This is a genomic window from Exiguobacterium alkaliphilum 12/1, assembly GCF_000714435.1.
Classification (GTDB): domain Bacteria; phylum Bacillota; class Bacilli; order Exiguobacteriales; family Exiguobacteriaceae; genus Exiguobacterium; species Exiguobacterium alkaliphilum.
In genome coordinates this window covers 57,672-114,614 of record NZ_JJMW01000063.1, presented here as the reverse complement: position 1 = coordinate 114,614, position 56,943 = coordinate 57,672, and the positions used below count along the sequence as shown (strand labels likewise).

Here is a 56,943-nt window from a genome sequence, read left to right as displayed (position 1 = left end):
ACGAACGGCCTCTGTTATCTACACAGAACTATTCCCTTAATGGTGAAGCGTTCATCATGAATCTCTTCTTTCCTCAATAATCCTTAAAAGCACCTCTAACTCCTCAAGTTCATAATCATCCGCTTCGGTCTCACGGTACGTCTCGATATATATGCGCAACACATCCAATCCGTCCTTCATCTCAAACGTGAGTGATTTCAGAATTTCTAGATGTAAATCTGTCCAGTTCCATGTATCTACCGACTTCAAAACATCTAATAGTTCGAGATACACTACATCATTCGATAGCATGTTGATAGCAGAACAGATAGCCGGATCGAGTTCATTTGCCGTCTCCAGACTCATCTCGCTCAACTCTTCAAAGTCATAGTCTGACATTCCGAGCATCAACGCGATGCCTTGTTTTAACCTCATCTCATGATCTTGAACAATGAGTACATCACTAACTCGTGCATCAACGAACGACCGGAAGCTCGACAACGAAGTATAATCAAGTTCGAACATGGGAAATTTTTCACTGAATCGACGTCGCATTTCTTTGATAACTTGAGTGAACGACTTATGACTTGTATCAAACGAACGCGCGATTCGCGGATACAGTTCTGGATCATTCGCCAGTCCCACGATGAGATTGACAAGTTGTTGTTTCGTTAACTTTTGGAGTTGTTGTCTCACATTACGGTTTGAAGGCGCTGCCACCTTTTCCCGCAATAAAAAGTATGCGGCGACCTCGTGTTTACAGTGCCCTTTCGTATATGGACAATCGCAAGACGAATCGACAATATCAATACCTGATAACGTGATAAGGAGTTCGTATGTTTCCGCCCCTTCCGCTGTAAGATAATATGTCGATTCTCGTTCTGACTCCATGACGACCCGACCATCGAGCCAATATTCATAGCCACGATCCAATATGCGATTTGGTATATGGTCTACAAAATCATATAAATTCATTGTCGTTTCCTCACTCTAGTGAAAATGAACAATGCGACCCCAATTCCTAGGGCGGCATACGCCACCTTATCCAAATGATCACGCATGCTGAACGGGGCGTCATGCCTATACTCGGCCCGTTTCCACCCCGACTCGTCCTCGACCGCAATCACATCCTCAATCGACTCCCCGTCCACAGCACGATATTTCGTTCCAAGCGGATACGTGTTCGAGGCGTCCCCGTAATAGCTGCCGTCCATATCGTCCGCCAACGTCTTCACCTCACCGACGACTTCACCTAAGTCCGACTCCAACACGGCGACGTCCATCACTTCGTACACCCGTCCGTCCAAGACGACGAACGCATACGCCCACGACAACGCTTGGGTCGACAAGGAGATGGACAGCAACAATAGCACCAATCCGATGACGCGCCTCATCGAATCGCCCAGACGAACGTCGCTGAGTCGTTCAAGTCGATCTCGTCCGGCTCGAGTTCCGGCATCGCCGCCTCTGAGAAGAGCACCTCGTCATGGAGCGTGAGACGCGTCGGTGAATAAAGATGGAGCTCGCCCCACGTGTAATCGATTTGAAGCAATTCGCCGAGCGACGCCCCGGCTCCCTTTGCCAACAGTTCGGCCCGATGCCGCGCGTTCGTCGCCGCACTCGCGAGCAGTTCATCTTGAATCGTATCCGCATCCTTGATTGTGAACGAGATGGACAGCTTTGGTTCGGCTAGCGAGTTGCTGACGTGTTCGATGACCGCGGACAACTGTTTCGTATCGAGCGGAAACTCGAGTTTCGTCTTCTGCTGACAGACATAACCCCGGAACCGCGATTTATAGTTGCCTTGCTTGTCCCGGTAGCTCTCGTAGTCCGTGTCAATCGAGAAGTCGGTCGTCTTTAAATCCGTCTTTGCGAAACCGGCCTGCTCAATCGCTTTATGGAGCCGTGTGACGGCGAGCGCCGCCCCGTTCATCGTCTCCTCATAACGGACAGCTTTTGACGTCAACTCCATTTTCACGACAATCAAATCGGGCTTGGCCGATACTTTTCCCGTACCTTTGACAGTGATTGTGCGGTCCATATGATTTCCCCCTTCATTGCTCGCGATTCAAAACGGCATACTGCTTTTAGTTCACGAAAATGCGCAATAACGCATAATTTCGATATTTACGATTTCTCCGCTCTGTGTTCGAGGCGTACAAGAGTTCTTTGTCAACAAGTTGATGGAGTGCTTTCCGAACCGTGTTAGGTGAATAGCCCGTCATTTCGACACCTTTCGCCACCGTCAAAATCGGTTGTTCAAAGCTCGTAATCCATAGTTTCCGTTCCGCTTCGTTTTCAATTAGTTGCTCACCTTCTGTCAGCAAGCGATTGGCTTTATTCAATTGATCCAATAACTTTGTCGCCATTCGTTCTGAAGCATCAACGAAAAACAGTAACCATTTTCCCCAATCCGACCGGTCTCCACAGACACCGTTGAGCAAATCGTAGTAGCGGGCCTTTTCTTTCTCAAGTTCTTCACTCACAAAGAAGATGGGGTGCGTAATCACTTTTTGCTGCAGGAGATAAAGCACAATTAGAATCCGTCCTAAACGTCCATTCCCGTCCAAAAACGGATGGATGGATTCAAACTGAGCATGCATAATTCCTGTTTTAAGAAGTGGAGCCGCTTGTTCGTTAATGACATAGCCGTCTGACTTTAAATGGTTCTGCGGTAGCAATCGTCCGTAAGAATCCGTATTGATAAATTTTTCTAAGTTCTCCATGTATTCGTTAATCAAATGAGCCTCTATCGGAATGTAAGAAGCATCTTCTAATCGATTCGTCGGCCCGATGAAATTTTGAATTTTACGGAACTCACCGGCTGAACTGATTTCGCCTCGACTTCCTTTCATTAAAATCTCATGTAACTGCTTGATCAATCGCGTCGTCACCGGATAACCATTTTCGACAGATTCATAACCAAATTGCAAGGCTCTCATATAGTTCTGAATTTCAATGATATCGGAATCGTCACTTTTCTTTAGCGAAGACTCCATCATGTCAGTGAATGTCACTTGTGACCCTTCGATTTTCGTTGATTCCACAGACTCTTGAAGCGATAAGAGTTGCATCAATTGTTTGCTTGCTTTCGAATGCGTCAATTCAACATCGAGTTTTCCAAGTAGCGTATTCACATGCGCCAACCGTTCCAGTAGTTTGATGGCTTGTGTGATTTCTATTTTGACAGGTAATTTGGTTAATCCTTGTATCGCCATGACACTTATCCTTTAAGTCATATTTATTATAATATTGACTTAATAATAATCCATCATCTTTTAAAAATCAAATATTCATAAAACATGATTTACTAAAACTTAGTCATCATGAACACCTCTATGTCATCAAGTGTTTCAGCGCCACGTAGCGACGGATAGGCGTCTCGACTGAAGACGAGCCCTTCGTCCGTGTTCAAGAACATGTAACGCTCACCGTCCGGAAAACCATAGTCGCTGATGTCGCTCAGTTGGAGCGTCGCCCCATTCTGCTTCCAAACAAACGTGTCGTCATATGGAACCGCGATGAAAATCCCTTCCATACCAAGACGAAGCTCGGAGACGACGGACGCTTCCGACTGGAGCACTTCGGAACCGGCACCTGTGACGGTGAGCACGTTGATGTCGCTTCCCTGCTCAACTACACCTTGGTAAGTATCGGTCACGCCAATCGTCACAATCGACTGATATTCCGTCTGTCCGTTGAAGTCGAGTTCGATGTGGTCAATCTGTTTTACGACACCCCGCACCACGGCAGGATCCCATTTCGAGAACAGTTCATCCTCACTCATTTCCACCAGATTCGCGGACGACATCCCGACATCGATGTCCGCTTCATCGATATAAGCGACCGACATATTGCTCGAGCTGTCTGATAACGGAATCAACTCTTTGAATCCGTCCCAGTTCACTGCGAAGAGTGTGACAGCGGCGGCTACGATAAGCCCGCCGATCCAGCGCCAATTTCTCTGCTTTTTCTTCCCGACTTCCATCGATTCCTCGACGAAACGGTCATCGACGTCTCCCATCAAACGTGTGAGCCTCATAATGCCACCCCTTCCGCTTCGAGTACTTGCTTCAAGTCGTTCCGAGTCCGTAGCAACACCATTTTCACCTTGCTTTCACTCACCTGGCGCATTGTAGCAATATCTTTAATCGACTGAAAATGAAAGTAGCGTCCCATAAAGATCTGTCGCGTCTCTCGCGGCAACTGGGCCAAAAAGTCGTTCAACACCTCGACGACTTCCGAATCGGTCGCGTCGGAGGCGGCGAGACAGTGCTCGAGCTCACTGACAATGAGCGGCACTTGCCCGGCTCCACGCTTCTTGGCGTTCGCCTTCTCATATTGATGTAACGAGACGTTCCGGACCAGCTTTGCCAAATAGGCGATGAGTCGCGCTGGACGTGTCGGCGGAATCGCTTGCCACACCTTCATGTATGTATCATTGACGCACTCGTCCGCATCCTCTCGGCTGTTCAAAATGTTATAGGCAATCGTATGACAATAACCGCCGTACTTTTGAGCCGTCGCCTCAATCGCCCGCTCAGAACGCTTCCAATACAAATCGATAATCGCTTGATCGTCCAATCGAATCCCCCTCTCGATGACTTGTATCTTTATAGACCGGAAATGAAGTCCGTTCGTCACAATTTCTGTAAAAGTTTTTTGGAGCGGTTCTTCACGGCCGAACTGCCCGTCTCGAGTTGTGTCTCGAGCATGGCTTTCAGCTCGTCCCGGAATCGTGGATGCACGACGCTCAAGTCGAAGATCGCCTGCAGCGAGTTAACGATGACGATGGCGCGTCACTTTTTCTACCGCATCTGCGCTCCGCATCCGAACGACGGGACGGTCATCGGTCAAGCCGGTCATCAATTCGCTGAATCGGTCCGGGTCGTCTCCGACGTAAACGACGACCGCGTCGACGTGGCCAATCGAGCGCAAATCTCCACCACTCAATAATTCTCGGATGTCCATTCCCCCACCTCTTTCCTACTTCTCATTTTACAAAAAAAGGGACTCAGTAGACACTGAATCCCGGTAAAACTTATTCGACTGTCGACGCTGCCTCGGCAAGCGCGGCTTCTTCTCTATGATAGTTCTCGACGAACGCATCGAGATGCGCCCGTACTTCGTCCGTCGATTTCGTGTCCATGAGCTTCACACGGAGATCACTCGCCCCGCGGAACCCTTTCACGTAAATCTTGAAGAAGCGGTGCAAGTTCGAAATCGAACGCGGCACTTCTTCTTGGAACTTGTCCTGCAAGTCGAGCTGGAGACGAAGCAAATCGAGATGCTCTTCCATCGAATGCTCACGCGGCTCTTTCTCGAATGCGAACGGGTTCTTGAAAATCCCGCGGCCGATCATGACGCCGTCGACGCCATACTTCTCGACGAGCTCGAGTCCCATTTGACGGTCGAGGATGTCGCCGTTGATCGTGATGAGCGTATCCGGCGCGATCTCATCACGCAGTTTCATGATGTCCGGGATCATCTCCCAGTGCGCGTCGACTTTACTCATCTCGTTACGTGTGCGCAAGTGAATCGACAAGTTGGCGATGTCTTGTTTTAAGAGATGCGTCAACCAGTCGCGCCACTCGTCAAGCTTCGCGAATCCGAGACGCGTCTTGACGCTGACCGGGATACCGCCCGCTTTCGCCGCTTGAATGAGTTCCGCTGCGACGTCAGGACGGAGGATGAGTCCGCTCCCTTTGCCGCGCTTGGCGACGTTCGGGACCGGGCAGCCCATGTTGATATCGAGCCCTTTATAGCCCATCTCGGCCATGCCGATGCTCATCTCACGGAAATAGTCCGGGTTGTCCCCCCAAATGTGGGCGACCATCGGCTGTTCGTCTTCTGTGAACGTCAAACGTCCACGCAGACTGCCTTTCCCTTCTGGATGGCAGTAGCTGTCCGAGTTCGCGAACTCGGTGAAGAACACGTCAGGGCGTCCCGCATGGGCGACGACGTGGCGGAAGACGACATCGGTCACGTCTTCCATCGGGGCAAGTATAAAGAATGGACGCGGCAAATCGCGCCAGAAGTTTTCTTTCATAAAATCATTCCCTTTCGTAGTCAATCCAACAAAATCACTTTATCTATCTTATTATGGATGGGAGAATGTATCAACTGACAATACTTCCAAATTCCTTTAGCCCCGTCCAGTCTCAATGATTTTGAAGAAATGGGCAAACCCGTCTTGCAACAAGTACTCCAATACGCGATCCGTATGCTCGACCGCGACGACGTTCGTTTGCAGCAACGTCTGCAACACCATCCCATCGATTGCCGCCATCGTCCACGCGGCGACCGCTCGTGTTGAGGGACCATGCTCGACGCCGTATGCCCGCACGAAGATGGCTTCCACCCGACTGATCCAATCCTCGTACTTTTGCTTGAACTTGAGTTGTAGTTCCTCGTTCCCGAGCATCGCCTCATGGGCCAAGTAAAACTGTAATCGATTCTCCGCATCTTTTTTTAATCGGTCCTGCATCCCAGCAAAAATTTCTTGAATGATTTCTTTCACTTCTTTTTGATCTTCAAGAGACACGGTCGCGATCCGGCGAATCTCTCCTAGCCCTTCATCCATCACATCGTACAGAATTGCTTCTTTCGAACTGTAATAATGATAGATGGCACCCGTACTCAGACCCGCTCGCTTGGCAATCCCCCGAAGCGTCGTTCCTTGAATCCCGTGTTCGACGATCGTCGCTCGCGCCGCCTCTAATATTTTTTGCTTTCCTTCGTTCATCATCTGCTCGACGCTCCTCACACAATAATGGCTAATTATATCATAATGATTTGACGGATTTATGACATGTCACTGTGACGTCCCAAACTCGATTGACAACGCTTTCTTAAGTTTGTTATACTTTTCACATAAACATAACGAACGTTCGGTATGTTTTAGAAATCATTTTTTCCACTACACTTTAAAATGAAAGGGGCGTTACGTATGTTCTTCTTTGAATCGATTCCTTGGTACAACGTCGCGATGTGGTTCGTCGTGTTCGGCTTGTTGATCGGGTTGAATGAAATCGTCCGGTCTAGTAAAAAAGCCAGTATCTTCATGTTTATGGTCGTACCGATTGCCTTGACCCCGATTTGGGTCTTCACCGCCGACCCTGAGATCACCTCATGGTTCCATTGGGTGAAAGTGTATTCGGCATTAGCCGGTAGTTTGATTTATATGGTCATCCGCTTCACGGATTATCATAAGAAACATCCGTGGTACCTGATCCTCGTGCCTGGAATTTTAGCGCTCAACATCGCCGAGGCCGTCGTCCGGGAGTTCCAAGTCGGCATCATGGGGTTTGAAGGAATGGTCGACGGGATGGAATACATCTCGGGCGGCTGGAACTATGTGAACGCCGTCGCCGGGATCTTGAACTTGCTCCTCATCTGTGGCTGGGTCGGCATCTTCGCCACATCAGGTAAGAAGAAAGACATGCTTTGGCCGGACCAAACGAAGCTATGGATTGTCGCGTACGGCATTTGGAATATCGCTTACGTCTATTCATGCGCACCGGGCAACGCGTTCTACTCAGGCTTTGCTTTGAACATCGCCGCGACGGTCCCTGCCCTTCTTTGGGCGAAAGGGACATGGATGCAAAACCGTGCCCAAACGCTATCGTTTTGGATGATGTGGGTCATGACGTTCCCTTACTTCTTCGCCGTCGGCAGCACGTTTAACGTCAGCGTGTCGTATAATCCGGCAGCGAACTGGACCCTTGCCCTTGTTAGTCTAGCACTGAACGTCGTCCTCGCCGTCTGGCAAGTGACACGGATCGTCAAATACAAACTCAATCCGTTGAAAGACGAGTTGTGGAAAGATACGAACGAGTATAAAGAAATCAACGCGATGCGTGAAGATGCAGTTCCTGAACGGGAAACCGCGATCGGTAAAGTGTTGTAAACAAAAGACGGGCCTCAATGCCCGTCTTTTTGCATGTTTTCGCGTAGTTCTCTAGTAACTTCAACCGACTTCGATCTCGTGGGCAGGAAATAAAGCCGATATCTCGGTCACTCTTTATTTTTTACGGCGTCACCGTTCATCTCACTCACTCTAAACTCAACTATCCTCTTTATTAATTCGAAAGGAATCGGTTTATCAATCGGAAACTGAACAGAACCTTTTGCACTTTTGTAGTCGGATAACTCATCTTTGAAAGCGTCGATGCCTGCTGGAGTTGGATAAAATCCAATATGATTTTTATATGCTGCAAAGTGCACCAAATTACCTTTTAAATAATACGTGGGCATTTGGTAACTCATCTTTTCTTCTGCCTCAGGGGAGATGTCTTTTACTGACTTCCTCAGCGTCTGGAGGATTGCTTGAACCTCAACAGGAAATTGTAAAATGTATTCATCTACAGTTGTCATTTTAGTCTGTTTCATCATTTACACGATCTCCTCATATCCTGTTTTTGACCAACCCTTCCTTGCTGCTTCTACTGGTGCGCCTTACGTTGACTGACAGCGTGCGACAAAACCAGGTTATAGAGATTTGTCGCTCCTATAGGAATCAAATACCCGTCTGCCGGATGTTTCCAAAAACGTATTGTCTTTCGCACACAGAAGTTGATTACCTCGCTTCAGTCTCATTTCTACTTCGGCCATCCAATCCATCAGCGCCCTCCCTCGAGTATTGTTTCCACATCTTGAATGAACCGTTCGACTTCCCGCTCAATCAATTCAGCCAACTGCTCCGGCTCATCAAAATCGGGAGAAGATGTCAATGCGCGCTCAAGAATGGCATCTAGATTTTCATCGTTATGGAAGCCTTGTACTGTTTGAAACGTGGTCGCGTACTGTTCCGACAGTGTCCTATTGCGAGCGGACAACCACACCTCAAAGCACTCTGTACCATGGAGATAGACAACTGCGATTTTAAGCCCTCTCTCTTTCAAAGACGATGTGTTTACCGATACGTAAGACATATCCATATAGCCTGGGTACAGACCGCTCACCTCGTATCCACTCTTCATGAAACGAGATCGCAGGTGCCCTAGAAATTCAAGGATACCTCGATACGCGAGCGGCATGTCTCCTTGTTTGACGGTCGACGTATATGCTTGAATCAACTCAGTCAATGGTTTCAAACCGAGTGCCCTCCTTCGCTGATCAATTTTTATAACCCGCCCCCTTCTCCATATGACGTTCAATCGTTATCTTATTCCCTTGTTCACGCTGAATGATTGTTATTCTTTTCAGACATTCGTCAATTGAAACACAGCACTTTCTTCACAAAGCCTCGTCCGCTGCCTTCGAGTTCATACTAATCGCGAGAAGTTGCACACGATTTTATAGTTCGTCGTGTATGATATAATTACTAATAAGTTAATCGAAGTGAAAAGGGTGAAAAAAATGGATCAGAACTCATATATCGAACGTCAAAAACAAGTAAAATTTGCAGTTGGTATGGCCGCAATCGATGGGGGAAAACCAAGTCCTTTTACACAAAAATTGCTGGAGCGATATGAAGATGGCGAAATCACTTCAGCCCAGTTTAAGCAAGCCATTATGGAGAAGTACACGAAAGCACGTCAATCCTAATGGATCCTTACGTATACCCCAACACGAGTGTGCTTATAAATAAGCTTGGGATTACTGACGAACAACAACTGATTACTGTTGAAGCACAGCTCATCATTGCAAACATATTAGAAGTAGAGTCATTCATTTCGGAAGTGGATTTCGATAGATCACAGACAAACCGTCCAAAATTCGCTCATGTTTATAAATATTGATTGAACGAAATTCACCGGCCCACTCATACAGTTCATTAAATAGATGTCGATGGAGTTGTTGCAAAGAATGATAACTATCGTGATTCTAAGCATATTCGAACAAATTTAGAGTCTATTTTTGATTGGCAACAAGAAATCAAATGGGAGCATAAAAATATACGCCTCCCTGTCTATTTCGCTAAGCTAATGACAGACTTGTGGCGGGTCCATCCTTTCCGTGAAGGGAACACCCGCACTGTTTCTGTTTTTATGAAACTTTTTGCTCAACATCATAATTTGCCTTTTAATGCAGAACTACTTTCCAATAATGCCGGTTACCTTAGAAATGCACTTGTCATGGCTGCCATCAACGAAGCTCCAGACCCGAGCTATTTACACAGAATTATAAATGACGCTTTGGCCACTGATGTCTCTAACAAGTTGGCAAAGAACGATTCCTCTCCCGAAAAATATCGCACAATTGGATCGTACAACGTTTCTAACTATGAAGAGAAGCCGTTCTCTACAGACTACGATGAATCGTGAGTTCTAGCCCAAAGATTATAAAGGCGCTTTAATTATTAAGGCAATAAAATAGCCCTTAGCTGAACCGTATGAAAACGGAAAAGCTAAGGGTTTTTATTATACTTTTTCCATCCACGCCACGGTCTCCACATGCGCCGTATGCGGGAACATGTCGACCGGTGTGACTTCGACTAATTTGTAACCGCGATCCGCGAGATAACGCATATCGCGCGCTTGCGTCGCGACGTTACACGACACGTAGACGATTCGCTTCGGTGCCATCTCGACCATCGTCTCGAGGAATGACTCAGCACAGCCTTTACGCGGCGGGTCGACGACGATGACGTCCGGATTAATCCCGTCTTTCTTCCATTTCGGCAACACGTCTTCTGCCGCGCCGCACGCGTACGTCACGTTATCAATCTCATTGACGAGCGCGTTCTGTTTCGCGTCCTCGATCGCTTCCGGCACGACTTCGACACCGTACACGTGCGCCGCTTTCCGGGCGAGGAACAGACTGATCGTCCCGATGCCGCAATAGGCGTCGACGACTTGTTCCGTCCCGGTCAGTTGCGCGTATTCGAGCGCCTTGCCATACAGCTTCTCCGTCTGGACCGGGTTGACTTGGAAGAACGAGTGCGGAGAAATCGTGAACGTCAGGCCACCGATCTTGTCCTCAATCGTCTCATGGCCATAGAGCAACTTATTCGTCGACCCTAAGATGACGTTCGTCTTGTCCGGGTTGACGTTTTGCATGATCGACGTCACGTCCGGGAGACGCTTCACGATGTCGGCGACGATCTCGTTGACACCTTTGATTTTCGACGTCTTCGTGATGAGGACGATCATCAACTCGCCTGAATGGTATCCGTACCGGGCCATGACGTGACGGATGACACCGCGTCCGGTCTTCTCGTCATAGGCCGGGACGCCGTGTGCTTCCAATACGTCACGAACGACTTGGACCGCTTCGTCATTGCGCTCGTCTTGGATGAGGCACTCCTTCATCTCGACGATGTCGTGCGAACGTGGGCGATAGAAGCCGGCGACTAAACGGCCCCCTTCTTGCTTGAACGGCACTTGCGCCTTGTTTCGGTAACGCCACGGTTCCGGCATGCCAATCGTCTCGTGGACCGGCACGTCGAACTGGCCGAGTCGCTTCAGCGCATCGACGACGCGGTCCCGTTTCTGACGGAGCTGGCCGTCATAGCTGAAATGTTGGAGCTGACAGCCCCCGCATTGATAAAAGATTGGGCACGGCGGCTCGACGCGATCCGCGCTCGCTTGTTTCACATCGATCAAGCGGGCGAACCCGTACTGTTTGTTCGTCTTCGTCACGACGATCTCGACCGTCTCGCCTGGGAGCGCGTTCGGGACGAATAACGTGTAGCCGTCGACGCGCGCCACGCCAGCCCCTTCATGGGTCAGGTCGTGGATGGCGACGTCAAGACGGTCATTCTTTTTAACTGGTAGCATGTGCCTCTCCTTTCTCGATTCAAAAATTCCTGTATATACCGTTACCCGTTCGAGGCGAACGAAAAGCTCGACGTGTGCGCCACGCCGAGCCGACTCATTCTGCTTTCTCGATTGACACGTTGAACAGCTGTTTAATCATCTGTTCGCGCTCATATTGGGCGTTCAGCTCTTCCATCTCGCGAATGCGCGCGTTCGGCGCGAGCACCGTCAAGTGACGGAACAAGTTCCGCATCTCACCGGTACACTCCCCGCCATACTCGCCGTCGATGTTGAGACTCATCGGCTCCGTCGTCTTCATCCGGACGTGGCTCGTCTTGAAGTGCTCGACGAGCGGACTCGTCAAGTGTTCGCCCCGTAAGAGCAAGCGGACGACATGGATGAACTCGAACAAGTTACATTTACGTAAGATGAACAAGTCGAACAAGCCGTCGTTCAGCGACGCGTGTGGTGAAATCTTCTCGAAACCACCGACCGAGTTCGAGTTCGACGTGAGGAAAATCATCACCTCGCCGCTGAACGTGCCTTCGTCGTGCTCGAGTTCGATATACGTCGGTTTGATGAGCGGTAGCTTCTCCATCCCTTTGACGTAATACGCGAGCTGGCCGAGCGCCGTCTTCAACTTCGACGGCACTTCATAAGACAACTCCGTCATGATGCCGCCGCCGGCGATATTGATGAAGTAGTGGATGTCACCCTTCTCGCCTTCAATCTCACCGAGGTCGACCGGCATCTCGAAGCCGTCGCAGATGACGTCGAGCGCCCCGACGACACTCAAAGGAATACGCATCGCACGGGCGAAGTCGTTCGTCGTGCCGACCGGAATGAGCCCGATCGTTGGACGTGTCTCGAGCGGTGCAAGGCCCGAGATGACTTCGTTCAGCGTCCCGTCCCCGCCGGCCGCGATAATCAAATCGAACTCGGCCGCAGCGGCCCGGACGGCTTCCTGCGTCGCGTCACCAATCGCTTTCGTCGCGTACGTCGACGTCTCATAACCCGCATCCTCTAAGCGGTTCAAGATGTACGGGAGCTCCCGTTTGATCACTTCTTTTCCTGATGTCGGGTTATAGATGACCCGCGCACGTTTCCGTTGCATACTCTTTCTCTCCCTTTGCTCATATCGAGCGAAAAGCGAGACACAAGTGCCTCGCCGCTTCGTCAGCGTTTGGCAATCTCTTCGTGGAACAAGCCATCGAGGAGTGCCGGGTTCGCCATCCCTTTCGTCTGTTTCATGATTTGCCCGATGATGAAGCCTTTCGCCCGGTCTTTCCCGTTCTTAAAGTCTTCAATCATTTGCGGATGCGCCTCGAACAACTCAAGGATGTAGCCGCGAAGCAAGTTCTCGTCCGAGATTTGGGCGAGGCCGTTCGCTTCCACATACGCTTTCGGTTCGGCGCCTTCTTCCATCATGGCCGTGAACACACGCTTGGCGATCTTCGAAGAAATTGTACCGTCTCCAATCAAACGAATCAACTCTGCGAGCGCGCCCGGTGTGAGTTTCATCGTCTCGATCGTCTCGTCCGACTTGTTCAAGTGGCCGAGCACTTCACCCATGAGCCAGTTCGCCGCGGCTTTTGGCTCGGCACCGGCCGCCGTCGTCGCTTCGAAGAAGTCCGAGAACTCACGCGTCGACGTGAGCGCCTTCGCGTCATACGCCGACAAGCCGTAATTGCTCATGTAGCGTTCGCGACGGGCCGCCGGCAGTTCCGGAAGTGTCGCCCGGATGCGATCTTTCCACGCCTCGTCAATCTCGAGACGGACGAGGTCCGGCTCTGGGAAGTAGCGATAGTCGGCCGCGCCTTCTTTGACACGCATGAGAATCGTCTTCTTCGCCGCCTCGTCGAAACGAAGCGTCTCTTGACGCATGACGCCACCCGTGATGAGGAGTTTGCGATGACGGTCTTCTTCATACTCGAGCGCCTTCAACACGTTCGAGAACGAGTTCAAGTTTTTGAGTTCCGTCTTCGTCCCGAACGGTTCTTGACCGAACGGACGGACCGAGATGTTACAGTCGCAACGAAGCGACCCTTCTTCCATCTTGACGTCCGAGACGCCCGCGAACGAGAGCACTTCTTTCAAGCGCTCGAGGTACGCGACGGCGTCTTTCGGTGAGCGCATGTCGGCCTCACTGACGATCTCGATGAGCGGTGAGCCGGTCCGGTTGAAGTCGACGACCGAATGCTTCTCACCCGTGTGGTTCATCTTCCCGGCATCTTCTTCGAGATGGACCCGCTCGATGCGGAACCGTTTCATCTCGCCGTCGACTTCGACGTCGACGTGACCGTTGAAGCCGATCGGCTGGTCGAACTGCGAGATTTGGTACGCTTTCGGCGTGTCCGGATAGAAGTAGTTCTTCCGGTCGAATTTCGTATCGGTCGCGACTTCACAGTTGAGTGCCATCGCGGCCTTGATGGCAAGGTTGACCGCCTCTTCGTTCAATTTAGGCAAGACGCCCGGGTGTCCGAGACAAATCGGACACGTCTGTGTATTCGTTTCGGCACCGTACGTGCGCGAGCAGCCACACCAAATCTTCGACTTCGTGCTCAGCTCGGCGTGCACCTCGATCCCGATGATCGTTTCAAAGTTCATCGTACGTCCTCCTTAAAGCTGTGGCATTTTGAAACCGCCGTTTGCTTGTTCGAAAGCATGGGCCACGCGGTAGAGTGTTGGTTCACTGTAATGGTTCCCGATGATTTGAAGACCGACCGGGAGTCCTTCTGACAGACCGGCCGGGACCGAGATAGCCGGGACGCCCGCCAAGTTGACGGGGATCGTCATAATATCGTTAGCGTACATCGTGAGCGGGTCTTCGAGCTGGTCGCCGAGTTTGAACGCAATCGTCGGAGCAGTCGGCCCGATGATGGCGTCGTACTTCGCGAACACTTTTTCAAAGTCTTGCTTCATGAGCGTTCGGACCTGTTGCGACTTCTTGTAGAACGCATCGTAATAACCAGAGCTCAAGGCGTACGTTCCGAGCATGATGCGACGTTTCACTTCTTCGCCGAACCCTTGCTCACGCGAGTACGTGAACACTTCTTCGAGCGCGTCGGCCTCGGCGCGTCGACCGTAACGGATGCCGTCGAAGCGGGCGAGGTTCGAAGATGCTTCAGACGAAGCGAGCAAGTAATATGTCGGGAGCGCGTATTTCACCGTCGGGAGCGATACCGTCTCGACCGTCGCACCGAGCGACTTGAGCGTCTCAATCGCTTCCTCGATTTGTTTACGGACACCGTCCGATACGCCTTCCCCCATGAACTCTTCCGGGAGTGCGAGTTTCAAGCCTTTGATGTCGCCGTGAAGCGACTTCGTGTAGTCCGGAAGCTCGACCGTCGATGACGTCGAGTCCATCTCGCAATGCCCGGCAATCGCGTTCAACAAGTAGGCGTTGTCTTCGACCGTACGTGTGAGCGGACCGATTTGGTCGAGCGACGAGGCGAAGGCGACGAGGCCGTAACGTGAGACGAGACCATACGTCGGTTTCATCCCGACGACGCCACAATAGGCCGCCGGTTGACGAATCGAACCGCCCGTATCCGAGCCAAGGCTAAAGAGGACTTGTCCGGCCGCGACCGTCGCCGCCGAACCGCCTGACGAACCGCCTGGTACGCGGGTTGTGTCCCATGGGTTGCGGACGACTTTGAACGCCGAGTTCTCGTTTGACGAGCCCATCGCGAACTCGTCCATGTTGAGCTTCCCGATCGTGACGGCACCGGCGTCATGGAGACGCTCGACGACCGTCGCGTCATGGGCCGGGACGAAGTTCTCGAGGAACTTCGAGGCACACGTCGTCCGCGTCCCTTTCGTGACGATGTTGTCTTTGACGCCGATTGGCAATCCGAAGAGCGGGTTGTCCGCTGTCTTCGCGAGGTCGTCCATCCGTTTTGCTTGCTCGAACGCATCCTCGTTGAGCGTCAAGAACGCACCGATTTTCTCATCCGTGCGCTCGATTTGGTCGAACGATTCTTTGACGAGGTCCGTCACCGTGACCTCGCCTTCTTTTAATAAGGTATGTAGCTTCGCTACACCGTGGTCGAATAAACTCATAGGGGCCTCCTTATTCAAAGACGGCTGGGACGCGGACTTGGCCGTTCTCCCAATCAGGTGCCATCCGTTCGACTTCCTCGCGTGGAAGCGACGGGCGGACCTCGTCTTTGCGTAGTACGTTTTTCAAATCTAGGGCATGGGTCGTCGGGATGACGCCCGTTGTATCGAGTTCATCGAGTTGCTCCGCGAACTCGAGGATTTTTGTCAATTGCTCCGTGAAGTGCGTCACCTCGTCATCTGTGATCGCAAGGCGGGCGAGTCCGGCGACGTGCCGTACTTCATCTTCTGTGATTCGAGTCAATCTTCACACCTCCAACATGGTTTCATACATCGTTCCTTATCATACCACTATTTCATAAGACAAAAAAGAAAATCCAATCCGCTCGAAAGCGACACGTTTTTTTACAAACATGGGGAATCCGACCCGAACATTGACTCGTTTCCAAAAATAGCTATTCGGTCGTCGGCGGATTGTCCTTATGCTTAGAGAGAAGACTGAATGACAGGGAGGATCATTATGTCAATCCGGAACAAACTGATTGCCGCGTTCACCGTCTTGCTCGTCTTGTTGCTCGGCGTGAGCGGATACGCCCTATACGCGTTGAACGCCTCGAAGGCCGCACAAGAAGATATGACCGTGTCGTGGGTGCCAGGCATGGACCAGATTCATCAAGTCGACAAACAGTTGCTCGAGATACGGCGCCATTTGATTCGACACGCTCTCGTCGAGGACGAAGTGACGAAACAGAACGTCGAGCGCGACGTCGAGACGGGCGTCACGATTTTAAAGCAACGGATGAGCGGCTATGAATCGACGATCATCACACAAGCTGACCAAGAACTGTTCGATCAGGCCGAGACGCAGTGGACGACGTTTCAAACGAACATCACGGAACTATTGCGCATCTCAAACGAGGAAGGCCAAGCTGAGGCCGAGGCTTATATCCGCGACACGGCGACGCCGAGTGCGGATGCGCTGTCGAACACGCTCGGCCTTCTCGTCAACTTGAACCGTGACGCCATCATCTCCGACACGGAACAAGGCGAGGCGCTGTTTGAACAAGTACAGCTCACGCTCATCGTCATCCTAGCCGCCGCTGCCATTTTCACCGTGCTCATGATGCTGTTCATCTTCCGCTCCATCTTCGAACCGCTCAACGAGTTCAAAGTGAAGATGCGGGAACTCGCGACGAGCGAAGGCGATTTGACGACGGCGATCCCGGTGAAGCGCCGAGACGAGTTTTCGGGGCTCGCACGCGACTTCAACCAATTCATCGCCAACTTGCGTCAACTCATCCTGCAAGTGAACGACGTGTCTCGCGGTGTCGCGGCACAGTCGGCCAACACGTATGAAGAGCTAAAAGCGCTCGACACGTATATGACGACGACGGCCGCGACGACCGAGGACTTGACGGCCGGCATGCAACAGACGGCCGCGAGCGCCCAGGAAATGAACGCTTCGGCTTCCGACATGGAACGGACGCTCCAACACATCGTCTCGATGGCCGCCGAACGAAAAGACGAGGCGAAACGGGTCGATGCCCGGGCCGTCGCCCTCCGTGGCCATGCCGTCGAAGCGAAATCGTCCGCTCTCCACGTCCTCGATTCGACCCGGCAACGATTAGAGCGGGCGATGCAAGACGCGAAGGCGGTACGCGAGATTGCGACGCTCACGAACGACATTCTAGACATCGCCGCCCAGACGAACCTGTTGTCTTTGAACGCCTCAATCGAAGCCGCGCGTGCCGGTGAAGCGGGCCGCGGATTCGCCGTCGTCGCCGACGAGATTCGAAAGCTCGCCGAGACGAGCCGCTCGACCGTCGAACGGATCCAAGCCATCTCGGCGACCGTGCTCCAGTCGGTAGACCATCTGAACGAGACGTCGAGCGAGATGCTCTCCTTCCTCGACACGAATGTCGTCAAAGACTACGACCAACTCGAAGAGGCGGCCGAACAGTACAGCGCGGACGCGGGACGGTTCGAGACGACCGCTTCCGAGTTCGCCGACGCCGCGACCGAGCTCGAACAGTTGACGTCGAACATGATATCTGTCATCCAAGACGTCGCCGTCACAGTGAACAACGGCGCGCTCGGCACGCAAGAGATTGCCGAGAAAGTGACCCTCTCGGTCGACCGGTTCGGGGAGTTGAACCGTGCCACCGAGATGTCGCAACAAAAGATGGACGAGTTGAACGAACTGATTAGCCAATTCAAAGTATAAAAAATGGAAGCTTCCTGTGAAGGAGGCTTCCATTTTGATTAAGCGATGGACTTCCGCAACTCTTTCTGTCGTTCCAACTCGAACCGTTTCGTCTCTGCGACGACGACGCCGGACAAGAACAACAGTCCAATCAAGTTCGGGATTGCCATCAACCCGTTGAACACGTCCGAGATGGCCCAGATGAGGTTCAAATTCGTCGTCATGGCGCCGAGTCCGGCGACAACGATGTATAGGACACGATACGGCACGATCGACCGCTCGCCGAACAAGTAATAAATCGATCGTTCCCCGTAGTAGCACCAGCCGATCACTGTCGAGAAGGCGAAGAAGACGAGCGAGATGGTGACGATCAGCTCGCCGACCGGTCCGAGGAAATACGCGAACGACGCTTGCGTCAACTCGATGCCTTGCAGACCGCTCGCGTATTGCCCGCTCATGACGATCGTCAAGCCCGTGATCGAACAGACGATGAGCGTATCGATCAACACTTGCGTCATCGAGACGAGCGCCTGTCGTCCCGGGAAATCAGTCTTTGCGGCCGCGGCAGCAATCGGTGCCGAACCGAGTCCGGCCTCGTTCGAGAACACGCCGCGCGCGACACCGTATCGAATCGCGGCCCCAAGCGCCCCGCCGCCGATCGCTTCAGCGCTGAACGTGCTCGCGAAGATGGTCGCGAACGCCGACGGAATCAACTCGAAGTTCATGACGAGAATGGTGAGACCACCGCCGACGTAGGCGAAAATCATGACCGGCACGAACACGCCGACGACTTTCCCAATCGACTTCACGCCACCGAGGATGACGAACGCCGTCAACACCATGAGCGTGAGCCCGGTCACAATCATCGGGACGCCGAACGACGTGTTGAGCGCGAGGCTAATCGAGTTCGTCTGGACGCCGTTGCCAATCCCGAACGCGGCGATGGCCGCGAACAAGGCGAACGTCATGCCGAGCCAACGTTTCTTCAAGCCGTGCTCCAAATAATACATCGGGCCACCGGCAATCTCGCCCCGCTCATCGACGACGCGATATTTGACGGCAAGGATGGCCTCCGCGTATTTCGTCGCCATCCCGATAAAGCCGGATAGCCACATCCAGACGATGGCGCCCGGCCCACCGAGGACGACTGCCGTCGCGACCCCGACCATGTTCCCGGTCCCGACCGTCGCGGCGAGCGCGGTCATGAGTGCCTGGAAATGGGTGATGTCCCCGCGTTGCTTCTTCTGTTCAGCTTTCGCTTTCGGGATGAACGCCTCTCTCAAGCCGAACCCGAGTCGCGTCACTTGGATGAAGCCGAGTCGGATGGTCAAGAAGATTCCCGTCCCAATCAATAAAATAAGTAAGTATGGACCCCAGACAAGGTCCGATAACGCCGTTAACCAGTTTTCAAATTGTGTCATCTGTCCGTTCCCCCTACGTCGTACCGTTGCCCTTCCCATTTTTCAGAAGATTCACATACACGTCAAGTTCGTCCTGGCGCAAAATCCCCTCCTCCCCGTGTAAACAACTTGTCACAAACGGGCTGAGGCGTTCGTATACGTGGACATCCATCACGGGAGATTGACATCAAATTGTAAACGATACCTACAAAAAAACGGCCTCCTTTTTAGGAGACCGATTCAAACTTATGACGTGACGGCCGCGACGACTTCGTCGACGTGCCCGTTCACTTTGACGCTCCGCCACTCCTGTTCGATATAGCCGTCCTCATTGATGAGGAACGTCGAACGGACGATGCCGTAGTACTCTTTCCCGTAGTTCTTCTTCAGTTGCCAGACGCCGTAAAGCTCCGACACTTCATGGTCGGCGTCGACGAGCAGGTCGAACGGGAGCTCGTGCTTGTTGATGAAGTTTTGATGCTTCTTCTGGCTGTCGGCCGAGATGCCGATGACGACGGCGCCTGACAGTTTCGGCATCGCGTCGCGGAAGTCACACGCCTCGGTCGTGCAGCCCGGCGTCGAATCTTTCGGGTAGAAATAGAGGACGACCTTTTGGCCGCGGTACTGTTCAAGCGAGATCATGTCGCCGTTTTGGTTCGGTAATGTGAATGTCGGTGCTAACATCATCGTTTCCTCCTTAACCGAACGACGGATCGACGAGTCGTTCGTCGTAGCCGTCGATGGCTTGTTCTAGTTTTTGTTTGAGCGGCTCGAGCGCTTCCAAATACTCGACCGGGTCTTCCGTCGCGGCCGCCGCGCGTAACCCGTCTTCCTGTTCATCATACCAGTTCACGTACGCCTCGAAATAGTCGATCATCACTTGCTGGTTCTCCGGGACGGTAAGCGTCTCCGACAACAGGAGGAAGACGTTGTTGTCCGCTTCGAGCGCGACATAGTCCGTCTGCGCGTTGACACGGTCGTAAATCGGGCCGGCCTCGTCTTCCGGTACGTCAGCGAGACGGGCGTTCGCTTCCGGGTTGACCCCGTACTCGTTCGCTTCGATGCCGGTCAACAACTCGCCGACCTCGCCGATGACGTCAATCGGGAGCACGGCCGGTGTCACGACGAGCTTCCAGTCCTCCCCGTCTTTGATGGCGACTTTCGCCAACCGGTTCGGCAGTTCATTCCCGTCCGCGTCTTCCATCTCGTGAACGAGATACGCCACGTCTCCGGCCTCGTTCACCCAACTCTCATAGATGTCCCCAGGGGAAAGCTCACGCGTCACGGCACCGGTCGCCGGGATATCGGTCCGTTCGCCCGCATAATCGAGGGCGGCGAGCGCCTCGGCGTCACCTTGTCGAAGCGCTTCCTGATAGTCCGCATAGACGGTCTCGACCGCTTCCGGGAGCGGTCGTTTCACTTCTTCGGCCGGTTGCTCTTCCCCGTTGCCGCACGCGCCGAGCATCACGACGAGCACAAGCGGAAGGATCCACTTCTTCATCCAATCATCCTTTCCCGTTACCTCTCTTGTCCTCATCCTACCATGACTTGATTTTGAGCGAAAACGACACGCTTTTCTGGAAAATTGTTTCACTAGGATTTCCCTTGATTTTTCGATACAATACAGACGTAAGCGCTTAAATGCACAATCACTTTTAAGGGGGAACGAGAATGATTCCATACAAACATGAACCATTCACAGACTTTACAAACAAAGAGAACGCCGCGGCCATCCAAGCGGCAATCGAGAAAGTGAACGGTGAACTCGGGAAAGACTATCCGCTCGTCATCGGTGGGGAGAAAGTGACGACAGAAGGCAAAATCACGTCTTACAACCCGGCGAACAAAGAGGAAGTCATCGGACACGTCTCGAAAGCGAACCAAGAGCTCGCGGAGCGTGCGATGCAAGAAGCGCTCACAGCGTTCGACTCATGGCGCCACGTCGACCCGGCTGTCCGTGCCGACGTCTTGTTCAAAGCGGCGAACATCGTCCGTAAACGGAAACATGAATTCTCGGCATACCTCGTGAAAGAAGCGGGCAAGCCATGGAACGAGGCGGACGCGGACACAGCGGAAGCGATTGACTTCATGGAGTACTATGCGCGCCAAATGCTCGAACTCAAACCAGGTAAAAAAGTCGAGAGCCGTCCGGGCGAATACAACCGCTATGACTACATCCCACTCGGGGTCGGGATCGTCATCAGCCCTTGGAACTTCCCGTTCGCGATCATGGCAGGGACGGCCGTCGCGGCCATCGTTGCCGGGAACACGATCCTCTTGAAGCCAGCTTCGACGACACCGATCGTCGCAGCGAAATTCGTCGAGGTCATGGAAGAGGCAGGTCTGCCGAAAGGTGTCCTCAACTTCATCCCAGGGCCGGGCGCTGAAGTCGGCGACTATCTCGTCGACCATCCGAAGACGCGCTTCATAAGCTTCACAGGTTCACGCGACGTCGGCCTCCGCATCAACGAGCGCGCCTCGAAATTGAACGACGGGCAAATCTGGCTCAAGCGTGTCATCGCCGAGATGGGCGGGAAAGACACGATCGTCGTCGACGAGTCAGCGGACCTTGAGCTCGCAGCACAGTCGATCGTCAAATCGGCGTTCGGCTTCTCAGGACAAAAATGTTCGGCTTGTTCACGTGCCGTCATCGTCGACAGCGTGTATGACACGGTTCTCGACCGCGTCGTCGAGTTGACGAACGAACTCTCGGTCGGAAACACAGAGAAGAACGAACACTTCATGGGGCCGGTCATCGATGCGGCCGCGTTCAAGAAGATCACGTCGTACTTCGACGTCGCGAAAGAAGAAGGACGCATCGTCGCCGGTGGGAAAGCCGATGACTCGACAGGCTACTTCATCGAGCCGACAGTCGTCGCGGACGTCGCGCCGAAAGCGCGTCTCATGCAAGAAGAGATCTTCGGACCGATCGTCGCGTTCACGAAAGCGAGCGACTTCAAAGAAGCGATCGACATCGCCAACAACACAGAGTACGGCTTGACAGGTGCCGTCCTCACACGTGACCGCTCGAACCAAGAGTATGCGCGTCAAAACTTCCACGTCGGGAACTTGTACTTCAACCGTGGCTGCACAGGCGCCATCGTCGGCTACCAGCCGTTCGGCGGGTTCAACATGTCAGGGACAGACTCGAAAGCAGGCGGACCGGATTACATCCAGCTCCACATGCAAGCGAAAACGACGTCTGAGACGTTTTAATCTTCAAGTCCGGCTCAACGTGAGCCGGGCTTGTTTTATAAGGAGGATTATTCATGGAAACGTTCGATGACTTTTTAACAACGATTGACGACCCGGAGCGACGCGCCAAGCTGGACGACGTGTTCGACTGGATACGCCAGACGTTCCCCCATCTCGAGGAGCGCATCGCCTGGAACCAACCGATGTTCACCGACCACGGGACGTTCATCATCGCGTTCAGCGTCGCCAAAGCTCATTTCGCGGTCGCCCCGGAAGCGGTCGCACTCGAACAGTTCGCCGATCGGATCAAGGAATCCGGCTACACGCAGACGAAACAGCTGTTCCGCATCAAGTGGGACCAAGCCGTCGATCATGAGCTGTTGCACGACATCATCGCCTTCAACATAAAGGATAAGGCGGATCACACCTCATTTTGGCGGTGAACGAACATCAGGCACGACGGCGTCGACCGTCGTGCCTTTTTTCATCCTAACGCCACGTCTAGTATCATCATGATGGCGAACCCGAGCATCAACGCCATCGCCGCCAAATCCTTGTGCCCGTTCTCTTGCGACCCCGGGACGACTTCTTCGACGACGACGAAAATCATCGCCCCAGCGGCAAAACTCAAGGCGAACGGCAAGAGCGGCTCCATCATGTAGACGGCCCATACCCCAATCAAGGCGGCGACCGGTTCGACGACGGCCGACAACTGTCCGTAAAAGAAGCTTTTCCGCCGTGACATTCCTTCCCGCCGTAACGGCAACGAGACGGCTGTCCCTTCTGGAAAGTTTTGAATACCAATCCCGATGGCGAGCGCGATGGCCCCGGTCAACGAAGCGGACGGAAAGTCAGCCGCGACCGCCCCGAACGCGACCCCAATCGCTAATCCTTCCGGGATGTTGTGAAGGGTGATCGCCAAGACGAGCAACGTGCTGCGCTTCCGTTTTTCTGGCACAATCCCTTCCGCCTCATCCATCGAGGACGTCGGATGTAGGTGCGGCAGCAACTTGTCGACACCCCACAAAAAGAGTCCTCCTAACAAGAAACCGACTGTGGCCGGGAACCAGGACGGCCAGGCACCCTCGCCCGCCATCTCGATCGCAGGCGACAGGAGCGACCAGAAACTAGCCGCAATCATCACCCCACCGGCAAAACCGAGCATGCCGTCCATCAGCCGCTGGTTGATCGACTTCGTCGTGAAGACAACCGCCGCCCCGAGCGCGGTCATTCCCCATGTGAATAACGTGCCGATTAATGCCTGCATCGCCGGGCTCAAAGACACGAACCGTTCGACCATCGCTGCCGCCTCCGTATCCTCCGTCATGTGTGCTCCTTGTCCTTTTCCACCGCTTCGATCGAACGTAACCCGTCACCACCAAAAAAGGAGAGCGAGACGCCCCCCTTTTTCTTCCTCCCTAAACCTTCCTCAAAAGGCGCGCATCAAGTTGGCCATCTCGATGGCCGACGTCGCCGCTTCCCAACCTTTGTTTCCGGCTTTCGTTCCGGCCCGCTCAATCGCCTGCTCAATCGTCTCGGTCGTCAAGACGCCGAAGATGACCGGCACTTCCGACTGATAGCTCGCCTGGGCGATTCCTTTCGCCGCCTCATTACAGACGTAATCGAAGTGTGGCGTCGCCCCGCGGATGACGGCACCGAGCGTGATGACCGCGTCATACTTCTTACTCATCGCCATCTTCTTGGCGACGAGCGGGAGCTCAAACGCACCCGGTACGAAGGCGAGCTCGACGTCTTCTTGTTCGACGCCGTGGCGCTTGAGCGCGTCTTTCGCCCCGTCCAATAAGCGCATCGTGATCAAATCGTTAAACCGTCCGACGACGATTCCGACTTTTAATCCTTTACCAACCAAGTTCCCTTCAAATGTGTTCACCATTATGCTTCTCCTCCAAAATGATTCATTTTTTGTTGTTTCGTCAGCCGATACTTCTCGTTCGCCGCATGTTCCCCGACGATGATTGGCACCCGTTCCATGACGGTGATGCCACACGCTTCGAGCGCGTCGACTTTCTCCGGGTTGTTCGTCATGAGCCGGACGGTCGTGACGCCGAGGTCACGGAGCATCGCCGCGCTCACCCGGTAATCGCGTAAATCGGCGTGTAAGCCGAGCGCGACGTTCGCCTCGACCGTATCAAGCCCATTCTCTTGCAGTTCATACGCCTTTAGCTTATTCAACAGCCCAATCCCGCGCCCTTCTTGGCGCATGTATAAGACGACACCGCCTTCGGCCTCGATTCGCGCGAGTGCCGTGTCGAGTTGCGGTCCACAGTCGCAGCGATATGACCCGAACACGTCACCGGTCAAACATTCCGAATGGATACGCACGAGCGGAACGTCGCTCAGCCCGTCTTTCACGAGCGCGACGTGTTCTTCTCGGTCGAGGACGTTCCGATACCCGAGCAAGCGAAATCCGCCCTTGGCCGTCGGGAGGGTGACGTCCGCCTCGCGCGTGACGAGATCCGTCTCCATATAGCGGACGAGCGCCTCAATCGTGACGAACTTCAAGTCATGGGCTTTTGCCACAAGTTCAAGGTCAGGTACCCGGGCCATCTCCCCGTCTTCACGGATGATTTCGCAGATGACGGCGACTGGTTCACTACCGGCGAGGCGGGCCAAGTCGACCGACGCCTCCGTGTGTCCGCGTCGTACCGAGACGCCGCCTTTTTTCGCGATGAGCGGGAAGATGTGTCCCGGCCGTTGGAAATCAACGGGCCGGGCGTTGATGTTGGCGAGCTCGCGCACCGTGTGGGCCCGTTCACTCGCCGAGATGCCCGTCGTCGAGTCGACGTGGTCGACGCTGACGGTGAAGGCGGTCCCATGCGGGTCGGTGCTGTTTTCGACCATCGGCTTTAAGTCGAGCCGGACGGCGACTTCTTCAGCGAGCGAGGCGCAGACGAGCCCTTTCCCTTCCGTGATGAGGAAGTTCATCGTCTCGGCCGTCATCTTGTCAGCAAGGACGACGAAGTCCCCCTCGTTCTCTCGGTCCTCATCATCGACGACGATAATTGGGCGACCTTGCTTCAAGTCTTCAATCGCTGCTTCAATCGTGTCAAACATCACCATCCCGCCTTTCCGTATCCTTGTGACGCCAACGATTCGAGCGTCATCGGTTTTTGATTCACTAACTTCTCCATATATTTTGCTAACATGTCACATTCCAAATTGACCGTGTCCCCGGCTTGTTTCATCCCGAGCACCGTCTCACTGTACGTGTGCGGGATGAGCGAGAGCGTGAAGCCGCGTTCCGTCACATCGAACACCGTCAAACTCGTCCCATCGACCGAGATCGAACCTTTCGGGACGATATACCGGAGAAGCGACGGCTCGCAGCTGATGTCGACGTACACCGCGTTCGCGAGCGGACGTTTCTTGACGATGCGCCCGACCCCGTCGACGTGACCGGAGACGAAGTGTCCGCCGAATCGTCCGTTCGCCGGCATCGCCCGCTCTAAGTTCACACGTGTCCCCGGGCGGACGCCGTCAAGGCTCGACGCTTTGAGCGTCTCGGGCATGACGTCGACTGCGAACGTCCGCTCGTCGAACGTCGTCACCGTGAGACAGATCCCGTTGACCGAGATGCTGTCCCCGAGTTTCACGTCCTGCAAGACGATGTCACCCGTGAGCGTGAGCCTAAGCGATGGCCCGTTCCGTTTCACCGCTTTGACGCTACCGATTTCTTCAACGATTCCTGTGAACATCGGGCTCCCCCTTTCGCATGACGAGTTTGATATCGTTGCCGATCGTCTCGACAGAACGAACGTCAAATTGTTCGATTGCCTCGAGCGGTCCGTCATGATTCGAGCGATAGAACCCGGCCTTGCCACCGAAGACGCGTGGGGACTGATACATGACCCACTCGTCGATGTATCCCCCGTCTAAGAGCGACGTCACGAGCGTCGGACCGGCCTCGACGAGGAGACGGCCGATGCCGCGGGCGTACAGTTCCTCGAGCACCCGTTCGAGCGTCGTATAGTCCGCCAGTTCGACACCACGCGACTCGAGTGCCTCACGTCTCGACACATCATCGGACGTCGTATAGACGAGCACCGGTAGTTCGTTCGCCGTGCGGACGAGCTGGCTCGCGTGCGGCACGTTCAACTCTCGGTCTAACACGACACGCAGCGGTTGTTCAGTCGGCCGCTCGAGTCGCGCCGTGAGCGCCGGGTCGTCCGCGATGACGGTCCCGATTCCGGTCAACACCGCGTCGACGTTCGCCCGTAGCGCATGGACGTCGAGCCGGGCTTCCGTCCCGGTCACCCATTTGCTGTCACCAGAATCGAGCGCGACTTTCCCGTCGAGGCTCGTCGCCGTCTTCAAGATGACGTACGGACGCTTCGTCTCGAGCGAGCGTAGGAACGCAGGATTGAGCGCCCGTGCCTCATTCTCGAGCAGACCGACCTCGACCTCGATTCCGGCCGCCTTCAGCCTAGCGATGCCACGTCCGGCGACGAGCGGGTTCGGGTCTTCCATCGCGATGACGACGCGACGGACGCCGGATTCGATCAAGAGATCGGCGCATGGCGGTGTCTTCCCGTGATGCGAACACGGCTCGAGCGTGACGTACACGGTCGAACCGAACGCGGACGCGCCGGCCATCCGGATGGCATGCACCTCGGCATGTGGTTCGCCCGCCTTCAAATGGGCGCCGAATCCGACGACCCGGTCGTCTTTGACGACGACGGCGCCGACGAGCGGGTTGACCCCGGTCTGTCCGTCGGCGCACTTGGCCAATTGGATGGCATGTTGCATGTACTGTCTCATAATCTCCCTCCTTGTTTCGTACAAACAAAAAAGACCTGAAGGACATGTCCTCAAGGTCTCGGTGGGAGGTGTCAGTCGTATTTGGACAAGCCAAATAAACATTTTCTTTGCAGAAAAGCGTACGACGAACTACAGGTCGCGTGGACCTGTCGATTTTTCCTTCTCCCATCCAGACTATACTGTCGGCTCTAGAGTCTCACTAGATCCACCGTTCGCACACGTGCGCCCGGGTCACGGACTTAAGGCGTTCGCCTATCACCGCCGGTTGGGACTTTCACCCGACCCCGAAGGAATATTTGTTTGTACGCATCAACTGTAGCGCAAAATGAAGAGGAGCGCAAAACAAAATACGCAAAAAAAGCGCCGCTCGTGTGAGCAGCGCCGACAAATTAAGCTAAGAACAAGACGACGAGAATCCCGACCGCCCAGCAATAGAACGAGAAGTACTTGAGCTCGCCTTTGGCCATGATGTGTTGGAACCATTTCAACGACACGGCCGTCAAGATGTACGAGGCGATGAACGCCACGATGAGCGGACCGAACAGCTCGCGCGTCTCCGGGTTCGTGAACAGTGCCGGTCCGTCTAATAGAATCGTGCCGAGACTGACGGGGATGAACATGAAGAACGAGAAACGGAGCGCCGTCTCTTGTTTGATACCGAGGAGGAGCGCCATGACGATCGTCGCGCCCGACCGGCTAATCCCTGGGATGAGCGCGGCCGCCTGGGCGAGCCCGATCAAGATGGCGTCACGGAGCGTGATGCCGCCGTCGCCTTTGCTCCCACGCATGTTGCGGATGAACCAGAGCGCGAGACCTGTGAGAATCAACGTATACCCGACCGTCGCGACACCGCTTAGCGTCTCGCCAATCCAATCGCCGAAAACGACACCGAGCACGCCGGCCGGCACCGTCGCCACGAGCAACAGCCCGATGAACTTGACGTCGACCATCGTGTCGTCGCTCCGGTCTTTCTTAAATAGGAACGTCCAAAGACTGACGACGAGGCGGACGACGTCTTTCCGGTAAATCGTCAAGACGGCGAGGAGCGAGGCGAAGTTGACGAAAATCTCGAACGACAACCCCGGCAACTGAATGTTGAACAGCTCTTGGAAGATGACCAAGTGCCCACTCGACGAGATGGGAATCGGCTCGGTGAAGCCTTGAATCACACCGAGCAATAAGTAAAATAACCAGATTGTCATATCAAATTGTCCTCTTTTCTTTTTTCACTCAATGCGGCTATTTTAGCAGACTCTATCTTACACTGACCACTCTTTGAAAAAAATCATATATTTTAAAAACTTTTATTGATTAGTCTGAAAATTAAATTTATTATAGAAGGGTACTCAACTGGTGCAAAGGCGATGACCCCATTGACCAGTTGGGTACTTTTTTGTACAAATTATTACATTTTACCCATTTATAAAACTTTTTGTTTACAATTGGAACCACTTGTTATTAAATTTGTAATAGAACTGTTACCCTTTTTTCGAATTCTGAACCTGACTTTAGACCTAGTCTTCTGTTAAAACGTTACAAAGAAATTACGAAATCCACTTATGATTTCGAAAAACTGTCCGATAGTATGATTGTAGAAGCATTTTTCGTCATCATTGTCGGTTCAGATATGAGTCCATGGAAGGAGGAACCATCATTGAGTCAATCGCTATCCACTAAATCCCATCACCTGTCCACCGAACAGCAGAGGATGATCCACTGCATTCGCCTCCTCGGGGACTTGTTGAAGGAACGTCCGCGCCGCTCCGTCTATCGCCGCTTCGCGATGGAACAAAACTGGCCGTCCCCCGAGTCGATTATCCGTCAGTTCGGCTCATGGGCCGAGGCGCTCGCCATCGCCGGTTACGAATGGCACGGGGAGACGACCGTCGATCTTCCGGATAAGATGCCGAAGTATACGCGTGATGACATCATCGAGACGCTCGCGCTCTATTCGCGTGACATGGGCTCGATCATCACATTGAAAAAGTATCAGGAATGGCGGAAACTTCATCCAAAGGCCCCGAGCCATTACCACATCGTCAAGACGTTCGGGTCATGGCACGACGCCTGCGCCGAAGCCGGTCTTGAGGCGAGTGTCACCTATTCGAAGTCGGAACTGTCCGGCGCGCTCCGGGAAGCGATTCACGAGATGGGCTTCTCCCTCTCCTTCGAGGCGTATCGCGAATGGGCGAAACGAAACAACAAACCTTCGACGAAAGCCATTTTACACCGTTACGGTTCTTGGTCGGCTGCCATCCACGCGGTCGAATCTGAAATATTTAGTTCGAAATTATAATCCATCATTCATGCAAAAAGGAGAATCCATCGCGGATTCTCCTTTTCTTATTGAATTCGTTCCGTCGACGTGTCCCGATAATGGGCGACCCGGTCGCGTCCGTTGAACTTCGCCCCAACATACATCGCCCGGTCGGCGTTTCGTAGGACGGTGTCGAGCTCGTCGAACTCGTGAATCGTCTCGATGCCGATACTCGCTGTCACTTGAAGCCGGACCCCTTCCGTGCCGAACGGATGGGCCTTGAGCGCTTGACGGATCTTTTCTGCCGTCAACAAGGCCGACATCTCGTTCATCCGCGGAAACACGAAGACGAACTCTTCCCCGCCATATCGTGTGACGAGGTCGCCGCCACGGACGAGTCGTGTGAACAGCGCCCCCGCTTCGATTAACACCTCGTCGCCGAACGCGTGTCCATACGTGTCGTTGACCGATTTGAAATGGTCGAGGTCGATCAAGAAGACCGACAACGGATACGAGGCGACATCGTTCATCCGTTCTTTCGTCCAGCGCCTTAGTGCCCGTTGGTTCGGAAGACCGGTGAGCGGGTCGGTCAGGCTCTCATGTTGCAGCCGGTCGCGCTCGTCAATGCGTTCGAGCGACCACGACAGCGTCTTCAACAGACGATGCAGCTCGACGGCGAGCGCCTCTTCATACGCCCCGTTCGCCGTCGTCGAGACCATGAAGCTGACGGCGTTCGTCGGGCTATACACCGGCTGGATGCCGAGCGCCGAGTGATGGAGCTCGCTCTGATGGGCCAACAGCTCGGGGTGCCATTCATGGAGCGAGTCGTAGAGGAAGTACGGTTCGGAGGCGTCCCGATGCCGTTCGAGCGTGTAGGCGTCCGGGATGCCGTGGTCGACGCGCCCGGTCATATCGTAGAACGTGCGCACCCCTTCCCGGTTCACTTGAATCCAGCCACGCTCGACCTCGACGATCTCGCGAATCCCGTTCCAAAACTTCTCGATGAGGAGCGGTTCGCTGTCGACGCGGTACAACTGTTCCTTCAACCGTTCGATTTGATCGATCTTCGTCTGCGTCTCTTCCGTCTCCGTCGCCTTCGAAAGACTCATCTTCAAGAGCGACAAGACGAAGAACGTCCCCATCAAGCCGACATAGCCGAACAGCTGATACGCCTCGATGGCGACCATCGTGAACAGTAGTTCGAGCGAGACGACGAGCCAGTCGAAGCGGAGCAGGCGCCACATGATCGGCAGCGGGATTCGCTCTCCAATCAAGAAACGGGACAAGACGAAACTGAAACCGAGGACGAGATAGAGCGTCGCGAAGAACGCGAGGAGCGCCATCCCTTGCTCGAGCAGATGGACCGATGCGCCAATCTCGCCGCCGAGTCGCAAGTAGACGAGCCCGGGCACGAGCAAAATCATCGCCTCAATCAGCGTATTGAGCGGATAAAAATGCAGGAAGCGACGCCGGCCGACCTTCTTCGTGAACGAGCGTGCCTGGAACGTAAGTAACAACAATTGACCCATGACGAGCGCCGGCACGAGCCCATACAAGAAAAACGTCATAAAGACGAACATCTCGTGGAACGTGAAGTGAAGATGGCGCCGTTTGAGCGGGTTCATGACGAATAAGGCACCGAGCGTGTATATGAAACCGAAGAGCGTCCAGTCGAACGCCCCCATGTTCTGCCACGTGGCGTAAGCGATCCCGGCAAAGACGAGCGACCACGACAACCAACTGCGAACGAGATATTTGCGAAATCGCATCGTCTTTCCTCCCTTTCAACTTAGCATTCGTTTACAGTATGAAGGGTTTTGGTGGAAGATTCCAGCCGAAGTTTGAAAGTTGTGACAATAAAAAACCGTGGCCGAGGCCACGGTTCGCTCGTTATTTCGCTTTCAAGTACGAGATGCCAATCGAGCCCGACCCGGTATGGGCGCCGAGGAGCGGTGCGAGCGTATCGATTCGAATCGGCACGTCGTCCCCGAGTTGTTGCTTCCATGATTCGGCCAACTCTGGCACGTTTCCGTGGAAGATGGAGACGTCCGTGCACTCGCCAGACTCGATGGCGGCGCGGATGACCTCGAACAGATGGGCCTGCGCCTTCTTGTACGTCCGCACCGTCTGATACGGCACGATCAACCCGTCCTCGAAACGGAGCACCGGCTTCAATTGGAGCATGTTGCCGATGAGCGCTTTCGATTTCGAGATACGTCCGCCCTTTTGCATCTGCGTCAAGTTTTGAATCGTCAACTCGATGCGTACGTCCTTGACACGCTCGTTCATATACGCCTCGACGTCTTCGAGCGCATCGCCGCGCTCAACGCGCTCGATCAGTTCCGCAAGCAAAAGTCCCATCGTATAGATACCGGCGCGTGAGTCAATCGCGAGCAGTTTGAACTCGGCGATTTCCGCCCCTTGGACCGATGCCGAGTACGTCCCGCTCAAATCGGATGACAAGTGGATGGCAATGCCCATGTCGTACGTCTGTTTCAACTCTTCATAAATCGTGACGAAATCCCCGATCGCCGGCTGGCTCGTCGAGACGCGCTCGCCCGCGTCGATCCATTCATAGACCGTCTCCGCGTCGACCTCGATGCCGTCTTTATATGGCGTGTCCCCTTTGACGACATAAAGCGGGACGATGTGGATGTCCGGGTGGTGTTTAATCGAATCCGGTAAGACGACCGTGCTGTCCGTAATGTAAGCAATCTTCATAGTAGTTTCTCCTCCAAACAAAAATTAGTACCTGGTAATATTATTTTATCACAGTTGAAGCGGTTTCACTATTTTTTGAAAAATGTACCCGTTTTCGTGAAATGTTCAAACGGATTCGACGCCACTTCTTTGAAAGCGGGTACATAACCTGTAACGGACAAAGGAGGGTTTCTGATGATTCGACTCGAGCACGTATCGAAAATCTATAAGACAGGCGACGTCGAGACGACTGCGTTGAAAAACGTCGATGTGACGATTCAGGACGGGGCGTTCGTCGTCATTTTAGGACCGAGCGGGAGCGGTAAGAGCACGCTCTTAAACGTCATCAGTGGTCTCGACACGGTCACATCCGGTACGATCACGTTCGACGACATCGTCCTGACCGACCTCACCCCGGAACAGATGACGGCGTTCCGACGTGACCACCTCGGCTTTATCTTCCAACAGTATAATCTGCTCCAAAACTTGACCGTCTATGAGAACATTCAAATCGGCGCCGACTTGACGGACGACCCGCTCCCGATTGACGAGTTACTCGACCAAGTCGGACTGAAAGGCGCTCGCGATAAATATCCGTATCAACTGTCCGGCGGGGAGCAACAGCGCGTCTCCGTCGCCCGGAGCCTTGCGAAAAACCCGTCCATCGTCTTTTGCGACGAACCGACGGGCTCGCTCGACGAGGACAATTCGAAGAAAGTGCTCGAGCTGCTCGAACGCTTGAACGAGAAATACCGCAAGACGGTCGTCGTCATCACGCACAACACCGGCATCGGGGCGATGGCCGACGACGTCATCAAGATGAACTCGGGCCGCATCGTCGAACTGACACACAACCCGGTCAAACAAGCCGCTCATGACATCCACTGGGGGTGAGACAGATGCTGTATAAAAACGTATGGAAGACGCTCGCCGGCAAATGGATGGAACTCCTCGCCATCGCCGTCATCATCGTCATGAGCTCGCTCACGTACACGATGATGTTCTACGGCATCAGCGGCATCGAAGTGCCGACCGAGGAATATCTCGCCTCGTCGAATCAGGAAGACTTCGCCGTCGAGATGCTCAACCGCGTCACCGAGGAGGAGGCGGCCACACCGGCGCTCGCTGATTTCATCGCCGCTGGCCGGTACACGCTCGCCGACTTGAAACGTGACGACGAGGCGGCCTTCGAAGCGCTAATCGATTCCCGCATCGATGCCGTCGCGCGTGAGATGGGCGACGTGACGCTCGAACTCCGTTCCTCGAAGTTGTTCAACTACACGTTCGACGACAAGGAGCATCGTGGGCTCGTCTTAAAAGACGCGGACACGATCAACCTGTCCTACCTCGAGGCCGGTCGACCTCCGAGCGCGGACGACGAGGTCGCCATCAATACGAAGTCAGCCGAAAAGAACGGGATCGACATCGGCGACACGATCGACCTCGGGGAACCGTTCACGGTGACCGGGTTCGTCTTGTTCCCGGACTATACGTTGCCGCTCTTTGACGACAACTTCTTCAACCTGGACCCGGGCACGCAGACGCTCTTGCTCATGACGGATTCGGCTTATGAAACGCTGAGCGGGACGGAATCGTTCCGTCTCGCGGGCGTCACGGACGAGACGGTCCAAACGGACGTCGACCTCCCGTTCGTCATCTCGGTCATGGAGACGGAAAACATTATGCGTAGTGGCGCCATCTATAGTGAGATCTCGTCCGGTAAAGCGATGGCGCTCGGCTTGAGCCTCTTCATCGTCTCCATCGCCGTCATCATCGTCGCCATCTTGATCTCGAACATGCTCGAGGCCGAGCGCGGTCAAATCGGCCTGTTGAAAGCGATCGGTTACAGTCGACGCCAAATCGCCATACCGTATTTGGTGCTCATCTTGCTGTTCGCGACCGTCATGCTCGTCGTCGGCTATTTCCTCGGCCTCTATTTCGCCGACCCACTCAAAGACCTATATCTCGATTTTTATCTATTGCCGTCCATCACCATCGCCCAAAGCCCGCTCGTCTTTCTCACGGCCGTCTTCGCCCCGCTCCTCTTCTTCACGCTCGTCGCCGGGGCCGTCATTTATAAATTGATGGGTGAGAGCGCGCTCGCGCTCCTCTCACCTCGCGACAACGTGTCGCTCAACCGTCTCAGCCGCATCGTCAGCCGTCTGCTTCGAAACGCACGTGGTAAGACGAAGTTCAAATATTTATACGCCGTCAAGAGCACGGGCAGCTTCATCATCTTCTTTTTCGGCATTCTCTTCTCGACGCTCCTCATCGTCTTCGCCCTCATGATGAACGGGGCGGTCGATCGGATGACGGTCGGCGAGTTGAACGAGGCCGACTACGCGTACGAGGCGTACACGACGACGCAACCTACGCTTCGCGACGGGCAAGAGCCGTTCCTCACCTATCCGTTCGCGTTCGTCGAAGACAAGCTCGTCACGCTGAAAGGACTCGACGACACGGCCACGCTCTATCGACTGACGGACCGAGACGGGAACGACTTGACGCCCGCCTCAGACGAGGTCATCGTGAGCGCTTCGCTCGCCTTGAAGCTCGGTCTCGAGGCCGGGGACACGCTCGAGGTCGCCCTTGACAACGAGACGTTGTCGTATCCGGTTCGCGGCATCGCCGACGAGTACGCGGGTGACATCGTCTACTTGGCCCGCACAGCGCTCAGCGAACAGTTGTCGGACGGGACGTCACGCGACTTGTTCAACGGTATTTATGCGACCGAACGACCGGACGAGACCGACTATCCGACGATTTTGTCGCGTGACAGCTTGATCGACCAGTCCAAATCGATTAACGAATACATGAACTTCATGATGAACGTCATGATCGGCGCCTCCGCGTTAATCGCGTTCAGCATCCTGTTCGTCCTGACCGCGCTCACAGTCGAAAAAAACTATTACGTCATCTCGCTCTTGAAAGTGATGGGTTACGACCGACGTGAGGTCCGATCGATGATTCTCGACAGCTATTTCGTCTATGCGCTCGTCTCGGCGCTCCTCAGTATCCCGATCGCGCTCCTCGTCCTTCGGCTCATCATCGTCTTGTTCGCACAAGATTACGGACTCGTCCTGCCGCTCGAGTTCGAATGGATGTACCTGGTGTATACGCTCGGCGCGGTGACGCTCCTCTTCTTCGCGAGCACGTTCATCAGCCGCCGCAAAATCGACAATATCCCGCTCCAAGAAGTATTGAAGACGTATCAAGAATAATTTGTCCCGAAATAGGGCATAATAAGAGAAGAGACCGGGCCTCTCGCATGAGGGGCCTGACTATTTGCAGAAAAGGATGATTCATATGAACCGTACACAAGTGTTGCTCGCCATCCCAGGAAACTGGTCATCGGCCGAGGCAGTCAACGAACAAATCAGTTTACATAGCGAAGGCTACACGATGGCAGGTCTGTTGCTACTTGAAGACGAGACCGGTAAAGCGTTCACGGTCGAGGTCATCGAACGCGACCCGGCGCTCGCCGAGGCGATGATTCATGCGAGCACGAGCGGCTTCACGCCAAAAATCGCGAAAGGACTGGCCCGTCACACGCACATCGTCTACTTGATCGTCGATGTGAACGACGTGTCGGACATCGCGGCAGCCCGTCGTGCGGCGAACGCGCTCTTGAACGCGGGCGGCCTCGGTGTCATGGTCGAGACGGCAGGCGTCGCCTACTCGAAAGAGGAGTGGCAAGAGTCGAAAGAAGAAGACCTCGCCCTCGACTACTCGCTCCTCACGGCTATCACTGAAGAGGAGACGGCCTACATGTCGTGGGGCATGAAAGCGTTCGGTCAAGCCGACGTCGCCGTCCCGTCGACGCTTGACGTCGAAGATGCGATTCACGTCATCCATTCGTTCAACTTCCACTTGATTTCAGGTGGCTCGATGTTCGGCGACGGCGACAGCTTCGCCTTCGATGACGGCAGAACGTTCACGGTCGAGATGGGTGAAGACGAACGCACGTCGATTGACAACTTGCTCCACAACCCGTTCGGCTTGATTTACCTCGTACCGCAGACAACAGAAGGCTAATTTAGATGATTGATTAATCGATTATTTTCAATCGAAAAAAATAATAGATAGTAACAAAACAAGAGCTCACGGACTTTCGTCCGTGGGCTCTTGTTGCGACTGCGCGGGCATCTTGAGCGGTAAAAAATAATGGTCGCATCCTTCCCACCCTAGCCGCTCGCTCAACAAATCGAACGACGTACGGAAGAAAGCCTGGACGTCCCCGTCCGCTGTATGTTCGAGTGACAGGAAACATTCGCTCATCGCGGCGTCATAGTAGGCGTCCGCCGGTTGTAGCCGCTCCGATGGGAGTTCCGTATATTGGAACGGATACGGCAAAATGAAAAATGTCGGCACGTCGACGGACGCATCCCCGAGCCAAAAGCCGAACTCAATCATCGGCTCGTCAAACGCCGCCTGCTCGATGACCAAATCTTTCGGGAACGGTTCGTGTGCGTTATAGACGATGAGCGACGAGACGTCGAACGTGCCCCAAAACAAGGCCGGCATCACTTTCCGGCACCGGAGCGGGGCGAGGAACATCGCTTGTTCCCTTGCCGCATCACGGAACAACTGGAGTCCTTTTTGCGCCGCATCGGCGTCATAGGCGAGCGGCGTCTCGTTTCGGTCGAGCCACCGCGTCTCGGCCATCTCTTGCGATTTCGGATTGATCCTGACCGTGACGCCAGACGACTCGAGCGCCCAGACGATGGCGTCGTAATACGATTTGATGGACGTCCCGTCGGCAAGCAGGATGACCGCTCGACTCCCCTCGACTTGCACGGTGATTTCTGAGGTCAGGACATCGACTTCAATCTCGAACCACCTGCCCCCGCCATAGAGCGGTCCGGTCGAGAAGCCGCTCACGGTGAGCGGTAACGTGACGTGGGCCCATTGCGGCTGTTGCAGGGCTAGTCCGAGTTTGATTTTCCCTAAAATCTGTGACACGAGGTGGAGCGTGAGCTTCGTATCCGCCCACTCCGAGTGGCGCAGCATGTGCATAATCGATTCCCCATTTCTCCATTGAACGTCCGACGTGACTCTCTTACCGATTCCCGATGAGGTGGTGCGACAATCAAAAAAATCCACAGGCGTCTGCCTGCGGATTACTTACGCATGTCTTGAATTCGTTCGAGTTGGTGCGTCAACTCGCCGATTGGCACGAACCGGGCCCGGCGGAGCATCTCTTTTCCGTTCATGAAGTATAAGACGACAGGCACGGTGAAAATCGAGTACGCGCCGGCGATGTCGGGCACTTCGTCCGAATCGACCGCGACGGATGCGATTTGCGGGAACGCGGTCAGCATGTCTTCGACTTGCGGCTTGAGCGCATGGCAGACGCTACATCCCGGGTGCGAGACGTAGACGAGGAGCTGGTCCGCTTCTGCGATCCGTTCGTTCAAGGCGTCAAGGGTCGTCACGCTTTCCATATCCATCCCTCCTTCCATTACGCGTCGAGCCAGAGCACACCGACCGTCTCGAAGCCGGCATGGACCGCGATCGACGGGCAGAAGCGCGTGCGCACGACATCAAGTGTCGGCAGTTTCGATTCGATGAGCGCGACGAGGTCGTCTTGCATCGACGGAGCGAGCGCCGTCTGGACGATGACACGGTTGTCCTTCACCCCGTTCGCGGCGTGACGGCGTTCGAGCTCGGTCACCATCTCGGCGTACGCTTTCTTGAGCGAGCGTGCCTTTTTGAACGGGATGACTTTCCCCGTCTCATCGAGCGTGATGATCGGCTTGATGTTCAAGATGTTGGCGAGGAAGAGCTCGCCTGACGAGACACGGCCGCCACGGCGCATCGTCTCCATGTTGCCGATAATCATGAAGAAGTTCTTCTTGTCGCGCCACGCCTCGAGCAAGGCGACAATCTCTTCTGGAGACTTCCCTTCCGCCTCGGCCGCGCGTCCGAGACGGACGAGCTCTTGTTGTGCCTCGAGCGCGGCGTGCGAGTCGACCGTGAACACCTTGAAACCGGCCGCTTCGGCCGCTGCGCTCGAATTTTTCACCGTCGAGCTCAACCCGTTCGAGCAGTGGACGGCGATGGCGCAGTCGTAGCCGTCTTCTTTCAACCGCTCATAGCGGGCGATGAAGTCACCGAAGATCGGTTGTGACGTCTTCGCCTCTTTCTTTTGTTCAATCATGTAGCGGTGCAAGTCTTCAAGCGACAAGTCCGTCTCGCTATAGCCGCTGCCGTCGACGATCAATTGAATCGGGACGATCTCGACGCCGAGCGTCGCCGCCTCCTCTTTCGAGAAGTTGGCCATACTATCTGTGATCCATGCGATTTTTGTCATAAGTACAAGTCCTCCAGTGGTCGTTCTAATTTGTCTTCTCTCATTATACATGATTTCAGGCGCCACTTGCCTGATGAAAAAAGCAGGACGATTCGCATCGCCCTGCCCGAGTCATTTTGTCGAAATCAGTTTCGTGTGGGCGAACTCGTCGTGCGGGAGTTCGACGTCCTTGTTCGACTTCATCTGTTGGAGCGCCCGGAGGAGTGGGAGCCCGAGCGTCGCCGGGTAGACGACGTCCTTATAGAGCGTCCGTTTCACGACTTGTTCGAGCGAGAGCGGACGGCCGTCTTGGCTGACGACTTTGATGCCGACGACCTGGTCACCGATCGTCTGGCCGTTCCGATTCAAGAGGAAGTATACTTCTCCGGTGATTGTGACGAGCGTCGGTAAGTAATAACGCTTCACTTCTTTTTTAGGCCAAATTGCTTTGCGAATCGATTTTTCAATCAGTTTGGCCGGTGTCTGAAAAATGAGTTGGTCGATTTGACTGGCGACGGCACGCTTCCAGATTGGGACTGCCACGTTCATCATCCTTTCGTTTCGGTTCTAGCCTTTCAATTCCTCTTTTGGCTTCGCTTGAAACGCGGAAAACGGGCATCCGGAACGGGCGAACAAGTTCGGTGTCATGACCCGGTCTTCGTAATGTTGATGGAACACGTGCGTCGCGGCCGGTGAGAGCGGCGGGATGAGCCAGCTCCACTGCCCCGTGACGTCACGTCCCGCGTCCGTCTCGTTCTTCTCGAACCGCTTGAACTGTTTGGCCGCCGTATGATGGTCGACGATTGTCACGCCGGACCGCTCGAACGACTGCAAGACGGCGACGTTCAGCTCGACGAGCGCGCGGTCGCGCCAAAGCGTCCGCTCTTTCGTGATGTCGAGCCCGAGCGACGCACCGACGAGTGGCAGCAAGTTATAACGGTCGGCGTCGGCCAAGTTGCGCGCCCCAATCTCGGTTTCCATGTACCAGCCGTTGAACGGCACCGACGTGAAACGGAGTCCTCCGATTTCTAGTTCCATATCGGCGATGGCCGGGACCGCATGCCATTGGATGGTCCGCCCGTCAAACAAGTCGTAGTCGTCATGGTGAATCTCGACCTCGAGCACCGCGTCGTCCGGCAATTCGTACAACCGTACGTCTTGCCCGTCCGTAATTAGGAGTGGCAACACGTCAAACGCCGTCCCGGCACCGCGCCATCCGAGTCGTTCGGCTTGTCTCGTCATATTGAGCGACAACGGGTCGCCGATGATCCCTTCCGCCGTCTCGTAGCCGGCGTAGCGGACGAGCTGGCTGTTCAAAAGACGAAATTCGTTTGGGAGAACGGTCATCGTCGAGCGGATTTTGCCGCCGTTCGTGGCGAAACGGAGATGTGCGACGAGCGCGTCGAACACCTCGTCAAACGTCGTCACGTCCCGGGCGTCACGCACGTGGAGCGTCTGCCAGAACAGTCGGCCGATGCAACGGTTCGAGTTGCGCCAGGCGAGCTTCGCCCCTTCCGTCAACTCTTCGGTCGTCAGCGTATATGTGCCCGTCCGATTGATTTCTGACTCCACTTCCATCCATCGTTCCGTCTGATCTCCTTTCAATTGTGAGAAAAAGTCTCGTGCTGCCTGTACCATCATGTCTATCTCCTCTTCATATCTGTCTTTTTCATCTTATAGAACTTGGGAGATGTGCATCAACTGAATTGTTTAGGTGGATATGTTAATTTTTTGAACCATGACAAAAGACCACGGAAAACCGTGGTCTAGAGGTTATGGTTGTTTCACAACGACCGTCGCGTACGCCGGCACGTCTACATAGCCCGAGACGCGTTTAATCGTCTTCGTGCCTGCCTGGTTCCCGTCGACGATCACGTTCCACTGCCCAGTCGGGAGTTTCACTTTGACCGTTTTCGCGTTGGCGTTATGGGTGATGAACAAATCTTTCTTCTGGCCTGGTGCCTTGTCGTCAATCAAGTACGTGATGACGTTCGGCTCAGAACGGTAGAACTTGACGTTTTTCTTGACGTCTTTCGCGTCCGTCATGCGAAGGCCCGGGTTGGCTTTACGCATTTCGATTAAACCTTTCATGTACTGGACGTCCGCCTTCCGGTCGGCGGCGCGTTTCCAGTCCATCTGGTTGATGCGGTCCGGCGACTTGTACGAGTTGTGGTCGCCTTCTTTCGTCCGCATGAACTCTTGGCCGGCGTGGATGAACGTCGTCCCTTGGCTCGTCAAGAGGATGCTCGAGGCGAGACGGTGCATCTTCGTCCGGTCCGCTTCCGACGTCTCCGGGTTCGTGAGCTCGAGCTTGTCCCAAAGCGTGTGGTTGTCGTGCGCTTCGACGTACGTGATCGCTTGCGTCGGTTGCTTCGTGTAGCCTTTGATGTCCGCGTTGTAATCGATTTCCCCGACGATGCCGGTCTTGATGCGATTCTCAAGGCCGTCTTTGCCGTTGATGAAGCCGTTGTCCGTGTCGATGAAGACGCTGCCTTTCAAGCCGTCACGGATGTTGTCGTTAAAGTGCGCGACGCCTGGCATCTTGTAGGCGTTCTTTTGGTTCGCTTTCAATGCCGGGTCGAGCGGTGTGCCGAGGTCCCAACCTTCGCCGAAGACGAGGATCGACTTGTCGACCTTGTCGAGCGCTTGGCGGACTTTGTTCATCGTGTCGACGTCATGGATCCCCATGAGGTCGAAGCGGAACCCGTCCCACTTATACTCGGTTGCCCAGTACACTGTCGAGTCGACGATGAGCTTTTGCATCATCTTCCGCTCTGAAGCCGTGTCGTTTCCGACGCCGGTCCCGTTCGCGAAGTCGCCGCCTGCCGTGTAACGGTAGTAGTAGCCAGGAACGATTTTGTGAAGGTTCGACGCCTGAGCATCGAACATATGGTTGTAGACGACGTCCATGACCGCGCGCAAGTTATGGTCGTGGAGCCCTTGAATCATTTCTTTCAATTGCGTGATGCGAACTTTCGCGTCATACGGGTTCGTCGAATATGACCCTTCTGGCGCGTTATAGTTTTTCGGATCGTAACCCCAGTTGTATTTCGCGTCCGGGTTCGTCTCATCGACCGATGCCGTGTTATAGTCGTACACCGGGATAAACTGGACGTGCGTCACGCCTAAATCTTTGACGTGGTCGAGCCCTGTCTTCGTATCCGTCTTCTTGCCATTCTCAATCAAGCGAGTGCCGGGTTGGACGACACCGAGGTATTTGCCCTTATGGCGAATGCCTGAGTCGTACGTGTTCGACGTCACGTCGAAGATTGAGAAGTCCCGGACGTGCGTCTCGTAAATGATCGCGTCCGTCGATTGCTTCAACTGTGGTTTCATGTTGTTCCAACGTTTCGGGTTCGTCTCTTTCAAGTCGACGATGACCCCTTGGTCGCCGTTCACGCCGACTGCTGTCGCATACGGGTCGACCGCACGGATGCTGCCCGAGGCGTGCTTGACGTTATACGTGTAGCCGATGCCGTCGAGGTCACCGCGCACTTCCGCAATCCACGTGCCGCGTTCCCCACGCTTCATTTGAATCGTCTTCTTGATGTCTTGATCGTTTGCCGGTCGGTCTTTCGGCATGTTCCAAAGTTCGAGTTTGACGTCTTGGGCTGTCGGGGCCCACAAGACGAAGTTCGTCTTCGACTTTTGGTACGTGATGCCGAGCTTGCCGTCATACGCATACTTCGCGTCAAACTCCGGTGAACGGAGCACGTCACCCGCTTGGAGCACGCGTTCCCCGAACGTCGGGTGTGTCGCCGTGATGACTTTCGTCAAATCGATGTCTTCGTTGAATTGAATCGTGACCGATTTGTCCCCCGTTACCTCGACTGATTTCACGTTCGCCCCATTGACTTTCAGTTCTTTCGCGAACGAAGCATCGATGGTGCGGTTGAGCGTGAGCTTCGCCGTGCGGAACGTCGTCGCCTCGAATGCGACGATTTTCGGTGAGCGATCGATTTCAGGCTCTGAATAATAGATGGTCGACTCGCCTTCGACGAGCCAAATCTCTTTCGCCGTGCTGAGTGCAAAGCGGTCTTCACCGTCTTTTTCAGCCCAGTCGCCTTTTTTCGTGATGAGGCCGATCAGTTTTTTCGCGTCCGGGTTCGCGAACTTCACGTTCGCCACGGCACCAAATTCGTCCGTCTCATCGAACGCGATACTCTGTCCGTCTCCGCCGTCCGGCCAAGTCCAAAGACCCCAGTCCGTGTATGTATTGTCATAGCGGAAATAGTGTACTTTCATGTCGACTTCCGTCTTCGCCGTGTCCCCGTCCGGATTCGACGTGTAAATCTTCGAGTCCCCCGACTTGATCCACACTTCGGCGACACCATCTTTGATCATGTCGCTCGTAATGAAGCGGTCGTTCTCAGACCCTTTGTCTTTGTCCCAATTGTCCGTTCGGACGATGAGACCGAGTCGTTCTGGTGAATCGACCGGGAATTCGTAGGCCGCCACCTTGCCGAAGTCGTCCTCACCGTTGAAGGCGAAGCCTTTGTTCGGGAAGTAATCTGGGCCGTTCGCCCAAAGCCATAAGTTCCAATCCGTCTGGTTGCCAGGTGCTTCTTGATAGTGGACGACGACTAACGTCGACTTGCCTTTATCAAGGGCCGATGCTGACATCGGAAACATTGACAGAATCAGTGCAAACGTTAGCACAACTGCCCATACGGGTTTCCAGTGTTTGTAGACCATGAGGGTCCCTCCTTGTAGCATGAAATTTAAGAAAACGCTTACACAAAAATTGTAAACGTTTCCTTCCTTGAATTCAATGTTTTTCTAATCAAGCACCTAAGCTCTGCCACTTCGCGCCAACGGTTGGCAAACCACCTCGATTTACCAATTGAAAAACGATTGCAATTTGGGAGGAATGAACTGTATATAGAAAGGAGAGGAGGATGGTTCACCATATGTCACTGACACAGCTCATCAATAATTTGGTCGCCAATGCGAGCCTATTGCTCGCTGGTCTTTACATCATTTCCCGGCTCACGTGCCTCGGTTTCACGACGAAGCTCCCGCTCCGGCGTCAAGTGACCATCTCATTTTTACTAGCCGGCCTTTCCGTCCTCATCACGCTACACGGCGTGTTGTGGAACGCCCAAGCCGACTTTCAATACGGCTTCGTGCCCATCATGATCGCCGCTCTTTACTTTGGCCTATCAGGCGTGCGGATCACGTATGTCGCGAGTATTCTCGTCTTGCCGTTCATCTTATCGGAGACGCTCTTGTTGATCGCATTTTTGGATTATTCGCTCGCGGCCCTTGTTTCTGTCGCGTTCCTGCATTTTCGTGAACGCATCATCCCGTCCCGAGATATCCGCATCGTCAACGGCATCAGTCTGGGGTTCATCACGCTCTTTTCCCTGCTAAATTTTTACACGTATGATCAGGCCGAGACATACGTTTGGACGTTCCTCGCCTTCCTCACAATCGGGTACGCTGCCGGATTCGTCCTTCATATCGTTTACGGCGGCATCCATAAGATGCAACGGTCGGAGCGGCTCATCTCCCAATACAAGGAAGCGGCGTTCACAGACGCGCTTACAGGCATCGGCAACCGCCGTCGTTTCGAAGAAGAGATGAAGCGCGTCGACGAAGAAGTGTTCACCGGGACGCAAGACGTTGCCTTGCTCTTACTCGACATCGACCACTTCAAGTCAATCAACGATACATACGGCCATGACGCGGGGGACGTCATTTTAGTCGAACTTGCTAAACGCTTGAACGACTCGGCGCGCAGTGACGACGTCGTCTGCCGGAACGGCGGGGAAGAATTTACCGTGCTCTTATCTGATTGTAACCTGTCCCAAGGCTTCGTCATCGGCAAACGCTACTTGCGTCAAATCGCCGAAACCCCGTTCGTTCTACCGGACGGATCCTCGATTGACGTCACCGTCTCCATCGGGATTGCGAGCACGTCGGAGGCGAAAGTCGTCACGTCTGCGCAACTGACCAAGAAAGCAGACGTCGGCTTATATGTCGCCAAACGGAGCGGTCGTAACCGTCTCGGCAAGTGGAAAGAATTGAAAGCGAACTAACCCCAGTGCACGGCACTGGGGTTAGTTCGCTTTCGTCGATTAGTTGACGGTCGTTCGAGCGCATCGTCCGTGGCGCCGGAGACTCCTTAGGAAATCGCAAGCAAAGGGAGACCCAGCAGCGTTCAGCGATGCGGCTCCCTGCTTGCCCTAGGAAAGCGAAGGCGCCAAAGGACGATGCGCCAGATCCTTCTTTATAAACAAAACGGCGCCCGAATCACGCGGACGCCGTCTGACTTAGTTTCCGTACTTCTTGAACAATTGATAGTTCTTGTTACCGCCTGACAAGTTGTAGACGTCGGTGAAGCCGAGGTTGCGAAGCACGTTTTGTGCCGCGTTCCCTGTCACGCCACCGTTACAGTAGACGACGGTCGGTTTGTCTTTGTCCATATCTTTTGCCGCCGTCCGCAGGTCCCCAAGTGGGATATTCACCGCACAGTCGACACACGCCTTCTCGAACTGTGAGGCTTTGCGCGTATCGATAATCTGCATATCCTCACCCGCATCAATCCGTTTCTGCAACTCGCCTGGTGTGATCAGACGTGCCGTTTCGTCCATACTGTTCGCGAGCGCCATCCCTGTATACATGACCGGGTCCTTCGTCGTCGAGAACGGTGGCGCGTAGGCAAGGTCGAGGTGGAACAAGTCATCGACTTTCGCTTTGAACGTCATCGCCGTGACGAAGACATCGATTCGCTTGTCGACCCCATCGAAGCCAACGATTTGAACGCCGAGCAACTGGCGCGTCGCCCGGTCGCCGATCGCTTTGATCGTCAAATCTTTTCCACCCATATAGGCCGGCTTGTCCGGTTTCGTGTTATGGAGTACTTCAACCTCATAGCAGAGTTCGCGGGCTTCACGCTCCGAGAGGCCCGTCTGCGCGACGGCTTGACCGAACACTTTGAAGATGCCCGTGCCGAGGATGCCGCGATGCTCGAGGTCGCCGCCCGTCAACAAGTCGCCGAGGGCACGGCCCATCTTGTTCGCCGTCGAACCGAGCGGACGCCAAATCGGTTTTCCCGTGACGAGCGAGAAACTCTCCGCGACGTCACCGGCCGCGTACACGTTCTCGACGTTCGTCTCCATCCGCTCGTTGATGGCGATTGCACCCGTCTCGCCGATTTCGACGCCAATCGACTTGGCGAGTTCCGTGTTCGGCCGCACGCCGACCGAAAGGATGACGAGGTCCGTGTCAATCGTCTTGCCGCTCTCCGTGACGACACGTTCGACGTGCCCGTCCCCGACGAGTTCCGTCACCGTCTCGCCGAGCAGGAGCTCGATGCCGTTCTTCTCGAGGTGGTCCTCGACGCGGCACGCCATGTCCTTGTCGAGCGGCGGCATCACTTGTGGGATGCGCTCGATGACCGTGACGTCGACACCGCGCAGCTTGAGCTGCTCGGCCATCTCGAGCCCGATGAACCCGGCCCCGATGATGGTCGCATGTTTCGGACTCGTCGCATCGACGAAGTTTCGTGTCGTTTCCGCGTTCTGGATGTTTCGAATCGGGAACACGTTGTCCGAATCGACGCCCGGGATCGGCGGGATGATGCTTGAAGCGCCAGTGGCGAGAACGAGGCGGTCGTAGCTGTCTGTGAATGTTTCCCCCGTCTCGAGGTTCTCGACCGTGAGCGTCTGGGCCTCATGATCGATCGCCGTCACGTTATGACGCGTCAACACGTCGAGCTGATAGCGTTTCTTAAAGAACGCCGCGTCACGCGGTGTCAAATCATCACGCGACTCGACTTCTCCGCCGACGTAATACGGGATGCCACAACCCGAGTACGAGATGTCGTAATCCCGGTCGTAGATGGTGATTTGGGCGTCTTCGTTATTCCGACGTGCCTTTGCCGCGACCGATGTCCCGGCAGCGACTGAACCGATGATGACTAATTTCATATTAAACTCTCCTTAATAAAGTAATAGGCTGATGTATAAGCCGAGCAAGGTGATGGCGAGCGTCGGAATCGTCAAGATGATTCCGACTTTAAAGTACTGCCCCCACCCAATCTTGAGCCCTTTCGAACGGAGCACGTGAAGCCAGAGCAGCGTCGCGAGCGAGCCGATCGGGGTGATCTTCGGACCGAGGTCGGATCCGATGACGTTCGCATAAATCAATGCTTCCCGAATCTGACCGGTCGTATTCGTCAAATCGATGGCGAGCGCGTCAATCATGACAGTCGGCATGTTGTTCATGATCGATGACAAGATGGCCGCTAAGAAGCCCATCCCAAACGTCGCTGTGAACGCGTTGACGGCGAACCAGTCGATGAAATTGGCGAGCACTTGTGTCAGTCCTGCGTTTTGCAGACCATAGACGACGATGTACATCCCGAGCGAGAAGAAGACGATTGCCCACGGCGCGCCGCGGAGGACCGTTTTCGTCCGAACGGCCGGTGAACGGTTCGCCATGATCAGGAAGAACAAAGCGATGATACCGGCAACGATGGAGACGGGGGACCCGACGATATCGCTCGTGAAATAGCCAATGACGAGCAGGGCGAGCACGACCCACGACATACGGAACATCCGATGGTCTTTAATGACCGAAGCCGGTTCGACGAGCTTCGAGACATCATAGTGTTTCGGAATGTCCTTTTTGAAGTACAAGTACAAGACGAGCAAACTTCCACTAACGGCGAACACGTTGACGAACACCATCCGGGCCGCGTATTCGGCGAACCCGATGCCGAAGAAGTCGGCCGAGACGATGTTGACGAGGTTCGAGACGACGAACGGCAGACTCGCCGTGTCGGCGATGAAGCCGGAAGCCATGACGTAAGCCAACACGACCGCGTCCGGCAATTTGAGCGCCCGCACCATCGCGAGGACGATCGGTGTCAAGATGAGCGCCGCCCCGTCGTTCGCGAACAACGCCGCGACGAGCGCGCCGAGAAGCGTGATATAGACGAACAGCTTCACGCCGCCGCCTTTTGCGATGCGGGCCATATGTAGAGCGGCCCATTCGAAGAAACCGATCTCATCTAAAATGAGCGAGATGACGATGATGGCGATAAACGTGAACGTCGCGTTCCAAATGATGCCCCACACCGTCCCGACGTCACTAAAATTGACGACGCCGGTGATGAGGGCGACGGCGGCCATCCCCATCGCCGAGTAACCGATGCCGAGGCCTTTCGGTTGCTTGATGATGAGGAAAAGCGTCACCAAAAAAATGATACTAGCAATCCACTGCACAATGTGTTCCTCCAATAATCTCTATTTGTGTTTAGTTAGCAAGTTTGTTGCAGACCGCGAAGGACGAGGCTCACGCCGTCCTCCGTCGATTCGACGTCGAGGGTGACGTTCTCCGCCATCGCTTCGGCGTCTTTCGCAACGGCGAACATGAGGCCGTCGTAATCTTTCACGTCGTCCGTCGCTTCTGGCGCGGCGATATGGAGACCAATCGTCGGACCACAGCACCCTGCCTCCGTACAGATGCGGACCGATTTCGTTTCTTCCTCGGCGAGCGCCGCTTTCATAAAGTCGATTGCTTCATTTGTCACCTTCATTTGACTTCCTCCTTGAGTAGTTGGGATAGTGCCGGATAACCGACCGGCAATTGTTCTTGCCACGATAACAGCGTCGGGCGTGGATACGCGTGCACACGTTCAAGCCACGGTGACTCGCTCGCGATTTTCGCCGTCAGCAGCTTGCTCGTCACGTCGAGCGGGGTGAACGATTGGTTGACGACCCAGGCGAACGGGTGAATCTCGGCCCGTTTCAAATCGACGACGAGACGTTCCGCTTCATACACCGGTGTCGCCTCTGGGAGCGTCGTGATGACGACGTGCGTCTGTTTCGGGTCACGAAGCTTCGGCAACAAATCACGCACCGCTTCCGGGACGACACCAGTCGAGCGTTCGAGCTCACGGTGATAGCTCTCGGTCGCGTCCAAAAGGAGAAGCGTATGGCCGGTCGGCGCCGTGTCGATGACGACGAAGCGGTCTTTCGCTTTCGCCACTTGATCGGCGAAGGCGCGGAAGACGGCGATCTCCTCAGTGCACGGCGAACGCAAGTCCTCTTCGAGCATCATGCGTTGCTCGTCGTTCATGTCCCCAGCTTCCCGGAACACGTCCATCCGGTACTTCTCAATCTCGACTTTCGGGTCGATCGCGTCGACCGTGAACGTCGACGGCACGTCTTCGCCGATCGTGAAAGCGACGTGCGCCGCCGGGTCGGTCGTCGTCAAGTGGACCGCATGGCCCCGTTCGCTGAGTGCGACGGCAATGAGCGAGGCGAGTGTCGTTTTGCCGACCCCACCTTTCCCCATCGTCATGACGACGCTCGGTCCGTCCGCTTCCATCGCATCGACGAGCGTATCGATCGAGCCGTAACGGCTCGCGTCATACGTCTTGTCCGGGACGGAGACCGTCTCCCCGTTCACCCAGCGGCGTAAAGCCGGCACGCCGACCAAATTCTCATACGCATACGGGAGCGTGAACGTCTCCAGATTTGCGACGGCTTTTGGAAGTTCGCCGAGCGCTTGTTGTTGCCGTTCGATGAACCGTTTCGTATAGCGGTCTGTCCCTTCTTCTAATGCGACGACGCCGTTGATGACGAGCTGCATCCGTTCGATGCCGATGGCGCGCAGCTCGGTCGCGGCCCGTGCCGCCTCGACGAGGGTCGAGACTTCAGGTCGGGCAACGAGGAGCAACGTCGTCTCCTCTCCGTTCGACAACGTCTCGACCGCTTGCTTATATTGGTTTTGCTTATCGGCAAGACCTGCGAGCGGACCGAGGCAAGACGCACCGGTCGTGTTCGTCTCTAAAAATTCATCCCACGCACTCGGCAACGTCAATAACCGCAGCGTGTGACCGGTCGGCGCCGTGTCAAAGATGACATGATCGTACGCCACACGTGCCTGTTCTGACGTCAACAGCTCGGTGAACTGATCGAACGCCGCAATCTCGACCGTACAGGCGCCAGACAGCTGTTCTTCCATCGACTGGATGGCGACGTCCGGGAGCACGCCGCGATACGGTCCGACCATGCGTTCCATATACTGTTTGGCAGCCTCTTCCGGGTCGAAATTCGCAATCGAGAGCGCGGTGCCAGGCACGTCACGCGGCGTCTCGTCGAGCTCCATCTCGAACACGTCCTGCAGATTGCTCGCCGGGTCGGTCGAGACGAGGAGCACACGTTTGCCACGGTCGGCGAGCGTCAACGCGAGACTCGAGGCGGTCGACGTCTTGCCGACGCCGCCTTTCCCGGTCAAGAACACGTAACGGGTCGGCTCAATCGTCTGAAAATCAAAGCGGTCCATAAGCATCCTCCTTATTTTTTGAGCGTGATGCGCACTTTCGGCTTCTCTCCGTCTTGTTTCGCGAACGCCGTGACCGGTAGTCCGGTCAGTTCGGCAATCTCGTCGTTCGTCAAATAGGCGCCGCGCTTAAGAATCGCCCCGTCGACGAGCGTGAGTGGAAGCGTATCAAGCCCTTTCGCGATCTCGGCCTGTACATGCGCGTTTTCGACGAAGCGGTTCGGCTCAGATGCGAGATTGTAACGCGCGACGTCAAAGCCACGTTGTTTCAACACGTAATGGACGGTCGCGATGCGTGTCAGTTCTGGGTCAATCGACGGACCGCACAGTCCGGTCGGACAGCACATGGCCGGTTCGAACACTTCTAGTTTCATTTTCGTTTCCCCCTTAAATGGCACATTCGGTCTCACAGCCACAGTCCGCAACGTCCGTCTCGACGTTGTTCAATAACTCGATGACGATCGGATAAAACGGGCTCGTCTCGTTCAATCGATAGTGAATCCACTGTTTGTCGCGACGCTCCAAAAGAAGCCCCGCTTGCCGCATCATCTTCAAGTGACGGCTGATGGCAGGCTGCGAGATGTCGAAGCAGTCGACGAAACTGCAGGCGCACTGTTCACCGTCTTGCATCTGCTTGAGCATCGTCAAACGCGTCGGGTCGCCGAGCACCTTGAGCACTTTGCTCAACTCTTCTGCTGTATGCATGTTCATTCTCCTTATCTGTATAACAATATCGTTATATAACCTTCACGTTATGAAACTAACATAGTTTTTAACGAGAAGCAATTGTCTTTCCTGAAAAAGTTGGGTATGATAAACGACGTTGTGAAACTAGGTGTCGGCAGGAACACTTTCTTCATATAATGCGCATTTTGATCTTCGTGAGACTCGGAGGTCAAAGTCAAAAATATAGAGAGGTGTGTTCTTTTGGAAAAACTAAATACAGTAAGACAAGATTGGCTCGGCAACGTCCGGGCCGACGTCCTCGCGGGGTTCGTCGTCGCGCTCGCGCTCATCCCAGAGGCGATCGCGTTCTCGCTCATCGCCGGTGTCGATCCGATGGTCGGGCTTTATGCTTCGTTCATCATCGCGATGGTCATCTCGATCGCTGGGGGCCGGCCGGCCATGATTTCGGCCGCGACCGGTGCGATGGCGCTCGTCATCGTCTCGCTCGTCGCCGATTACGGGTTGCAGTATTTACTCGCTGCCGGGATACTCGCCGGAATCATTCAAATCGCGCTCGGTTACTTCGGCATCGCCCGGTTAATGAAATTCATCCCGCGTGCCGTCATGGTCGGCTTCGTCAACGCCTTGGCGATTTTAATCTTCCAGGCGCAGTTGACGAACTTTGAAGGTGAGAGCTGGATCATTTGGGCGCTCGTCGCTGGATCGCTCGCCATCATCTTCTTGTTCCCGCGCATCAACAAAGTCATCCCGGCGCCGCTCGTCGCCATCGTCGTCATGACGATTTTGGCGGTCACGCTCGGGCTTGAGACGAAAAACATTAGCGACATGGGGACGATTTCCGCAACGCTACCGGAATTTTTATTTCCGAACGTCCCGTTGACGTTTGAAACGTTGATGATCATCCTCCCTTACTCGATTTCCCTCGCCTTCGTCGGATTGATCGAGTCGCTCCTGACCGCACAAATCGTCGATGACATGACCGGTACGGATTCGAATAAAAACCGCGAATCGAAAGGTCAAGGCATCGCCAACATCATCGCCGGCTTCTTCGGCGGGATGCCAGGTTGTGCGATGATTGGCCAATCGGTCATCAACGTCTCGTCCGGTGCCCGTGGCCGCCTGTCGACGTTCGTCGCCGGGCTCGCCTTGTTCATCATGATTATGACGATGAGCGACATCTTGATGCTCATCCCGGTCGGCGCCCTCGTCGGCGTCATGTTCTTCGTCTCGTACGCGACGTTCGATTGGGGTTCGCTCAAAGGACTTCGTACTGCGCAGAAATCAGACACGGTCGTCATGCTCGTCACGGTACTCGTGACGGTCATCACGCACGACTTGTCGCTCGGTGTGTTCGCCGGGATTTTGACGGCAGCCATCCTCTTCGCGGCCAAAATCTCGAAAGTCGAGCTCGACCGGAACTTCAAGCAAGACAACGTCCACTACACGGTGAACGGCCAACTGTTCTTCGCCTCGACGTCCGAATTCGTCAACCGGTTCGACCTTGAAGAAGACGCGGAAGCCGGAATCAAACACGTGACGATCGACTTCGCGAACACGCATTTATGGGATGACTCGGCCATCGGCGCCATCGACAAAGTCGTCTTCAAATACCGTGCCCTCGGAATCGAGCCGGAACTGTTGAACTTGAACAAAGACTCGGAAAAATTGCTCAACACGCTCGCACTCCATTTGAAACAACAAGATGCGAACGCCGGACATTGATGAATTTGCTGTCCGTCATGTTGGTCAATCGCATATACTAAAAAGAGACTGTGTGAAAGAGGAGGACTTGTATGGGAAAGGTATTTATCGCGGCAGACGGATCTGCCCACTCGAAACGTGCGCTTGAGAAAGCGATTCAACTCGCCAAGGCATCAGACGCTACAATCGATCTCGTTCATGTCGTCAGCGCGAAAGAGTCAAAAGAAGCCGCGCTCAACTCGACTGGGAAGATCGACCTCGAGACGAAACGAAAGCGGATGCTACAGCCACTCTTCGATTTGATTGAGTCAGCAGGCATCGAGTATGAATACATCGAGCTTCGTGGCGAACCGGACGTTGAACTCGTCAAGTACGCCAACCACGAACCGTACGAGTACGTCGTCGTCGGGTCACGCGGGTTGAACGCGTTCCAAGAGTTCGTGCTCGGCAGCGTCAGCCACAAACTTGCCAAACGTGCACTCGCCCCTGTCATCATCGTCAAATGAGTAAATCCCTTTCTCCGCCGCGAGAAAGGGATTTTTTGTGTCCGATACAGGAACTGACCGGCAGATGTGGAATGGAAGTAAAGAATGTTTTGAATAAGGAGGGACTCATATGGAAATCGCAAACGATTCTGGCATGTTATTGCTCATCTTATTGCCGCTACTCATTTTACAGCTCGTCTTGCTGACGTTCGCGTTAATCGACCTATTTAAGCGAAATGAGACGAACGGGCCGAAGTGGGTGTGGCTACTCGTCATCTTGTTCATGAATATCCTCGGGCCAATCATCTACTTCCTCTGGGGACGGACGAAACGATGAAAGTGGACCATCTCACGAAACGGTTCGGCACGTTCACCGCGCTCGATGACGTCAGCTTCTCGCTCCGTCCCGGCTGTACGTCACTCCTCGGCGAGAACGGGGCCGGTAAGACGACATTGCTCAACATGATGGCTCGGGTGACAACGCCGACGTCTGGTAAACTGATTGGTCATGACAGCATTCGTATCGGTTACTTGCCGCAGCGCCCGGCGCTCTATCCATCGCTCACCCCTGTCGAGACGATCCGGTACGCTGGTGAACTGACGGGAACGAAACCGGATCCCGTGAAACTGCTCGCCCGCGTCGGTCTCGACCCGGTCGACCGACCCGCCTCTCAACTATCAGGCGGGATGCGGCAACGTCTCGGCATCGCCCAAGCGCTCGTCCATGACCCGGAACTATTGCTCCTCGATGAGCCGGTGTCGGCGCTCGACCCGCGGGGACGCCGTGAAGTGCTCGATTTGTTGAGCGACTTGAAACGCGAGCGGATGATTCTCTATTCGACCCACGTCTTGCCGGATGCCGAGGAAGCGAGCGATTGGGTGTTGTTGCTCCGTCAAGGCAAGCTTCTTATGGAAGGCACAGTTACGGACCTACTTGGGTCGAAGTCGTCGATCCAACTCCGCTTGTTCGCTGACGAGACGACCGAGGACGTTTGGCGAGCGCTACCTGGCGTCGTCCGCGTGACGCGCTCCGGGACGTCGTGGGAACTCGAGACGTCAGCGAAAGACGTGACGGAACAAGCAATCTTGCGAACAATCCTCGAACGTGGCTTGCGTGTCCAATCTCTCCACGTCGGTCATCCGTCGCTCGAGTCACTCTTCTTGGAGGTGAACGCATGAAGACCGCCATCTTTAAACAAGAGTGGAACGAGTCTTGGCGCAACAAACGACTCATTTGGGTCCCTGTCGCACTCATGTTGCTCGCTGCGATGCAGCCGCTCACGCTCTACTTCTTACCCGACATTTTGGCAGCCGGCGGCAACTTGCCGGAAGGCGCCGTCATCGAGATCCCCGCGCCTTCACCGGCCGAGGTGCTGTTGTCGGCCGGTGAGCAGTTACGGCAAATCGGTCTGCTCGTCGTCCTGTTGTCGGCGATGCATACGTTCAGCCAAGAACGGACACTCGGTACGCTCGCCTGGCTGAAATCATTGAACATCCCGGCGACGCGCATCGTCGTCAGTAAATGGGGACACTACACGCTCCTTTCGACCGTCTCGCTTTTACTCGCCCAAGGAACGGCCGCGTATTATACGTTCATCCTCTTCGACACGTTCAATGTGACAGACTTCCTCGTGTCGACCGGGCTGTTGATCGCCCATTTCGTCGTCCAACTTTCGATTTTCTTCTTGTTCGCGGCCTTGCTCGAAAGTGGCCTCGTCGCACTCGTCATCACGCTCGGCGGCCATCTCGTCTTGTCGCTCCTCATCAGTTGGCTCGAGTGGGACTGGCTGCCGTGGCGGCTCGGCGGTTTGTCCGGGGAAGCGCTTCTGCTTGACGTGAAGCCGCTCTGGGCGTTGCTGAGCGGACTGTTGCTCGTCGGTCTCTGTCTATTCCTCGCCTCGAAGTACTTGCGCTTTTTGAGCAAATCGTCCTGATTGACGTCCTAGAAAAATGGGTCCCTTTCAGTCGTTCATCCCTCTTCATTTCGGGTATAGAATGATTACAAAATAATTCCAATTCTATTTAGTGATGGAGGGACACGAATGCAGCGATATGTGTGGATGGTGGTGCTTAGTTTCGCCATGCTCTTGCCGATTCACGCCGAGGCCGGGTTCGAGACGACACCGGCCGGGACGGTGTACACGGCGACGGACGGGACGCTTTTGACCGGGTGGCAGACGATTGACGGGAAGACGTATTACTTCGATTCGAACGGGATCATGGTGACAGGCTGGCAATTGATTGAGCAGGCTACATACTATTTCAATCCGGACGGTGCCCTCGCCACCGGTTGGCTCTCCCTTGATGGGAAACGATACTATCTCTTTCCGGACGGGAAGATGGCAACTGGTTTTCAACCGATCGATGGGAAGACGTACTTGTTCGGCGTCGACGGCGTGATGCAAAAAGGTTGGCAAACCGTCGCCGGCAAACGCTACTTCTTCCATTCGACCGGTGTCATGTTGACGGGGTTCTGGACCGTATCGAACAACCGGCATTACTTCGCCCCGAACGGTGCCCTCTTGACCGGGTGGCAGACGATTAACGGAAACCGCCATTATCTGTTCGCTGACGGCATCATCCGCACCGGCATGTACACCGTCAGCGGACAGAAATATCTATTTCTTACGAACGGGAAGATGGCGACGGGTTGGCAGACGCACGGGACGAACGTCTATTTCTTCGGGACGGACGGCATACGTCGTCACGGTCTCCAGACGATCGGCGGAAAAGTGTACGGCCTGCATCCGACGTACGGTTACCGGTTACGTGGCAAGCAAACGCTCGACGGCGTGACGTATCACTTCCATTCGACCGGCGTCCGTGAGACCGGTTGGAAGTATACGACCCAATACGAATACTTCGCGCCCGCCCTCACGAAGAAAACGGATTGGCAATTGATTAACGGCAACTGGTACTTCTTCGATGCGTCCGGTGTCATGTACAAAAACAAGCGCGTCGGCAACGCCACGTTCGGCAGCCGCGGCGCCTATGCCCCTGCCTTGTCCGTCTACAAGATGAACGTCCCGCTCTATCGTCAGTTCCAGATGGGCTATCCGTCCGGCTGTGAGTTCTTCTCGCTCAAGATGGCGCTCGAGAAAAAAGGACGGGTCGTCAGCGCCGAGACGCTCTATCGCGAGATGCCGAAAAGCATGTGGAACGCCCGCTACGAGAATCGATTGTACCGCTGGGTCGACCCGAACGTCATGTTCACCGGCGACCCGAAAGGCACGCTCGGCAAGTATCGGAACTATGGTATCTATCCGAAAGGCATGATCGGTTTCTCGAGCAAATATCGGCCCGTGAAAGACATGTCTGGGCAAGGGCTCGCCTCGATTGAGCGTGAGCTGTCGATGGGGAACCCGGTCATCGTCTGGGCGAGCGTCGATTTTAAGACGCCGTATGGCTATTTCAACTGGTACACGGCCTCGAACCAAAAGTTCACCGGCTTCTTGAACTATCACGTCATGCTTGCGACGGGCTATGACAAGAACAACCTCTATATTAACGACCCGTATCGCGGCCGCTTGGTGATCCCGAAGTCACAAGTGAGCGCCGTCATGAGGGCGACCGGCTGGAAGGCGTTATCCGTCCGCTAACACTTACGAGTCAGACGTATACGCGTCTGGCTCTTTTTAGGTATTCTGAATCATTTTGAGAAATAAAATTTCCTATTTTCAATAAAATATATTGAATTAAAAATACAGAATGCTACACTTCAACTAAATAAGTGAAGCGCTTACATTTTCTGAAGGAGGAATTTTTATGAAGAAATGGATTGGGGGCGTCGCTGCCCTGACGCTCATCACCTCATCGCTCGTCATGCTCGAGACGGATGCCAACTCGGTGCCGAAGAAGCCAAAAGTCGAGCTCGGGGTCGAACGGCTTATGTCAGACACATCGCTACTCGACGGCAAACGCGTCGGCTTAATCACGAACCCGACCGGTGTCGACTCGTCGATGACGAGCATCGTCGACTTATTCCACAACGCGGACAGCTTCGAACTGACGGCGCTCTACGGTCCAGAGCACGGCGTGCGCGGTGACGCCCAGGCTGGGGCCACGGTCAGCTCATACATCGATGAAGTGACCGGCCTCCCCGTCTACAGCCTGTACGGGGCGACGCGGAAACCGACACCGGAGATGCTCGCGGATATCGATGTGCTCGTCTTTGACATCCAAGACGTCGGCACAAGGTACTACACG

Annotated in this window: 57 protein-coding genes and 1 riboswitch (1 of these 58 cut by a window edge); of the genes, 18 read left to right on the top strand and 39 right to left on the bottom strand. The window is 54.6% G+C overall.

Annotated elements, in window-relative coordinates; genetic code table 11:
- Nucleotides 1-54: 54 nt before the first annotated feature.
- The 9 genes from RT52_RS13240 to RT52_RS13200 form a co-directional block, all read right to left on the bottom strand.
- The gene (locus RT52_RS13240) at nucleotides 55-954 is read right to left on the bottom strand and encodes an SWIM zinc finger family protein (protein ID WP_034817906.1); all 900 of its coding nucleotides are present in this window, start codon (nucleotides 952-954) and stop codon (nucleotides 55-57) included.
- Complete coding sequence (locus tag RT52_RS13235) at nucleotides 951-1,373, bottom strand: hypothetical protein (protein ID WP_034817905.1); 423 nt, start codon at nucleotides 1,371-1,373, stop codon at nucleotides 951-953. Before RT52_RS13235 ends, RT52_RS13240 begins: the two co-directional genes overlap by 4 nt.
- Nucleotides 1,370-2,020: an SIMPL domain-containing protein gene (locus tag RT52_RS13230; protein WP_034817904.1), complete on the bottom strand. Its 651-nt coding sequence runs from the start codon at nucleotides 2,018-2,020 to the stop codon at nucleotides 1,370-1,372. The genes RT52_RS13235 and RT52_RS13230 overlap by 4 nt, the downstream gene beginning before the upstream one ends.
- 46 nt (nucleotides 2,021-2,066) lie before the next feature.
- Entirely contained in the window at nucleotides 2,067-3,197 is a 1,131-nt protein-coding gene (locus tag RT52_RS13225; RefSeq protein WP_034817903.1) for a Fic family protein, read from the bottom strand.
- Nucleotides 3,198-3,289: 92 nt separating this feature from the next.
- A complete protein-coding gene (locus RT52_RS13220) occupies nucleotides 3,290-4,021 on the bottom strand; it encodes a hypothetical protein (protein WP_034817902.1) in 732 nt (243 codons plus the stop codon).
- Nucleotides 4,018-4,563: an RNA polymerase sigma factor gene (locus tag RT52_RS13215; protein ID WP_034817901.1), complete on the bottom strand. Its 546-nt coding sequence runs from the start codon at nucleotides 4,561-4,563 to the stop codon at nucleotides 4,018-4,020. The genes RT52_RS13220 and RT52_RS13215 overlap by 4 nt, the downstream gene beginning before the upstream one ends.
- Nucleotides 4,564-4,758: 195 nt before the next feature.
- Nucleotides 4,759-4,950: a hypothetical protein gene (locus tag RT52_RS13210; protein ID WP_034817900.1), complete on the bottom strand. Its 192-nt coding sequence runs from the start codon at nucleotides 4,948-4,950 to the stop codon at nucleotides 4,759-4,761.
- A gap of 70 nt (nucleotides 4,951-5,020) precedes the next feature.
- On the bottom strand, nucleotides 5,021-6,028 hold the full coding sequence (locus RT52_RS13205) for a tRNA dihydrouridine synthase (protein ID WP_034817899.1): 1,008 nt from the start codon (nucleotides 6,026-6,028) through the stop codon (nucleotides 5,021-5,023).
- Nucleotides 6,029-6,124: 96 nt separating this feature from the next.
- Nucleotides 6,125-6,727: a TetR/AcrR family transcriptional regulator gene (locus tag RT52_RS13200; protein WP_024370550.1), complete on the bottom strand. Its 603-nt coding sequence runs from the start codon at nucleotides 6,725-6,727 to the stop codon at nucleotides 6,125-6,127.
- Nucleotides 6,728-6,928: 201 nt separating this feature from the next.
- Between RT52_RS13200 and RT52_RS13195 the strand changes: the two genes are divergently transcribed.
- Entirely contained in the window at nucleotides 6,929-7,888 is a 960-nt protein-coding gene (locus RT52_RS13195; protein ID WP_034817898.1) for a DUF5692 family protein, read from the top strand.
- Between the two features lie 107 nt (nucleotides 7,889-7,995).
- Here RT52_RS13195 and RT52_RS13190 read toward each other — a convergent pair whose 3' ends face one another.
- Both RT52_RS13190 and RT52_RS13185 read right to left on the bottom strand, forming a co-directional pair.
- The gene (locus RT52_RS13190) at nucleotides 7,996-8,370 is read right to left on the bottom strand and encodes an iron chaperone (protein WP_034817940.1); all 375 of its coding nucleotides are present in this window, start codon (nucleotides 8,368-8,370) and stop codon (nucleotides 7,996-7,998) included.
- Nucleotides 8,371-8,600: 230 nt separating this feature from the next.
- Complete coding sequence (locus tag RT52_RS13185) at nucleotides 8,601-9,074, bottom strand: DUF7000 family protein (protein ID WP_034817897.1); 474 nt, start codon at nucleotides 9,072-9,074, stop codon at nucleotides 8,601-8,603.
- Nucleotides 9,075-9,339: 265 nt separating this feature from the next.
- On the opposite strand from RT52_RS13185, the gene RT52_RS13180 reads away from it, so the two are divergent.
- The gene (locus RT52_RS13180; RefSeq protein WP_024370554.1) at nucleotides 9,340-9,528 is read left to right on the top strand and encodes an antitoxin VbhA family protein; all 189 of its coding nucleotides are present in this window, start codon (nucleotides 9,340-9,342) and stop codon (nucleotides 9,526-9,528) included.
- Nucleotides 9,529-9,761: 233 nt separating this feature from the next.
- Nucleotides 9,762-10,247, top strand: coding sequence for a Fic family protein (locus RT52_RS16835; protein WP_338042384.1), 486 nt, complete (start codon nucleotides 9,762-9,764; stop codon nucleotides 10,245-10,247).
- A gap of 96 nt (nucleotides 10,248-10,343) precedes the next feature.
- On the opposite strand, the gene rlmD is transcribed toward RT52_RS16835, so the two are convergent.
- The 5 genes from rlmD to gatC form a co-directional block, all read right to left on the bottom strand.
- Nucleotides 10,344-11,702, bottom strand: coding sequence for a 23S rRNA (uracil(1939)-C(5))-methyltransferase RlmD (gene rlmD / locus RT52_RS13170; RefSeq protein WP_034817896.1), 1,359 nt, complete (start codon nucleotides 11,700-11,702; stop codon nucleotides 10,344-10,346).
- A gap of 94 nt (nucleotides 11,703-11,796) precedes the next feature.
- Entirely contained in the window at nucleotides 11,797-12,861 is a 1,065-nt protein-coding gene (locus RT52_RS13165) for a diacylglycerol kinase (protein ID WP_338032660.1), read from the bottom strand.
- Complete coding sequence (gene gatB, locus RT52_RS13160; RefSeq protein WP_034817894.1) at nucleotides 12,858-14,288, bottom strand: Asp-tRNA(Asn)/Glu-tRNA(Gln) amidotransferase subunit GatB; 1,431 nt, start codon at nucleotides 14,286-14,288, stop codon at nucleotides 12,858-12,860. The genes RT52_RS13165 and gatB overlap by 4 nt, the downstream gene beginning before the upstream one ends.
- Nucleotides 14,289-14,300: 12 nt before the next feature.
- Nucleotides 14,301-15,743 (bottom strand): Asp-tRNA(Asn)/Glu-tRNA(Gln) amidotransferase subunit GatA, encoded by a 1,443-nt coding sequence (gene gatA / locus RT52_RS13155; protein WP_034817893.1) that lies wholly within the window; start codon nucleotides 15,741-15,743, stop codon nucleotides 14,301-14,303.
- A gap of 10 nt (nucleotides 15,744-15,753) precedes the next feature.
- Nucleotides 15,754-16,044 (bottom strand): Asp-tRNA(Asn)/Glu-tRNA(Gln) amidotransferase subunit GatC, encoded by a 291-nt coding sequence (gene gatC / locus RT52_RS13150; RefSeq protein ID WP_024370560.1) that lies wholly within the window; start codon nucleotides 16,042-16,044, stop codon nucleotides 15,754-15,756.
- Nucleotides 16,045-16,260: 216 nt separating this feature from the next.
- Here gatC and RT52_RS13145 point away from each other — a divergent pair, with 216 nt between their 5' ends.
- The gene (locus tag RT52_RS13145; protein ID WP_034817892.1) at nucleotides 16,261-17,964 is read left to right on the top strand and encodes a methyl-accepting chemotaxis protein; all 1,704 of its coding nucleotides are present in this window, start codon (nucleotides 16,261-16,263) and stop codon (nucleotides 17,962-17,964) included.
- 38 nt (nucleotides 17,965-18,002) lie between these two features.
- On the opposite strand, the gene RT52_RS13140 is transcribed toward RT52_RS13145, so the two are convergent.
- From RT52_RS13140 to RT52_RS13130, 3 genes are all read right to left on the bottom strand, one after another.
- Nucleotides 18,003-19,364, bottom strand: a complete 1,362-nt coding sequence (locus tag RT52_RS13140) for an alanine/glycine:cation symporter family protein (RefSeq protein ID WP_034817891.1) — start codon at nucleotides 19,362-19,364, stop codon at nucleotides 18,003-18,005.
- Between the two features lie 225 nt (nucleotides 19,365-19,589).
- Complete coding sequence (gene bcp / locus RT52_RS13135; protein ID WP_081825801.1) at nucleotides 19,590-20,027, bottom strand: thioredoxin-dependent thiol peroxidase; 438 nt, start codon at nucleotides 20,025-20,027, stop codon at nucleotides 19,590-19,592.
- A 13-nt stretch (nucleotides 20,028-20,040) separates the two neighbouring features.
- The gene (locus tag RT52_RS13130; protein WP_034817890.1) at nucleotides 20,041-20,844 is read right to left on the bottom strand and encodes a nuclear transport factor 2 family protein; all 804 of its coding nucleotides are present in this window, start codon (nucleotides 20,842-20,844) and stop codon (nucleotides 20,041-20,043) included.
- Between the two features lie 170 nt (nucleotides 20,845-21,014).
- Here RT52_RS13130 and pruA point away from each other — a divergent pair, with 170 nt between their 5' ends.
- Entirely contained in the window at nucleotides 21,015-22,559 is a 1,545-nt protein-coding gene (pruA, locus tag RT52_RS13125) for an L-glutamate gamma-semialdehyde dehydrogenase (protein ID WP_034804518.1), read from the top strand.
- A gap of 53 nt (nucleotides 22,560-22,612) precedes the next feature.
- A complete protein-coding gene (locus RT52_RS13120) occupies nucleotides 22,613-22,981 on the top strand; it encodes an iron chaperone (protein WP_034817889.1) in 369 nt (122 codons plus the stop codon).
- 41 nt (nucleotides 22,982-23,022) lie between these two features.
- On the opposite strand, the gene RT52_RS13115 is transcribed toward RT52_RS13120, so the two are convergent.
- The 6 genes from RT52_RS13115 to RT52_RS13090 all read right to left on the bottom strand — a co-directional run bounded on the left by RT52_RS13115 (nucleotide 23,023) and on the right by RT52_RS13090 (nucleotide 28,519).
- On the bottom strand, nucleotides 23,023-23,838 hold the full coding sequence (locus tag RT52_RS13115; protein ID WP_034804655.1) for a ZIP family metal transporter: 816 nt from the start codon (nucleotides 23,836-23,838) through the stop codon (nucleotides 23,023-23,025).
- A 129-nt stretch (nucleotides 23,839-23,967) separates the two neighbouring features.
- Nucleotides 23,968-24,432, bottom strand: coding sequence for a 6,7-dimethyl-8-ribityllumazine synthase (ribH, locus tag RT52_RS13110; protein ID WP_034804525.1), 465 nt, complete (start codon nucleotides 24,430-24,432; stop codon nucleotides 23,968-23,970).
- The gene (locus RT52_RS13105) at nucleotides 24,432-25,613 is read right to left on the bottom strand and encodes a bifunctional 3,4-dihydroxy-2-butanone-4-phosphate synthase/GTP cyclohydrolase II (protein WP_034804528.1); all 1,182 of its coding nucleotides are present in this window, start codon (nucleotides 25,611-25,613) and stop codon (nucleotides 24,432-24,434) included. The genes ribH and RT52_RS13105 overlap by 1 nt, the downstream gene beginning before the upstream one ends.
- Nucleotides 25,613-26,254 carry a riboflavin synthase gene (gene ribE, locus RT52_RS13100; RefSeq protein ID WP_034817888.1) on the bottom strand — a complete coding sequence of 214 codons (642 nt, stop codon included), beginning with the start codon at nucleotides 26,252-26,254 and terminating at the stop codon, nucleotides 25,613-25,615. Before ribE ends, RT52_RS13105 begins: the two co-directional genes overlap by 1 nt.
- Complete coding sequence (gene ribD, locus RT52_RS13095) at nucleotides 26,235-27,317, bottom strand: bifunctional diaminohydroxyphosphoribosylaminopyrimidine deaminase/5-amino-6-(5-phosphoribosylamino)uracil reductase RibD (protein WP_034817887.1); 1,083 nt, start codon at nucleotides 27,315-27,317, stop codon at nucleotides 26,235-26,237. Before ribD ends, ribE begins: the two co-directional genes overlap by 20 nt.
- A gap of 153 nt (nucleotides 27,318-27,470) precedes the next feature.
- Nucleotides 27,471-27,613, bottom strand: a riboswitch (FMN riboswitch).
- A 93-nt stretch (nucleotides 27,614-27,706) separates the two neighbouring features.
- The gene (locus RT52_RS13090; RefSeq protein ID WP_034817886.1) at nucleotides 27,707-28,519 is read right to left on the bottom strand and encodes an undecaprenyl-diphosphate phosphatase; all 813 of its coding nucleotides are present in this window, start codon (nucleotides 28,517-28,519) and stop codon (nucleotides 27,707-27,709) included.
- Nucleotides 28,520-28,971: 452 nt separating this feature from the next.
- On the opposite strand from RT52_RS13090, the gene RT52_RS13085 reads away from it, so the two are divergent.
- Nucleotides 28,972-29,613: a homing endonuclease associated repeat-containing protein gene (locus RT52_RS13085; protein WP_235193366.1), complete on the top strand. Its 642-nt coding sequence runs from the start codon at nucleotides 28,972-28,974 to the stop codon at nucleotides 29,611-29,613.
- Nucleotides 29,614-29,660: 47 nt separating this feature from the next.
- Here the strand turns inward: RT52_RS13085 and RT52_RS13080 are convergent, their stop codons facing one another.
- Nucleotides 29,661-31,343: a GGDEF domain-containing protein gene (locus RT52_RS13080; RefSeq protein ID WP_034817885.1), complete on the bottom strand. Its 1,683-nt coding sequence runs from the start codon at nucleotides 31,341-31,343 to the stop codon at nucleotides 29,661-29,663.
- Nucleotides 31,344-31,464: 121 nt separating this feature from the next.
- A complete protein-coding gene (locus tag RT52_RS13075; RefSeq protein WP_034817884.1) occupies nucleotides 31,465-32,295 on the bottom strand; it encodes a DegV family protein in 831 nt (276 codons plus the stop codon).
- Nucleotides 32,296-32,469: 174 nt separating this feature from the next.
- On the opposite strand from RT52_RS13075, the gene RT52_RS13070 reads away from it, so the two are divergent.
- From RT52_RS13070 to RT52_RS13060, 3 genes are all read left to right on the top strand, one after another.
- On the top strand, nucleotides 32,470-33,168 hold the full coding sequence (locus RT52_RS13070; RefSeq protein WP_081852723.1) for an ABC transporter ATP-binding protein: 699 nt from the start codon (nucleotides 32,470-32,472) through the stop codon (nucleotides 33,166-33,168).
- A gap of 5 nt (nucleotides 33,169-33,173) precedes the next feature.
- Complete coding sequence (locus RT52_RS13065) at nucleotides 33,174-35,495, top strand: ABC transporter permease (protein ID WP_034817882.1); 2,322 nt, start codon at nucleotides 33,174-33,176, stop codon at nucleotides 35,493-35,495.
- Nucleotides 35,496-35,580: 85 nt separating this feature from the next.
- A complete protein-coding gene (locus tag RT52_RS13060) occupies nucleotides 35,581-36,309 on the top strand; it encodes a hypothetical protein (RefSeq protein WP_235193367.1) in 729 nt (242 codons plus the stop codon).
- 66 nt (nucleotides 36,310-36,375) lie between these two features.
- Here the strand turns inward: RT52_RS13060 and RT52_RS13055 are convergent, their stop codons facing one another.
- The 6 genes from RT52_RS13055 to pulA form a co-directional block, all read right to left on the bottom strand.
- Nucleotides 36,376-37,290 carry a DUF5996 family protein gene (locus tag RT52_RS13055; protein WP_051690368.1) on the bottom strand — a complete coding sequence of 305 codons (915 nt, stop codon included), beginning with the start codon at nucleotides 37,288-37,290 and terminating at the stop codon, nucleotides 36,376-36,378.
- A 104-nt stretch (nucleotides 37,291-37,394) separates the two neighbouring features.
- Nucleotides 37,395-37,718 (bottom strand): thioredoxin family protein, encoded by a 324-nt coding sequence (locus tag RT52_RS13050; protein ID WP_034817881.1) that lies wholly within the window; start codon nucleotides 37,716-37,718, stop codon nucleotides 37,395-37,397.
- 17 nt (nucleotides 37,719-37,735) lie between these two features.
- Nucleotides 37,736-38,587 (bottom strand): DegV family protein, encoded by an 852-nt coding sequence (locus tag RT52_RS13045; RefSeq protein ID WP_034817880.1) that lies wholly within the window; start codon nucleotides 38,585-38,587, stop codon nucleotides 37,736-37,738.
- Nucleotides 38,588-38,698: 111 nt separating this feature from the next.
- Nucleotides 38,699-39,115: an RDD family protein gene (locus RT52_RS13040; protein WP_245175551.1), complete on the bottom strand. Its 417-nt coding sequence runs from the start codon at nucleotides 39,113-39,115 to the stop codon at nucleotides 38,699-38,701.
- Between the two features lie 18 nt (nucleotides 39,116-39,133).
- Complete coding sequence (locus RT52_RS13035) at nucleotides 39,134-40,207, bottom strand: nitric oxide synthase oxygenase (protein ID WP_034817878.1); 1,074 nt, start codon at nucleotides 40,205-40,207, stop codon at nucleotides 39,134-39,136.
- Nucleotides 40,208-40,339: 132 nt separating this feature from the next.
- Nucleotides 40,340-43,261, bottom strand: a complete 2,922-nt coding sequence (gene pulA, locus RT52_RS13030) for a type I pullulanase (RefSeq protein ID WP_034817877.1) — start codon at nucleotides 43,259-43,261, stop codon at nucleotides 40,340-40,342.
- A 215-nt stretch (nucleotides 43,262-43,476) separates the two neighbouring features.
- On the opposite strand from pulA, the gene RT52_RS13025 reads away from it, so the two are divergent.
- Nucleotides 43,477-44,607 (top strand): GGDEF domain-containing protein, encoded by a 1,131-nt coding sequence (locus tag RT52_RS13025; RefSeq protein ID WP_034817876.1) that lies wholly within the window; start codon nucleotides 43,477-43,479, stop codon nucleotides 44,605-44,607.
- A gap of 234 nt (nucleotides 44,608-44,841) precedes the next feature.
- Here RT52_RS13025 and RT52_RS13020 read toward each other — a convergent pair whose 3' ends face one another.
- From RT52_RS13020 to RT52_RS12995, 6 genes are read right to left on the bottom strand one after another with little or no spacing between them, the layout of a single operon-like run.
- Nucleotides 44,842-46,500 carry an FAD-dependent oxidoreductase gene (locus tag RT52_RS13020; RefSeq protein ID WP_034817875.1) on the bottom strand — a complete coding sequence of 553 codons (1,659 nt, stop codon included), beginning with the start codon at nucleotides 46,498-46,500 and terminating at the stop codon, nucleotides 44,842-44,844.
- 12 nt (nucleotides 46,501-46,512) lie between these two features.
- The gene (locus RT52_RS13015; RefSeq protein WP_034817874.1) at nucleotides 46,513-47,799 is read right to left on the bottom strand and encodes an arsenic transporter; all 1,287 of its coding nucleotides are present in this window, start codon (nucleotides 47,797-47,799) and stop codon (nucleotides 46,513-46,515) included.
- 35 nt (nucleotides 47,800-47,834) lie between these two features.
- A complete protein-coding gene (locus RT52_RS13010; protein WP_034817873.1) occupies nucleotides 47,835-48,113 on the bottom strand; it encodes a hypothetical protein in 279 nt (92 codons plus the stop codon).
- Nucleotides 48,110-49,867, bottom strand: coding sequence for an arsenical pump-driving ATPase (gene arsA, locus RT52_RS13005; RefSeq protein WP_081852722.1), 1,758 nt, complete (start codon nucleotides 49,865-49,867; stop codon nucleotides 48,110-48,112). Before arsA ends, RT52_RS13010 begins: the two co-directional genes overlap by 4 nt.
- Nucleotides 49,868-49,878: 11 nt before the next feature.
- Nucleotides 49,879-50,238 carry an arsenite efflux transporter metallochaperone ArsD gene (arsD, locus tag RT52_RS13000; RefSeq protein WP_034804586.1) on the bottom strand — a complete coding sequence of 120 codons (360 nt, stop codon included), beginning with the start codon at nucleotides 50,236-50,238 and terminating at the stop codon, nucleotides 49,879-49,881.
- A 13-nt stretch (nucleotides 50,239-50,251) separates the two neighbouring features.
- A complete protein-coding gene (locus RT52_RS12995; RefSeq protein ID WP_034817871.1) occupies nucleotides 50,252-50,569 on the bottom strand; it encodes an ArsR/SmtB family transcription factor in 318 nt (105 codons plus the stop codon).
- Between the two features lie 222 nt (nucleotides 50,570-50,791).
- Here RT52_RS12995 and RT52_RS12990 point away from each other — a divergent pair, with 222 nt between their 5' ends.
- The 7 genes from RT52_RS12990 to RT52_RS12960 all read left to right on the top strand — a co-directional run.
- Nucleotides 50,792-52,273, top strand: coding sequence for a SulP family inorganic anion transporter (locus RT52_RS12990; protein WP_034817870.1), 1,482 nt, complete (start codon nucleotides 50,792-50,794; stop codon nucleotides 52,271-52,273).
- A 71-nt stretch (nucleotides 52,274-52,344) separates the two neighbouring features.
- On the top strand, nucleotides 52,345-52,758 hold the full coding sequence (locus tag RT52_RS12985; protein WP_034817869.1) for a universal stress protein: 414 nt from the start codon (nucleotides 52,345-52,347) through the stop codon (nucleotides 52,756-52,758).
- Between the two features lie 109 nt (nucleotides 52,759-52,867).
- Nucleotides 52,868-53,074 (top strand): PLD nuclease N-terminal domain-containing protein, encoded by a 207-nt coding sequence (locus RT52_RS12980; protein WP_051690367.1) that lies wholly within the window; start codon nucleotides 52,868-52,870, stop codon nucleotides 53,072-53,074.
- The gene (locus tag RT52_RS12975) at nucleotides 53,071-53,916 is read left to right on the top strand and encodes an ABC transporter ATP-binding protein (RefSeq protein ID WP_034817868.1); all 846 of its coding nucleotides are present in this window, start codon (nucleotides 53,071-53,073) and stop codon (nucleotides 53,914-53,916) included. Before RT52_RS12980 ends, RT52_RS12975 begins: the two co-directional genes overlap by 4 nt.
- On the top strand, nucleotides 53,913-54,671 hold the full coding sequence (locus tag RT52_RS12970; protein ID WP_034817867.1) for an ABC transporter permease subunit: 759 nt from the start codon (nucleotides 53,913-53,915) through the stop codon (nucleotides 54,669-54,671). Before RT52_RS12975 ends, RT52_RS12970 begins: the two co-directional genes overlap by 4 nt.
- A 108-nt stretch (nucleotides 54,672-54,779) precedes the next feature.
- The gene (locus tag RT52_RS12965; protein ID WP_034817866.1) at nucleotides 54,780-56,336 is read left to right on the top strand and encodes a C39 family peptidase; all 1,557 of its coding nucleotides are present in this window, start codon (nucleotides 54,780-54,782) and stop codon (nucleotides 56,334-56,336) included.
- A gap of 223 nt (nucleotides 56,337-56,559) precedes the next feature.
- A protein-coding gene (locus RT52_RS12960; protein WP_245175552.1) for an exo-beta-N-acetylmuramidase NamZ family protein crosses the window boundary here: on the top strand, nucleotides 56,560-56,943 show its 5' end (the start). 795 nt of this gene lie beyond the right edge of the window; 384 of the gene's 1,179 nt are visible here — the first part of the coding sequence; it begins with the start codon at nucleotides 56,560-56,562; its stop codon lies beyond the right edge, outside the window.

Bases quoted from the DNA above. Each gene is read 5' to 3' on its own strand.
- RT52_RS13240 (WP_034817906.1), bottom strand. From the start codon at position 954: ATGAATTTATATGATTTTGTAGACCATATACCAAATCGCATATTGGAT.
- RT52_RS13235 (WP_034817905.1), bottom strand. From the start codon at position 1,373: ATGAGGCGCGTCATCGGATTGGTGCTATTGTTGCTGTCCATCTCCTTG.
- RT52_RS13230 (WP_034817904.1), bottom strand. From the start codon at position 2,020: ATGGACCGCACAATCACTGTCAAAGGTACGGGAAAAGTATCGGCCAAG.
- RT52_RS13225 (WP_034817903.1), bottom strand. From the start codon at position 3,197: ATGGCGATACAAGGATTAACCAAATTACCTGTCAAAATAGAAATCACA.
- RT52_RS13220 (WP_034817902.1), bottom strand. From the start codon at position 4,021: ATGAGGCTCACACGTTTGATGGGAGACGTCGATGACCGTTTCGTCGAG.
- RT52_RS13210 (WP_034817900.1), bottom strand. From the start codon at position 4,950: ATGGACATCCGAGAATTATTGAGTGGTGGAGATTTGCGCTCGATTGGC.
- RT52_RS13205 (WP_034817899.1), bottom strand. From the start codon at position 6,028: ATGAAAGAAAACTTCTGGCGCGATTTGCCGCGTCCATTCTTTATACTT.
- RT52_RS13200 (WP_024370550.1), bottom strand. From the start codon at position 6,727: ATGATGAACGAAGGAAAGCAAAAAATATTAGAGGCGGCGCGAGCGACG.
- RT52_RS13195 (WP_034817898.1), top strand. From the start codon at position 6,929: ATGTTCTTCTTTGAATCGATTCCTTGGTACAACGTCGCGATGTGGTTC.
- RT52_RS13190 (WP_034817940.1), bottom strand. From the start codon at position 8,370: ATGAAACAGACTAAAATGACAACTGTAGATGAATACATTTTACAATTT.
- RT52_RS13180 (WP_024370554.1), top strand. From the start codon at position 9,340: ATGGATCAGAACTCATATATCGAACGTCAAAAACAAGTAAAATTTGCA.
- rlmD (WP_034817896.1), bottom strand. From the start codon at position 11,702: ATGCTACCAGTTAAAAAGAATGACCGTCTTGACGTCGCCATCCACGAC.
- gatB (WP_034817894.1), bottom strand. From the start codon at position 14,288: ATGAACTTTGAAACGATCATCGGGATCGAGGTGCACGCCGAGCTGAGC.
- gatA (WP_034817893.1), bottom strand. From the start codon at position 15,743: ATGAGTTTATTCGACCACGGTGTAGCGAAGCTACATACCTTATTAAAA.
- RT52_RS13145 (WP_034817892.1), top strand. From the start codon at position 16,261: ATGTCAATCCGGAACAAACTGATTGCCGCGTTCACCGTCTTGCTCGTC.
- RT52_RS13140 (WP_034817891.1), bottom strand. From the start codon at position 19,364: ATGACACAATTTGAAAACTGGTTAACGGCGTTATCGGACCTTGTCTGG.
- bcp (WP_081825801.1), bottom strand. From the start codon at position 20,027: ATGTTAGCACCGACATTCACATTACCGAACCAAAACGGCGACATGATC.
- RT52_RS13130 (WP_034817890.1), bottom strand. From the start codon at position 20,844: ATGAAGAAGTGGATCCTTCCGCTTGTGCTCGTCGTGATGCTCGGCGCG.
- pruA (WP_034804518.1), top strand. From the start codon at position 21,015: ATGATTCCATACAAACATGAACCATTCACAGACTTTACAAACAAAGAG.
- RT52_RS13120 (WP_034817889.1), top strand. From the start codon at position 22,613: ATGGAAACGTTCGATGACTTTTTAACAACGATTGACGACCCGGAGCGA.
- RT52_RS13115 (WP_034804655.1), bottom strand. From the start codon at position 23,838: ATGGTCGAACGGTTCGTGTCTTTGAGCCCGGCGATGCAGGCATTAATC.
- ribH (WP_034804525.1), bottom strand. From the start codon at position 24,432: ATGGTGAACACATTTGAAGGGAACTTGGTTGGTAAAGGATTAAAAGTC.
- RT52_RS13105 (WP_034804528.1), bottom strand. From the start codon at position 25,613: ATGTTTGACACGATTGAAGCAGCGATTGAAGACTTGAAGCAAGGTCGC.
- ribE (WP_034817888.1), bottom strand. From the start codon at position 26,254: ATGTTCACAGGAATCGTTGAAGAAATCGGTAGCGTCAAAGCGGTGAAA.
- ribD (WP_034817887.1), bottom strand. From the start codon at position 27,317: ATGAGACAGTACATGCAACATGCCATCCAATTGGCCAAGTGCGCCGAC.
- RT52_RS13090 (WP_034817886.1), bottom strand. From the start codon at position 28,519: ATGACAATCTGGTTATTTTACTTATTGCTCGGTGTGATTCAAGGCTTC.
- RT52_RS13080 (WP_034817885.1), bottom strand. From the start codon at position 31,343: ATGCGATTTCGCAAATATCTCGTTCGCAGTTGGTTGTCGTGGTCGCTC.
- RT52_RS13075 (WP_034817884.1), bottom strand. From the start codon at position 32,295: ATGAAGATTGCTTACATTACGGACAGCACGGTCGTCTTACCGGATTCG.
- RT52_RS13070 (WP_081852723.1), top strand. From the start codon at position 32,470: ATGATTCGACTCGAGCACGTATCGAAAATCTATAAGACAGGCGACGTC.
- RT52_RS13065 (WP_034817882.1), top strand. From the start codon at position 33,174: ATGCTGTATAAAAACGTATGGAAGACGCTCGCCGGCAAATGGATGGAA.
- RT52_RS13060 (WP_235193367.1), top strand. From the start codon at position 35,581: ATGAACCGTACACAAGTGTTGCTCGCCATCCCAGGAAACTGGTCATCG.
- RT52_RS13055 (WP_051690368.1), bottom strand. From the start codon at position 37,290: ATGCACATGCTGCGCCACTCGGAGTGGGCGGATACGAAGCTCACGCTC.
- RT52_RS13050 (WP_034817881.1), bottom strand. From the start codon at position 37,718: ATGGAAAGCGTGACGACCCTTGACGCCTTGAACGAACGGATCGCAGAA.
- RT52_RS13045 (WP_034817880.1), bottom strand. From the start codon at position 38,587: ATGACAAAAATCGCATGGATCACAGATAGTATGGCCAACTTCTCGAAA.
- RT52_RS13040 (WP_245175551.1), bottom strand. From the start codon at position 39,115: ATGAACGTGGCAGTCCCAATCTGGAAGCGTGCCGTCGCCAGTCAAATC.
- RT52_RS13035 (WP_034817878.1), bottom strand. From the start codon at position 40,207: ATGATGGTACAGGCAGCACGAGACTTTTTCTCACAATTGAAAGGAGAT.
- pulA (WP_034817877.1), bottom strand. From the start codon at position 43,261: ATGGTCTACAAACACTGGAAACCCGTATGGGCAGTTGTGCTAACGTTT.
- RT52_RS13025 (WP_034817876.1), top strand. From the start codon at position 43,477: ATGTCACTGACACAGCTCATCAATAATTTGGTCGCCAATGCGAGCCTA.
- RT52_RS13020 (WP_034817875.1), bottom strand. From the start codon at position 46,500: ATGAAATTAGTCATCATCGGTTCAGTCGCTGCCGGGACATCGGTCGCG.
- RT52_RS13010 (WP_034817873.1), bottom strand. From the start codon at position 48,113: ATGAAGGTGACAAATGAAGCAATCGACTTTATGAAAGCGGCGCTCGCC.
- arsA (WP_081852722.1), bottom strand. From the start codon at position 49,867: ATGGACCGCTTTGATTTTCAGACGATTGAGCCGACCCGTTACGTGTTC.
- arsD (WP_034804586.1), bottom strand. From the start codon at position 50,238: ATGAAACTAGAAGTGTTCGAACCGGCCATGTGCTGTCCGACCGGACTG.
- RT52_RS12995 (WP_034817871.1), bottom strand. From the start codon at position 50,569: ATGCATACAGCAGAAGAGTTGAGCAAAGTGCTCAAGGTGCTCGGCGAC.
- RT52_RS12985 (WP_034817869.1), top strand. From the start codon at position 52,345: ATGGGAAAGGTATTTATCGCGGCAGACGGATCTGCCCACTCGAAACGT.
- RT52_RS12980 (WP_051690367.1), top strand. From the start codon at position 52,868: ATGGAAATCGCAAACGATTCTGGCATGTTATTGCTCATCTTATTGCCG.
- RT52_RS12975 (WP_034817868.1), top strand. From the start codon at position 53,071: ATGAAAGTGGACCATCTCACGAAACGGTTCGGCACGTTCACCGCGCTC.
- RT52_RS12970 (WP_034817867.1), top strand. From the start codon at position 53,913: ATGAAGACCGCCATCTTTAAACAAGAGTGGAACGAGTCTTGGCGCAAC.
- RT52_RS12965 (WP_034817866.1), top strand. From the start codon at position 54,780: ATGCAGCGATATGTGTGGATGGTGGTGCTTAGTTTCGCCATGCTCTTG.